Genomic DNA, 55,903 nt, shown 5'->3' with positions numbered 1-55,903 from the left:
GGTGCCGGGCCCGGAGTCAGGACTGCGCCGGAGCCCGGCCGAGCAGGGCGCTGACGTCCACCGTCTCGTCCGTGGGCGGCGTGGCCGTGGGCACCGGCTCGTCGAAGCCGGAGAAGTCCACGGCCGCGTCCGCCCCGTCGCCCCGCACGATGATCCGCACCGGGTGGTGCGCGCCTTCGGTGTCCACGTACGCCGTCAGCCGCTGTCCGTGGAGGGTCCTGGTGACCGGGACGGCCCGTACGCCGTCGACCGTCGTCACCTTCCCCTTGGTGAACGTACCGGCGGTCGCGTCGGCGTTGTCCGAGACCAGTTCGCGGAAGGTGTCCAGATCGCACGCCTCGACGACCGGCCGCAGCCTGGAGTCCTCGGCGGACCCCCTCATGTACCGCCCGGCGAGGACGGCGTCGAAGGCCGAGCCGCCGATCGGGACCTGGTCCTTCCAGAAGTCCGCGTCCGGCTTCAGCCAGACCGAGTCCCCCCGTTTGACGATCTCGACCGAACCCTTGTTCTCGCCCAGGTCGACGCCGCCCACGCAGTTGCCGTTCCGGTCCAGGCTGAGGTCGACCGTCATCGGGGAGCGGTTCTCCCCGAGGTCGCCCCGCGCACGCAGATGCAGGGACCGGGCGTCCAGCAGGGCCTCACGGGAGCGGTCGGCGATCTGCTCGGCGGGGAGCGATTCGATGTCGTCGTCCGCCTGTGCCGCGGTGCCGCCGGTGACGGCGACCACGACCACGGCTGTGCAGGCGGCAGCTCGTGTGGCGATGCGCTGTCCTGTCACCGCGCCTCCTCGGAAACATCCCTGGTCAGGGCCGTTGCGAGCGGTATTCACCCCTATTGGTGAGCGTACGCCCGCGCAGGGTCGCATGCGCGGCGGACCGGGTGTACCGAGGGTGAGGTTCGGCGCTGTTTTCGGCTACGGAACGTGGGGGAGAGCTGCCCTGGAGATCACCGGAACCCGACCGGGACGACCGGGACCAAGGGGAGACATGAAGAAGACGCTCAAGGGGAACGCCGTCCGCGCGCCGGCACGAGGCGCCGCAGTCACGGGGCTGACCATGGCACTCGCCGTGCCGGCCACCGCCGCGGCCGCCGTCGCACCCGCCGCCGTTCCGCCGGGGCTGTCCTGCGACACCGGTAAGCACGCGATCGACGACTACACCGGGTTCGCGCTCTGCAGGAACAACGGCTCGGCCACACAGACCTTCTGGGTTCACCTGGTCTGCGGCTGGTCCCCCGACGCGGACGGTGAGCACGTCACGCTGAGTCCGGGCGAGTCCGGGCAGTCGACCGCTCACTGCGCGGGCCTCGGCTCTGGGATCGGCGAGATCCACGTGCGGCCGTAGTACCCCGCTGTCGGCCCCCGTCTCCCGTCACGGCCCTCCCGTAGGGCGTCCCCGGGAGGGGAGACGGGTTCCGGTCCGAGCGTGCGGCGTGCTTGAGCGGGCCCTCCCGCCTCATTACTCTCCAGTAGACCAGCTTGGGCGGACCCTGGGCGGACCCCGGGGCCGGTGCTCCGGCGGACGCGAGGAGGCGGTGGCGATGTCCTCAGCAGACCCCACGGAGCGGAGCGGACCGATCAGGCCGGTGGAGCCGCCCGCACAGCCCGGACTCATGGACTGCGCCCGGGCGCTGACCGAGGGGCGGACGACCTCGTCCGCGCTGGTCGCCTCGGCGCTCGCACGCATCGAGGCGAGCCGGCCCACCCTCAACGCCTTCCGTCAGCTGCGTACGGAAGCCGCGCTCGCCGAGGCCGCCGAGGCCGACCGGCGGCTCGAGGCGGGGGAACGGCTTCCGCTGCTCGGGGTGCCGGTCGCCGTCAAGGACGACACCGACGTCGCCGGTCTGCCCACGTACTTCGGCTGCGACGGCGTACTGCCGCCCGCCACCGCCGACAGCGAGGCAGTCCGCAGGCTCCGGGCCGCCGGGGCCGTGGTCGTCGGCAAGACCAACTCCTGCGAACTGGGGCAGTGGGCCTTCACCGAGGGGCCCGCCTTCGGCGTCACCCGCAACCCCTGGAGCACCGCGCACACGCCCGGCGGTTCGTCCGGCGGCTCCGCCGCGGCCGTCGCCGCCGGGCTCGTCCCCGCCGCGCTGGGTTCGGACGGCGCGGGGTCCATCCGTATCCCCGCCGCCTGGACCCATCTCGTCGGCATCAAACCGCAGCGCGGCCGGATCTCCGTCCACCCTCACAGCGACGCCTTCCAGGGCCTCACGGTCAACGGCCCCCTCGCCCGTACCGTCGCGGACGCCGCCCTCCTCCTGGACGCCGCTGCGGGACCTCACCCCCGTGACCCGCACCGTCCGCCGGCCGTCGACGCGTCCGCCGCGGCCCGCCGCGACCCCGGCAGGCTGCGCGTCGGCCTGTCCCTGCGGCCTCCGCCCACCCTCACCCGCATCGCGCCCCACCCGGAGGTCCTGCGCGCCGTCACCGCGCTCGCCGAAGTCCTCGCCCGCCTGGGCCACCACGTCGAGGAGGCCCGCCCCCGCTACGGGCTGATCGGCCTCTCCTTCGTCCCCCGGGCCACCGCCGGCATCGCCGAGCTCGCCGCGCTGCACCCCGAACCCGGGCTCCTGGACCCGCGCACCCGTAGTGCCCTGCGCACCGGGACCCGGCTCGGCGGCCGGATCGTGCGGGCCGCCCGCGCGCGGGAGGTGCGTCAGCACGCCAGGATCGGCGCCTTCTTCGACACGGCCCGCGGCGGACACGGATACGACGTGCTGCTCACCCCGACCACGGCCGCCCCGCCACCGAGGGTCGGGGCCTTCGACCACCTCAGCGCCTGGCGCACCGACCTCGCGATGACCTCGGCCTGCCCCTACGCCTGGCCCTGGAACGTCCTCGGCTGGCCCGGCATCAGCGTTCCGGCGGGCTTCACGCGCGGCGGCCTCCCCATCGGGGCCCAGCTCCTCGGTCCCTCCCGCAGTGAGGCCCGGCTCATCTCGCTCGCCGCCCAGTTGGAGGCCGACCGCCGCTGGTACGAACACCGGCCTCCGGCCCCGGGGGCGCCGCCGCTCGACGGGGCGGCCGTCGGGCGCTGACCCCCCGTGCCCCCGCCGGGCCATGGCCGGGATCGGCACCCGTGACCGGGCCCGCCGGTCGTCTTCGCGTACGAGTCCGGGCTGGTCGAAGCGCGCAGGCCGCCCGGCCCTCCACGCCCCGCCGGATCAGGAGTGACCGGTTCCGCCGGAAAGGGCGCGGGCCACTGTGGAGAGGGACCGGTCAACGAGATATCTTGATGTCAAGCAATGTTGCAGACGTGGAGCGGAGCACCCGGTGACTGACTCGACCATCATCTATACGCACACCGACGAGGCCCCTGCCCTGGCGACGTACTCGTTCCTGCCGGTCATCGAGGCGTACGCCTCGACCGCGGGTGTCACGGTGGAGCGCCGAGACATCTCCCTGGCGGCGCGGATCATCGCCGGCTTCCCGGAGCGTCTCAAGGCCGATCAGCGTATCGATGACGCGCTCGCCGAGCTCGGCGAGCTGGCCAGGACTCCTGGCGCGAACATCATCAAGCTGCCCAACATCTCGGCCTCGATCCCGCAGCTGAAGGCCGCGATCGCAGAGCTCCAGGAGCAGGGCTACGCGCTTCCGGACTACCCGGACGACCCGCAGACCGACGAGGACAAGGACGTCCGCGCGCGGTACGACAAGGTCAAGGGCAGTGCGGTGAACCCCGTCCTGCGTGAGGGCAACTCCGACCGCCGCGCCCCCGCGTCGGTCAAGAACTACGCCAAGGCGCACCCGCACCGCATGGGCGCCTGGACCGCCGACTCCAAGACGAACGTCGCGACCATGGGCGTCGACGACTTCCGCTCGACGGAGAAGTCCGTCGTCGTCTCCGAGGCCGGCTCGCTGCGTATCGAGCTCGCGGGCGACGACGGCACGACGACCGTGCTGCGCGAGTCCGTCCCGGTCCTGGCGGGCGAGGTCGTGGACGCGGCCGTCATGCGCGTCGCCGCGCTGCGTGAGTTCTTCACCGCCCAGGTCGCGCGTGCCAAGGCCGAGGACGTGCTGTTCTCCGTGCACCTCAAGGCCACGATGATGAAGGTCTCCGACCCGATCATCTTCGGCCACGCGGTCCGCGCCTTCTTCCCGAACACGTTCGCCAAGTACGGCGACGTGCTCGCGACGGCCGGCCTGACCCCGAACGACGGTCTCGGCGGCATCCTCAAGGGCCTCGACTCCGTGCCGCACATCGGCGCCGAGATCAAGGCGGCCTTCGAGGCCGAGCTCGCCGAGGGTCCCGCCCTGGCGATGGTCGACTCCGACAAGGGCATCACCAACCTGCACGTGCCGAGCGACGTCATCGTCGACGCGTCCATGCCGGCCATGATCCGTACGGCCGGCCACATGTGGGGCCCGGACGGCAACGAGGCCGACACCCTGGCGGTCCTGCCCGACAGCAGCTACGCGGGCGTCTACCAGGTCGTCCTCGACGACTGCCGCGCCAACGGCGCCTTCGACCCGTCGACCATGGGCTCCGTACCCAACGTCGGTCTGATGGCGCAGAAGGCCGAGGAGTACGGCAGCCACGACAAGACCTTCGAGATCCCCGCCACCGGCACGGTGCGGGTCGTCGACGGCAAGGGCGACGTCGTCCTGGAGCAGGCCGTCGGCGCCGGTGACATCTTCCGGATGTGCCAGACCAAGGACCTGCCGATCCAGGACTGGGTCAAGCTCGCCGTCACCCGCGCCCGCGCGACCGGTAACCCGACCGTGTTCTGGCTCGACGAGGGCCGCGCGCACGACGCCAACCTCATCGCCAAGGTCAACACCTACCTGGCCGACCACGACACCGACGGCCTGGACATCTCCATCCGGACTCCGGAGGAGGCCACGGCCTTCTCCCTGGAGCGCATCCGCCGCGGCGAGGACACCATCTCGGTCACCGGCAACGTGCTGCGTGACTACCTCACCGACCTGTTCCCCATCCTCGAGCTGGGCACCAGCGCGAAGATGCTCTCCGTCGTCCCGCTCATGAACGGCGGCGGACTGTTCGAGACGGGTGCCGGCGGCTCCGCGCCCAAGCACGTCCAGCAGCTGGTCAAGGAGGACTACCTGCGCTGGGACAGCCTGGGTGAGTTCCTCGCGCTCGCGGTCAGCTTCGAGCACCTGGCCACCACCACGGACAACGCGCGCGCCAAGGTCCTCGCCGACACCCTGGACCGGGCCACGGGCACCTTCCTCAACGAGGACAAGTCCCCGAGCCGCAAGCTCGGCGGCATCGACAACCGCGGCAGCCACTTCTACCTGGCGCTCTACTGGGCCCAGGAGCTGGCGAAGCAGACCGACGACGCCGCGCTCGCCGAGGCGTTCGGGCCGCTCGCCAAGACGCTGTCCGAGCAGGAGCAGACCATCGTCGACGAACTGGTCGCCGTCCAGGGCAAGCCGGCCGACATCGGTGGCTACTACCAGCCCGACCCGGCGAAGGCGGAGGCCGTCATGCGTCCGTCGGCCACCTTCAACAAGGCCATCGCGACCCTGGGCTGATCCCGGCCGCGTACCACGTCGAACGGCCGCCCCGGCAGGTGCACGCCTGCCGGGGCGGCCGTTCCCGTTCCGTCGTTCCGGCGGGACGGTGCCGGAACGGTCTGCTCGTCCGTACCCAGCGTTCCGCGCCTCCCCGGGTGCCGTGCGGTTCCGGGAAGCGCCGGGGGGAGTCCGTGCGGAAGAGCGATCCGGCCGGCCGAGGGTCTCCGGTCCGCCGTGGAGGCAGGGGCGCCTACGGCACCCGTGCCGTCCACTCCGCGCTGCCGAACTTCGTGGCGGCCAGCTCCTCCGCGCGTGCCAGCTCCTCGCCGGTGACGCTGCCGGGAGCGAGGCCGTAGCGGTCGTGGAAGGACCGCACCATGCGGTCGATGACCGCCTCCCTGGGCAGGCCGGTCTGACGGCGCAGCGGATCGACGCGCTTCTTGGCGGATCTGGTGCCCTTGTCGGACATCTTCTCCTTGCCGATGCGCAGGACCTCCAGCATCTTTCCGGCGTCGATGTCGTAGGACATGGTGACGTGGTGGAGGATCGCGCCCGGTCCGCCGTCGGGGCCGACCATACGCTTCTGGGCCGCGCCGGCGATCTTCCCGACGTCCGTCGCGATGTCGTTGAGGGGCTGGTACCACGCCTTGATTCCCATGTCCCCGAGTGCCTCGAGAACCCATTCGTCGAGATAGGCGTAGGAGTCGGCGAAAGAAAGTCCGGAGACCAGGGAGGAGGGGACCGACAGGGAATACGTAATCGTGTTCCCGGCCTCCACGAACATGGCGCCTCCGCCTGAAATGCGGCGTACGACGGTGACACCGTGGCGCGCGGCGCCCTCGGCGTCCACCTCGTTGCGGAGGGACTGGAAACTGCCGATGACGACGGCCGGGGCGCCCCACTCCCAGACGCGGAGCGTCGGGGGCCGGCGCCCGGCGGCGACCTCGGTGGTGAGTACCTCGTCGAGGGCCATGTGCAGCGCGGGGGACTGCGGGCCCGCGTGGATGAACTGCCAGTCGTAGTCGGTCCAGTCGGTGGCCTGCGCGAGCGCGCGGCGCACCGCCACCGCGACGCCCTCGGCAGTGATCCCGTACATCACGGTGCCCTCGGGCAGCGCCGCTTCGACGCGGGCGGCCAGCCCTGCGGCGTCGGTGTCGGCGGGGGCGCCTTCCAGGGCTTCGTCCATCGCGGTGATCGCCTCGTCGGGTTCGAGGAAGAAATCGCCCGCGACCCGTACGCCGCGCAGTACGCCCCCTTGGTTCTCCAGGTCGACCACCACGAGTTTTCCGCCTGGAACCTTGTATTCGCCGTGCATTGTCTGGCCTCCGCTGAGTGTGAATCGCTTCCATGTCAGCGCGCGTGGGCCGGGTTCTCTTCCCTGCGCGTGGCGGGTGGTCCGGAACGGAGAGGGTTTTGAGGTGATCCGGGAATTGAGGGGACTTCCCGGGCCGGGCGCGGGGGCTCCGGGGCACGGGTTCGGAGCGGTCGACTCCGCTTTGGTATACGACCGGGAGAGCGGGTGGGGGTCGGTCGTGACGGGCCGGCCGGGGCCGGACGCCCTGTCCGGAGCGGCCTGGCGGGTGGCCGCCGTCCGGGCCCCTGTTTTCGTCGTCCGACCGTCAGGTAAAACCTGTCCGCTATGTGAGCAGAGGCCTTGCCTTGCGGACTGTATGCGAAATACGGTCTGCGATATTCCTTGATCACCCCTGGCGGGAGGTAGGCCCCCGTGCGCCGAAAAGCGGTTGCCCTGGTGGCGGTTGCGTTGGTGTCCCTCACCTCGGGCTGCGCGTCGTTGCAGTCCTCGGCGACCGAAGTCGGTGGTGTGCGCATGACCGACGACCGGTCCGTACGCGACGGCGGGACACTCACCGTCGCTCTCAACTCCGACCCGGACAAACTGGACCCCACCCTCGCGCAGACCCTCGTAGGCCGCACGGTCTTCGCGAGCATGTGCGAGAAGCTCTACGACATCGACGAGGACGGCACCGTGGTGCCGCAGCTCGCCGCGTCGCTCCCCACCACCTCGGCCGACGGCCGTACGGTCACCATCCAGGTGCGACCCGGGGTGAAGTTCAGCGACGGGACCCGGCTGGACGCCGACGCGGTCGTCACCTCGCTGCTGCGCCACCGCGATCTCCCCGGATCCGCGCGCGGCACCGAACTGGCTCCGGTCGGCAAGGCCGAGGCCACCGGACCCCTCACGGTCCGACTGACGCTCGACCACGCCTACGTCCCGCTGACCGGCGTGCTCGCCGACCGGGCCGGAATGGTGATGTCACCGGCCGCCCTGAAGAAGTACGGGAAGAACTTCACCAACCACCCCTCCTGCGTCGGCCCCTTCCGCTTCGTCGAGCGCGTCGGCGGCGACCGGATCGTGCTCGAGAAGGACCCGGACTACTACGACGCCGACCGGGTGCACCTGGACGGCGTGGTCTACAAGCCCATACCCGACGGCAACGTCCGGCTCGCCAACCTGCGCTCCGGCGACCTCCAGGTCGGAGACCAGATGGCCCCCGTCGACGTACGGAGCGCACTGACCGAGCCGAAGCTCCAGCTGTTCAACTCGCCCTCGCTCGGATACCAGGGCATCGGACTGAACGTCGGCAACGTGAAGGGCCTCGGGCAGAAGCCCGGAAAGATCGACACCCCGATCGCCCGGGACGTCCGCGTCCGTGAGGCCTTCGAGCTGGCCATCGACCGCGACCTGCTCAACAAGGTCGTCTTCCAGGGCATGTACGAGCCGGCCTGCGGCCCCATCTCCCCGCAGTCCGCCATCGCCCCGGGCATCGAACCGCAGGACTGCCCCCAGCGCGACGCCGACCGCGCGAAGGAACTCCTGAAGGAGGCCGGGGTGAAGACCCCGGTGAAGATCGAGCTCAAGACGTCCACCACCCCGGAGCAGGGGCGCGTGGGCCAGGTGCTCCAGGCGATGGTCAAGGAGGCGGGCTTCGAACTGTCGCTGCGGCCCACCGAGTACGCCACCATGCTCGCGGAGACCGACGCCGGCGACTACGACGTCTTCACCAGCGGCTGGTCCGGCCGGCTCGACCCGGACGGCAACGTCTCCAACTTCCTCAAGACCGCGGGCGCCATGAACGCCTACGGACTCGGCGACCCGGAGATCGACAAGCTGATCGCGGAGGGCCGCAGTGTCGCGGACCCCGCACGGCGCACGGCGGTCTACGACGAACTCACCCGGCGCGTCCAGGACGCCCACGCGCTGATCTACCTCTACCGGCAGAAGAACTACGTCGTCGCCGGCAAGGACGTCGCGGGCATCCACGTCTACGGCGACGGACTGGTCCGGGTCAAGAACGCGGGGTACACCCGATGACGAAATACCTGCTGACGCGCCTGCGTCAGTCCCTCATCACCCTCTTCCTCGTCAGCGTCGTCGTCTTCGCCGGCATCCGGGCCCTGCCCGGCGACCCGGCGCTCGCGCTGGCCGGTGAGGAACGCAGCCCCGAGGCACTCGCCGCCATCCGCGAGAGCTACGGCCTGAACGACAACGTCGTCATCCAGTACGGGCGGTTCATCGGGCACGCCCTGACCGGCGACCTCGGCACCTCCTCCCGTACGGGCCTCCCGGTCGCCGACGCGATCGCGCAGGCCCTGCCCGTCACGCTGGAACTGGCCGCGCTCTCCCTGCTCCTGGCGATCGTGGTCGGCATCGGCGCCGGAGTGGTCGCCGCGGTGCGGCGCGGGAAGCCGGAGGAGTGGCTCGCCAACGCCATCGCGCTGATCGGCCTCTCCATCCCGACCTTCTGGCTCGGCATCGTGCTCGTCCTCGGGTTCGCCATCGTCGTCCCGGTGTTCGCCGCCTCCGGTTACGTGCCGTTCGGCACCGATCCCGTCGACAACCTGCGCCGCATGGTGCTGCCCGCGATCGTGCTCGGCTCCGGCCTCGCCGCCGTCGTGATGCGGCAGACCCGGGCCGCGATGCTCGACTCGCTCTCCGCCGACTACGTGCGGACCGCCCGCGCCAAGGGACTGTCCCGGCGCTCCGTCGTCGGTGGGCACGCACTGCGCAACTCGCTGGTCACCGTGGTGACCGTGCTCGGTCTCCAGCTCGGGCACCTGATATCCGGCGCCGTCGTCACCGAGCAGATCTTCGTCCTCCCCGGCTTCGGCAAGCTCACCATCGACGCCGTCTTCACCCGCGACTACGCGACACTCCAGGCCGTGGTGCTCTGCACCTCCGCCGCGTACATCCTCATCAACCTGCTGGTCGACGTGGTCTATTCGGTCATCGACCCGCGCATCCGGCTCGGAGGTGCCCGGTGACCACCGCGACCACAGTGCTCCCCACCCCGCCCGGGGCGAGCAAGCGGAAGCCCGGCGGCGGCAAGCTGCGCGCCCTGCGCAGGAACCGGCTCGCGCTCACCGGCGCGGTCATCGCGGCCGTCTTCGTCCTGGCCGCCCTGTTCGCCCCGCTCATCGCCCCGTACGACCCGTCGCAGCCGGACTTCGGCAACGTACTCGCCGAGCCCGGCGCCGCGCACTGGCTCGGCACCGACGACCTCGGCAGGGACCAGCTCTCCCGCATCGTCCACGGCGCCCGCGCGTCCATGCAGGTCGGCCTCGTCGCCGTCGTGCTGGCCTTCCTCGTCGGCGTACCGCTGGGGCTGCTCGCCGGGTACTACGGCCGCTTCGCGGACACCGCGGTGTCCCGGCTCACCGACACCATGCTGGCGTTCCCGTTCCTGGTGCTCGCCGTCGGACTCGCCGCGATCCTCGGCCCGTCACTCACCAACGCGACCATCGCCATCGGCATCTCGCAGATCCCCGCCGTCATCCGGATCACCCGGGCCGAGACCCTGCGGCTCAAACACGTCGACTACGTCGCCGCGGCCGTCGCCAACGGGGGCGGCGACGGCACCGTCCTCTTCCGGCACATCCTCCCCAACGCCACCTCCGCCCTTATCGTCCAGGCGACCGTGGGCATCCCCGCCGCGATCATCGGTGAGGCTCTGCTGAGCTTCCTGGGCCTCGGCGTCCAGCCGCCGGACCCCTCGCTCGGCGTGATGCTCTCCGGCGCCCAGTCCTTCCTGGCGCCCGCACCCTGGCTGGCCGTCTTCCCCGGCCTCGCGATCGTCGCGGCGACGCTGGCCTTCAACCTGCTCGGCGACGGGCTGCGTGACGTCCTGGACCCCCGAGGAGCGACCCGATGACCGAGACCGTTCTCGAACCCGTGCGGAAGACGGCGGCCGAGCCCGCACTGAGCGTGCGCGACCTGTCGGTCTCCTTCCGCTCCGACACCCGCACCGTGCACGCCGTCGACGGGGTCTCCTACGACCTGGCGCCCGGCGAGGTCCTCGCCGTGGTGGGGGAGTCGGGCTGCGGGAAGTCCGTCACCTCCATGGCGGCGATGGGCCTGCTCCCGCCGACCGCCCATGTCGGCGGCTCGATCAGGCTCGGCGGGCGCGAACTGGTCGGCGCGTCGGAGAAGGAGCTCCAGAAGGTCCGCGGCAAGGACATCGCGATGATCTTCCAGGAGCCGATGACCTCGCTGAACCCGGTCCTCACCGTCGGCCGGCAGATAGGCGAAGTGCTGCGCAGGCACCAGGGGATGAGCCGTAAGCAGTCCACGGCACGCGCCGTGGAACTCCTCGAACTCGTCGGCATCCCGGCACCCGCACGCCGGATCGACGAGTACCCCCACCAGCTCTCCGGCGGCATGCGACAGCGCGTCATGATCGCCATCGCGGTGGCCTGCGACCCGGCCGTCCTCATCGCCGACGAGCCGACGACCGCGCTGGACGTCACCGTGCAGGCGGGCATCCTCGAAGTCCTCCAGTCCCTGCGCGAACGCCTCGGCACCGCCATCGTCCTGGTCACCCACGACCTCGGTGTCGTCGCCGACGCCGCCGACCGGGTGCTCGTGATGTACGCCGGCCGGGCCGTCGAACAGGCCCCGGTCCACGACCTGTTCGCCTCCAGCCGTCACCCGTACACCCGTGGTCTGCTCGGCGCCGTGCTGCGGCCCGGCGGCGAGGGCAAACGGCGGCTGCCCGAGATCCCCGGCCTGGTCCCCAGCCTGGACAGCCAGCCCGACGCCTGTACGTTCGCGCCCCGCTGCCCCCGCGCCGACGACACCTGTACGGGCAGCCGCCCCGGCTTCCGCGCCGTCGACCCGTCGGCCGGAGCGGACGCCTCGCACCGGGCCGCCTGCTGGCACCCGTACGCGGAGACCGATCCCGGGACCGGTCCCGGAACCAGCACCGAACCCCAGGAGGCCGGAAAGTGACCACCGCACGGACCGTCCCCGCCCCGCGCGAGGCAGACGGCGAAAACGACACCCCGCTCCCCCCGGTGCTGGAGATCAGCGGCATGGAACGGCACTTCGATGCCTCCGGCGGCGGCACCGTCCGGGCCGTCGACGGCGTCTCGATCACCATCGGCCGCGGTGAGGTCGTCGGCCTCGTCGGCGAGTCGGGCAGCGGCAAATCGACCGTCGGCCGGTGCGCCGTACGCCTGGACGAACCCACCGCCGGCACCGTCCACATCAACGGCACCGACGTCAGTCACCTCTCCCGCCGCGCGCTGCGCCCGCTGCGCAAGGACTTCCACCTGGTCTTCCAGGACCCCTCGTCCTCGCTCGACCCCCGGATGACCGTCGGCCAGATCATCGCCGAACCCATCCGGCTGCACCGCCGGGACCGCCGACCCCACAGAGCGGCCGTACGGGAACGGGTCGAGCAACTGCTCGGCCAGGTCGGACTGCGCCCCGAGCACGCCGACCGGCACCCCCACGAGCTGTCCGGAGGTCAGCGCCAGCGCATCTCGATCGCCCGCGCACTGTCCTGCGACCCCGATCTGGTCGTCGCCGACGAACCCACCTCGGCGCTCGACGTCTCGGTCCAGGCCTCCGTGCTCAACCTCCTGGCCGACCTCCAGCGCGACCGCGGCTTCGGCTGCCTGTTCATCACGCACGACCTGGCCGCCGTGGAGTTCCTCGCCGACCGGATCGCCGTGATGTACCTCGGGCAGATCGTCGAACAGGCCCCGACCGCCGAACTGTTCGCCGCCCCCAAGCACCCTTACACCCAGGCCCTGCTCTCCGCCGCCCCGGTCCCCGACCCGGTCGCCCAGCGCTCCCGCGAGCGCATCGTGCTGCACGGCGAACTCCCCAGCCCCCTCGACCCTCCGCCCGGGTGCCGCTTCCACACCCGCTGTCCCCTCGCCGTCGACCGGTGCCGCACCGAGATCCCCGCCCTGCGCGAGATCCCCGGCGGGCGGCAGGTCTCCTGCCATCTCGTGACCGACGACGGCACCGCCCCGGACGCGGCCGCCTGACCTGCCCTGTCCGGGCGCCGTCACCCGTACGTACGATCCGCGAAGCACCACGGAACCAAGAAACTCCGCACGACGCAGCAAGGAGCCGCATCCGTGTTCACCACCCGCCCCACCCTCCAGGGCACCTTCGGCATGGTGTCCTCCACCCACTGGCTCGCCTCGCAGTCCGCGATGGCCGTCCTGGAGGACGGCGGCAACGCCTACGACGCGGCCGTCGCCGCCGGATTCGTCCTGCACGTCGTCGAGCCGCACCTCAACGGTCCGGCGGGCGAGGTTCCGATGATCCTCGCGCCGAGGGACGGTGACGTACAGGTGCTGTGCGGCCAGGGCCCCGCCCCCGCGGGCGCCTCCGCCACGCACTACCGCTCACTCGGCCTGGACCTGGTCCCCGGCACCGGCCCGCTCGCCGCCGCCGTGCCGGGCGCCTTCGACGCCTGGATGCTGCTGCTGCGCGACCACGGGACCAAGACCCTTGCCGAGGTCCTGCGGTACGCGATCGGATACGCCGAGGACGGGCACGCCCCCGTCGAGCGCGTCGGCCAGACCGTGGAGACCGTCCGCGAGCTGTTCGAGACCGAGTGGCCGACCTCCGCCGAGGTCTACCTCCCCGGCGGAAAGGCGCCCGAGCCCGGCAGGCTCTTCCGTAACCCGGCCCTCGCCGCCACCTGGCGCCGCCTGACAGCCGAGGCCGAGGAGGAGGGCGGCCGGGACCGCGTCGCTCAGATCGACGCGGCCCGCGCCGTCTGGCGCACGGGCTTCATCGCCGAGGCGCTGGTCCGCCAGGCCGCCGTCCCCACCATGGACACCAGCGGCACCCGCCACACCGGCACCCTCACCGCCGCCGACCTGGCGGACTGGTCCGCGACGTACGAGGCCCCCGCCACGTACGACTGGAACGGCTGGACGCTGGCCAAGGCGGCCGGCTGGAGCCAGGGCCCCGCCTTCCTCCAGCAGCTCGCCCTCCTCCCGGCCGAACTCCCGGCGTACGGGTCCGCCGACTACGTCCACCTGCTCGTCGAGGGCTGCAAGCTCGCGATGGCCGACCGCGAGGCCTGGTACGGCGACGCCACCGGCGTACCGCTCGGCACCCTGCTCTCCGGGCCGTACAACGACGAGCGCCGCGCCCTGATCAAGGACACCGCCTCCCGGGAGCTGCGCCCCGGCAGCCCTGACGGCCGGGCCCCGGTCCTCAGCGCGCACGCCCACGCCGTCGCCTCCGGCGAGTCCGGCTTCGACGCCATGGGCATCCCGGTGGCCGGAGCGGGCGAGCCGACCGTGGCCAAGGACGGCGCGACCCGTGGCGACACCTGCCACCTCGACATCGTCGACCGCTGGGGGAACATGGTCGCCGCCACGCCCAGCGGCGGCTGGCTCCAGTCCAACCCGGTCGTGCCCGAACTGGGCTTCCCGCTCGGCACCCGGCTCCAGATGGCCTGGCTCGACGAAGGCCTGCCGAACACACTGACCCCCGGCCGCCGCCCGCGCACCACGCTCACGCCGTCCCTCGCCCTGCGCGACGGAGTCCCCGTCATGGCCTTCGGGACACCCGGCGGCGACCAGCAGGACCAGTGGCAGCTGCACTTCTTCCTCGCCGTGGCGCTGCGCGGCACGGTCCGTGGCGGCCTCGACCTCCAGGGCGCCATCGACGCCCCGAACTGGCACAACGACAGCTTCCCCGGTTCCTTCTTCCCGCGCGGGATGCGCCCGGGCAGCGTCACCGTCGAGGAGGGCATGGATCCGGAGGTCGTCGAGGAGCTCCGCCGCCGCGGTCACGACGTCACGGTCGGCGACCCGTGGTCCGAGGGCCGGATGTGCGCCGTCGCCAGGGACCCGGAGACCGGCGTCCTGTCCGCCGCCGCCAATCCCCGGGGGATGCAGGGCTACGCCGTCGGCCGCTGACCACCTGCCCGGGGTGCCCCCGGCGGACCGTGCTTAGCTGGAGTCATGATCGATGACTTCCTGTACGGAACCGCCGGGCGGACGGCCGAGGTGGAGGCGGTGGTCCGGGCGGCCGCCGCCGCCGAGATCCTGCCGCGCTACCGGCAGCTGGCCGCACACGAGATCGTCGAGAAGAGCGGCCCCCACGACCTGGTCACCGCCGCCGACCGGCTGGCCGAGGAGTACCTCACCGAGTCCCTGACCCGGCTGCTGCCCGGGTCGGTCGTCGTCGGCGAGGAAGCCGTCCACGCCGACCCCTCGGTCAACGACGCGCTCGGCGGCGACGCACCCGTGTGGATCGTCGACCCGGTCGACGGCACCCGCCAGTTCGTGCGCGGCGAACCCGGCTTCTGCACCCTGGTGGCCCTCGCCCTGCACGGAGAGTTGTACGCCTCGTGGACGTACGCCCCCGTCCTCGACGAGATGGCCGTCGCCGTGAGGGGCCGGGGCGCCACACTCAACGGCACCGCCCTGCACAGCGGTTCGCCCGCGCCCGGCGCGGTGCTCAAGGTGGCCATGTCCCACCCCGACTACACCTCCGACGCCCAGAAGCGCGCCCTGCTCGGCCTGCGCACCGACGGCATCGACGCCCGCGCGTGCGGTTCGGCGGGCCTGGAGTACCTCGCCGTCGCCTGCGGCGCGCAGGACGCGGTCGCCTTCAACTGGGAGTTCGCCTGGGACCACGCGGCGGGTCTGCTCCTGGTCACCGAGGCGGGCGGCTCCCAGTCGACGCTCTCAGGCGTCCCGTACCGCATCACCGGGGGGAACGACCTGCCGTTCACCGCGGCCAGGGACGAGGCCACGGCAGAGAGGATCCTGCAGGCGCTACGGACCGGCGGGGGACCGGATCCCGCCGCCGGCTGAGGAGCCGTCCAGCACCGCCCGCACCTCGCGGACGACACCGGCCGCCGTCTCCACCGCGGCCGTGTCCAGGCCGACCAGTGCCTCGGACACCCGGTCCGCGAAGTCAGCCGGGGTGTCCGGCAGAGCGGCGGCGGAAGCGAGCGCCCCCTTCTCGTTGAGGCACCAGGCACGGTGGTGGGCGTGCAGGGCCTGGGTGAGGACCCCGAAGGCCTTCGACAAGCAGAGGGCGACATGGAGGGTGTCCCCGGACGGGGCCGACTTGCGGGCGGCGGCCACGGAGAAGTCCGCCTCCCACGCCGCGTCGGTCAGCGCACGCCGCAACGGCTCGGGGTAGGCGCGCGTCGCCTCCTGGAGGGCCGTCAGCTCACCGCGCGGGTCCTCGATCACCTGGCCGAGGGCGACCTCCCCCACGTAGCAGGGGGACCAGAAACCCAGCGGGTGGCCGGGCTGGATCCCCACCTCGAAGCGGCCCGCCCGGCAGTCCGACCACACCGACTCCACCCGGTCCAGATCGCGCAGGATCCAGTCGACGGCGACGCCGTCCACCGTCAGCCACGCCCCGCCGTTCACCCAGGTGCCCCATCCGCCGGGTCCCGCCACGTCGGCGGGCGCCCCCTGGATCCCGGACGCCAACGCGGTGAGGGCGGCCAGGTCAGGGGCACCCCGGTAGTAGACGCCCAGATCCCAGTCGGAATCGGGGCGGTGGGTGCCGCGGGCCCGGCTTCCGCCCAGGGCGACGGCCTCGACACCGGACAGCCGAGCGAGCCGGGAGGCCATCGCGGCGACGGCGGGAGAGGGTACGCATGCGCTGTTCATCGGGCGGGAGACTACCCGGGGGCCCCTTGTGGGCGCGCCCGAATATCCTGGGTTCCCTGGCCATCGGCTGACGAAGGAGTCCGAAGGTGCCATCGATGCTGGATGCCGTCGTCGTGGGGGCGGGCCCGAACGGGCTGACAGCCGCGGTCGAGCTGGCCCGCCGCGGGTTCGCCGTGGAGGTCTTCGAGGCGGGGGAGACCGTCGGGGGCGGTGCCCGCACCGAGGAGCTGACCCTCCCCGGCTTCCTCCACGACCCGTGTTCCGCCGTACATCCACTGGGCATCGGGTCGCCGGCCTTCCAGGCGATGCCGCTCGCCCGCCACGGCCTCGAATGGCTCCACGCGCCGCTGTCGCTCGCCCACCCCTTCCCGGACGGCTCCGCCGCCGTGCTCACCCGGTCCGTCGGGGAGACCGCCATGTCACTGGGCCCGGAGGACGCGGGCGCCTACCGCAGACTGGTCGCCCCCTTCACGGGCCACTGGGACACCCTCGCCGAGGACTTCCTGCGCACCCCGTGGGACGGCCTGCCCAAGGATCCTTACCGCTACGCGCGCTTCGGGCTGGCAGCGATCCAGCCCGCCACGCTGCTCTCCAGACGTTTCCGGGGAGAGAAGGCGCGCGGTCTGATCGCGGGCCTCGCCGGTCACGCCATCGCACCCGCCGGCGGCGTCGCGACCGGCGGGATCGCCCTGCTCTTCGCACTCGCGGCGCACGAGAACGGCTGGCCGGTGCCACGCGGCGGCTCGCAGGCCATCTCCGACGCGCTGGCCGGCTTCCTGCTCGAAGAGGGCGGCACCATCCGCACGGGCATCGAGGTCAAGCGCCTCGACGAACTCCCGCCCGCCCGCGCGTACGTCTTCGACACCTCACCCACCGCGCTCGCCCGGATCGCGGGGCTCGGCGGCGCCTACGACCACTACCGCTACGGACCCTCCTGCTTCAAGATCGATTACGCGCTGTCGGGCCCCGTGCCCTGGACCGCCGAGGACGCCCGCCGCGCCGGCACGGTCCACCTCGGACCCTCCGCCGCCGAGATCGACACGGCCCTGCGCGCCGCAGTGGAGGGCCGCGACCCGAGTGTTCCCTTCCTGATCACCGCGCAGCCCAGCATCGTCGACCCGACCCGCGCCCCCGAAGGCCGCCACGTCTTCTGGGTGTACGGGCACGTCCCGTCCGGCTGGGAAGGCGACGCCACCGAGGTCATCGAGCGGCAACTGGAGCGGTTCGCCCCGGGGTTCCGCGATCTGGTCCTGGCTCGCGCGGTCGCCGGACCGCCCCGCCTCGCCGTACGCAACGCCAACTACGTCGGCGGCGACATCGCCACCGGGGCGTTCGCCGGGCTGCAGACGGTGCTCCGGCCCAAGCTCGCCCGCGTGCCGTACGCCACCGCGCACCCCGCGGTCTTCCTCTGCTCGTCGGCCACCCCGCCCGGCCCCGGTGTGCACGGCATGTCGGGGTACCACGCGGCGAAGGCGGTGTGGCGGCGCCTCAGGGCGGAGTGAGGGACGGAGAGGACGGCCCGAACGCGGTGGCCGCTGGTCACGATGCCGCGACGACGCTCCCTCAGCTCGCGGCGACGGATCTGGATGGGGGAGGACCTGCTCGGCCGATGACTCAGCCGGTAGGTGCCAGCACCGCCGTGCGTCCGCCCAGTACCCGGGAGAAGGCGTCCGTGACCTGGGCGAGGGCCTCCGCCGTACCGGGGGCGACGGTCAGCGTGCCGTCGTCGCCGGTGGTGATGTCCTTGTCGAGTGTGAACCAGCCGGGGACGATGTGCGTCGCGCCCATGGAGCTGAGCACCGGCCGCAGCGCGTAGTCGATCGCCAGCACATGGGCCGTGCTGCCTCCGGTGGCCAGCGGGAGCACGGTCTTGCCGGACAGCGCGAACTGAGGAAGCAGGTCCAGCAGCGTCTTCAGCAGACCCGAGTAGGCGGCCTTGTAGACGGGGGTGCCTATGACCACCCCGTCCGCCCCCTCGAACAGTGCCGTGGCCTCGACGACGGCCGGGTGCCGGAAGTCGGCGCCGAGCAGAGCCTCGGCGGGCAGGGTGCGTACGTCCAGCGGCCTCACCTCGTGGCCCTGGTCCCGGAGCCGGTCGTCCAGGTGGCGCAGGAGGCGTGCGGTACGGGAGGTGGCGGAGGGACTGCCGGAGACGGACAGGATGGTTGCCATGGGAGAGCCCTACTTTCTTGTCGTGGGTTGAAATTCCGGCGGTGCCGGGTGCGGAAGCGGCTACCACGCGCTCGATTCGACCGTCACGACCGGCTCCAGCTCGTCGCGCAGGGTCTCCAGGAAGGTGACGACCTCCGCGGCCACCGAACGGTGCTGCATGTCGTTCAGGACGTCATGGTGTGCGCCCCGCACCACCGAAAGTCGTGCTCGCGGAAGCGAATGCGCCGTACGCACGAGTGCCTCGCGGTCCGCGAGAGGATCGGCGGCGCCGGCCAGGAGCAGCGCGGGAACGCCCACGTGACTGCCGTACGCCGCCGACAGCAGGGGCTCCGGCACGGCGTCGTCGAGTGCGCCGCGCCGGATTCCGGTGTCCTCGGTGAGCGTGCCCCGATGGGCGGGGCAGGCGGTACGCACGTCGAGCTCGTCCTCCCAGCGGCCGACGGCGGTGGCTCCGCCGCCGGGGATGCCCGCGAGGACGACGGCGTCCGGCTGCGCGGCGGCCGGTACGTCGTCCCGGCCGAGGAGCGCCGCGACGGCGACGGCTCCGCTGTCGGCTCCCACCAGTACGAGGGGGCGTACGACACCGTCCTCGCCGGTGGCCGAGTCCTCGGCGGCAGCGGCGAGTCGTGCGCCGAACCGGGTCAGTGAACCGGTCAGGTCGTCCTCGTCGAGGACGGGGGCGTCGACGACCCGGACGCGGTAGGCGTCGGCGGCCAGGCGCCTGCCGAGCCGGGTGTAGGTCGCCCGGGTCTCGCCCCGGCCGGGCACCACGAGGAGGGTGGCGCGCGTGCGAAGGCCCTCGGGGGCGTGGTAGTCGGTGTACTCGGTCAACTCGGGCTCCTGCGTGTGCGTATGCGTGTGTGGGCGTGCCTGTGTGAGGGTGGTCGGGCCCGTGTCAGCTGTCCGCGGCCTCGCGCGCGGCGGTGTGGCGGTTCGCGGGGACGGGCAGTCCGAGGTTGCCGCGCAGGGTGTCGGCCTCGTACTCGGTCCGGAACAGGCCGCGCTTCTGCAGGAGCGGCACCACACCGTCCACGAAGCGTTCGAGGTCGGTGTTGTTCCGGAAGGCCAGGTTGATGCCGTCCAGGGTGCCCGCGTCGGACCACTGCTCGATGGTGTCGGCCACGGTCTCCGGGGAGCCGACGAACGGCGAGCGACGGAACGCGTTGACGGAGTCGGCGACCTGACGCAACGTCAGGTTCTCCGCCTTCGCCCGCTCGATGATCTTCCCGGCGCCCGTCCGGCCGCCCTTCTCCGCGAGATGGGCGACGTCCGGGAACGGCGCGTCCAGGTCGTGCGAGCTGAAGTCGTACGCGCCGAAGGAGCGGCCCAGGAGCGCGAGGTTGCTCGCGAAGTCGTTGTCCTCCTCGAAGATCTCCCGCTCCCGGCGCCGGGCCTCCTCGTCGGTCGCGCCGACGATCGGGCCGCCGTGGATGAAGACCTTGATGTGGTCGGGGTCACGTCCGTAGGCCGCGGTGCGCTTCTTGATGTCGGCGTAGTACTCCTGCGCCGACTCCAGCGTGCCGCCCGGTGCGTAGATGCCCTCGGCGACGCGCGCGGCGAGGTCGCGGCCCTCGGCGGACACCCCGGCCTGGAAGATGACCGGCTGTCCCTGCGGCGAGCGGGAGATGTTGAGCGGACCGGCGACCTTGAAGTGCTCCCCGTCGTGGTCCAGCGCGTGCAGCCTGGACGGGTCGAGGAAGACGTCGCGCTCCACGTCGGCGGGGAAGGCGTCGTCCTCGTAGGAGTCCCACAGACCGCGGGCGACCTGCACGAACTCCAGGGCGCGACCGTACCGGGTGGCGTAGTCGAGGTGTTCGTCGAGCCCGTAGTTCTTCGACGTACCGGTGTCGAAGCTGGTCACCACGTTCCAGCCGGCGCGGCCGCCGCTGATGTGGTCGAGGGAGGCGAACCGGCGGGCGAGGTTGAACGGCGAGTTGTACGTCGAGCTGGCGGTGCCGACCAGGCCGATGTTCCTGGTGTGGGTGGCGACGGCGGAGAGCAGGGTGAGCGGTTCCAGCCGGTTCAGATAGTGCGACGGGTAGGTGGCGTTGATGAACTGGCTGTCGACGACGAACAGCGCGTCGAAGAGAGCGTGTTCGGCCGCCTGGGCCTGCTGGATGTAGTAGGTGACGTCGATGCTGGCGTTCTTCGCGACGCCCGGGTCCTTCCAGAGGCCGTGCTGGCCGGGGCCGCCGACGCCGTACGGGTGCAGTGCGAGGTGGATCCTGCGGGACATGGGGTGTTCCTCTCAGTGGTGCGGGGGAGGGCGAAGGGGCCCTTGCTCTGCGGTCAGCCGCTCAGCTGTGCGCGCAGGGCCTCGCGCTCGGTCCGGTCGGCTGTCCGCGAGTGCAGCGTCGGCGCGGAGCCCACGAGCAGGCGCGTGTACACGTGCGTCGGGTGGTTGATGACGTCACGGGCCGCGCCCTCCTCGACGAGCTCACCCCGGTAGAGCACGGCGATGCGGTCGGCGGTCCCGGCGATGGAACCGAGATCATGGGAGATGAAGACGAGGGACGTCCCGGCGGCGCGGAGCTCCTTGAGGATCTCCAGGACCTGGACGCGGTTGGCGGAGTCCAGGGCGCTGACGGGCTCGTCGAGGATGACCAGGGAGGGCTCCGTGACCAGGGCCCGGGCCACGGCGACCCGCTGGCGCTGACCGCCGGAGAGCTCCCCGGGCAGCCGCCCGAGCAGGTCGGCGGAGAGGTGGACCCGGTCGAGGAACGCACGGCCCCGTTCGACCGCCTCCTTGCGCGGCACCCCCTGGATGAGCAGCGGTTCGGTCAGGGAGTCCTCGACGGTGAGGTCGGGGTCGAGGCTGCGCAGCGGGTCCTGGAAGACGTACTGGACGATGCCCCGTCGGCGCAGGGCGCGCCAATGGCGGTTGCCGTGGCGGGTCACGTCCTCACCGCCGAGCCGGATCGAGCCGGCCGAGGCCCGCACGAGGCCGAGCACGGCGCGGGCCAGCGTGGACTTCCCGGAGCCCGTCTCGCCGATGACGCCGACGGTCTCCCCGGGCGCGATGCTCAGCGAGACGCCTCGCAGGGCGCTCCGGCCCCGGCGTCCCCGGCCGTAACGGACCTCCAGGTTCTCGACGGACAGGACGGGGGCCGGAGCCTTCTCCTCCCGGCCTGTGGCCCTCTCCTCCGGCGACGCGGTGCTCATGACGCCTCCTTCGGGGCCTTCGAGGCCGTCGGTGCCTGGGGTGCCTGGGGCGCCTGGGGTGCCTCGGGGGCCTCGGGGGCCTCGGGGGCCTCGGGGGCCTCGGGTGCCTCGGAGGCCTCGGGGGTCTTCGGGGTGAGGAACTTGTCCAGGCCGTACTGCTCGTGCTCGGCCATGAGCAGCCGGGTGTACGCGTGCTGCGGGTCGTGCAGCACCGACCGCGTCGGGCCCTGCTCCACCACCTCGCCCTGCCGCATGACCAGGACCTCGTCGCACAGCTGGGCGACGACGGCCAGGTCGTGGGAGACGACGACGAGTGCCAGACCGGTGCGCTCGCGCAGTTCGGCCAGCAGGTCGAGGATCTCGGCCTGGACCGTGACGTCGAGGGCCGTCGTCGCCTCGTCGGCGATGAGGGCCCGCGGTTCGACGGCGATCGCCGCCGCGATCAGGACGCGCTGGAGCATGCCTCCCGACAGCTCGTAGGTGTACTGGCCGTAGACCAGCTCCGGGTCCCGCAGCCGTACCGCCGCGAGGAGTTCGAGGGCGCGCCGGCGCGCCTCGCGCCGCTTCACGCCCTTCTTGACCCGGATGACCTCGGCTATCTGGGAGCCCACCCGGATCGACGGGTTGAGATAGGACGCCGGGTCCTGGAAGACGGCGCCGATCGTGGTGCCGCGCAGGGCCGTCCACCGGCGGGGCGTCAGGGTCGCGATGTCGGTGCCGTCGATCTCGACCGTTCCGCCGGAGACCTCGAAGTGCGGGGGCAGGATGCCGAGCACGGCGCGGCAGGTGAGGGTCTTGCCGCTGCCGGACTCACCGACGATGCCGACCGCCTTGCCGGGGGTGAGGCCGAAGCCGACCCCGTGGACGATCTCCCGGCCGGTGACACGGTCGCTGATGCGTACGTCGCGGACGGCGATGACCGGCGGAGCGGCCGGGGCCGCCGACACGTGCGCGCGGGCGCGGTCGGGGGCGGCGTTCTGGGACAGGGTCCTCATCGGGAACCTCCCACGGAGACGGGGGCGGATGTACCGGTGCGGGCCCGCGCCTTGCGCTGGTTGACCAGCGCGCGGCCCGCTTCACCGGATACGTCGCGGATGGCGTCGGCGAGCAGATTGCACGCCCAGACGGTGACCATGATCAGCAGGGCGGGTGCCACGGGTGCCCAGGGCTGGTGGCTGAGGTAGCCCAGATCGGAGGCGAGCAGTCCGCCCCAGGTGGGAGCCGGCGGCTGGACGCCGATACCGAGGAAGGTCAGGCTCGACACGATGACGAAGCCCACGCCGATGGTCTGGGCGAGCGCCACCGCGATCGGCGGGAGCACCTTGACCCAGACATGGCGGCGTACGATCCAGCCCATCGAGGCGCCCGAGACGATCGCTGCCTCCACGTACGGCGAGCGGGCCACGGCCAGCGTGGCGGCGCGCGACACCCGGTAGAAGAGCGGTGAGACCAGCGCGCCCGTGACGAGCATGGCCTGCGTGATGCCGTTGCCGAGCAGCGCGATCACGGCGATGGCGAACAGCAGGAACGGCAGGGCGACCAGGGTGTCGGCCAGACGGAGGGTCAGCCATTCGAAGACCCGGCCCGAGTAGACCGACAGGATGCCGGGGACCGCACCGACGACGAGGGCCATCAGCGCGACCTCCAGGGATCCGAGCACGCTGACCCTCGAGCCGTCGAGCAGGCGGCTGAACACGTCACGGCCCAGGTAGTCCGTCCCCAGCCAATGGGCGCCCGACGCCGATGCGAGCGTGTTGTCGCTGGTCGCGAGGGGGTCCTGCGGGGCGAGCCAGGGACCGCAGACGGCGAGCAGGGCGATCAGGACCAGGATGCCCACGGCGATCCGGCCGGATGTGAGTGAGAGGACGCGGCGCACCATCGTCATACCCCCCGCTGGGATGCCGGCATCACACGCGCCAGCACCAGATTGATGATCAGGTTGAAGGAGACGACCAGCACGATCGACACCACGAGCACGCCCTGCACCGCTGGTACGTCACCGGCCTGGGCCGAGTCGTTGGCGAACCGGCCGAAGCCCTGGAGGCCGAAGATCCACTCCGTGATCACGGAGGCGCCGACCAGGGCCGGGAACTTCTGCCCGATCGTGGCGAGGGCGGGCCCGAGCCCGTTGCGCAGGACGTGTGCGAAGAAGATCCGCCGCGGGCTCAGGCCCCGGACCACCGCGCCCGTCACGTAGTTCTCGCCGTAGGCCGCGACGAGGCTGGACCGCAGCTGACGGGCGACGTCGGCGATGACGTCGAAGCTCAGCGCGAGCGCGGGGAGCGTGATGTGGGCGAGCCAGGGGCCGACGCCCTGCTCGGCCGGGACGTAACCGGCCGAGGGGAACAGATCGAGCCCCACCGCGAGGACCGCCACGAGCACGATGCCGACGACGAAGGCCGGCATCACCGAGATCACGGTGACGAATCCCGTGATCGCCCGGTCGACGACGGTGGTGCGCCGCAGCGCCGCCACCGTCCCGAGGGCGAAGCCGACGACCACGCCGATGACCAGCGCGAAGGTCGCCACCGAGAGGCTCACTCCCAGGCCGAGGCCGATCAGCGTGGAGATGTCGGCCCCGTTGACCCAGCTGGTGCCGAGCTCCCCGTGCAGGACGCCGGAGAACCAGTCCCCGTACTGGGCCAGGAAGGGCTTGTCGAGTCCCCACTCGGCCTCGATGCGCTGGATCGCCTCGGGAGTGGCCTCCTCGCCCAGCTGGATGCGTGCCGGGCTGAGTCCACTCATGGACCGCAGCGCGAACGTCACGAAGGTCGCCACCAGGAACACCGGCACGAAGATCGCGACCGACCGGCCGAGCGCGGCCGCCACCCGTCCCGCCCCGTGCCGCGCCCTGCTCGTGGCCACCCGGCGGCGCCGCTCAGGAGTGAGTCCCGGAGTGAGTTCCGGAGTGGTCGTCGTCATGGGGGCTGCCCCCTCTCTGGAGTGGATGGAGTGGATGGGTGGTCAGGAGCCGGCGGCGATCCTCACGCCGGTCCAGTCGATGTGGGCGGGGTTCTTCGGCAGGTCGGAGAGCGCCTTGCTCTTGGCGAAGAGGTTGGGCGAGGAGAAGGTGAAGATCAGGGCCTTGCTCTCGAGGCCCGCACGGGTCGCCGCCTGGAGCACCTGCGCGTAGCCGGGCGCGTCCAGAGGTGTCTGACGGACTGTGGAGACGGCCTCCTCGAAGCCGTCCGGCTCGTACGGAGTGCTCAGGTTCAGCGGGCCGTCGGGGCCGAAGTGGGCGGTGAGTGTCTGTACCGCGGAGTCGCGGCCCGTCGTCGAGTACAGGGAGAAGGCCAGGTCCTTGGCGAAGAACGGGGTGGCCCAGTTCTTGTCGATCTTGATGGTGACCTTGATGCCCACGGCCGCGAGCTGCGACTGGACGATCTCGGCCTGAGGGTCCTCCGCCGGGATGACCAGATTCAGCTTGATGTCGCCGGGCCGGTGGCCCGCCTCGGCCAGGAGCTGCTTCGACTTCGCCGGGTCGTACGGGTAGGCGTTCTCCGACTCGGGGTCGTACGCCACGTAGCCCTTGGGGAAGGGCTGGTCGGTGGCCTCGCCGTGACCGAACGTCAGCTTGTCCACGAACTCCTTGCGGTTGACCGCGTAACGGAGCGCGTCGACCACCCTGTCGTCGTCGAACGGCGCCTTGTTGACGTTCAGGCTGATGTTGGAGGCGTTGAAGCCGGGCTGGGAGAACACGTCCAGGCCCGCCTTCTCGGCGGCGGTGGCCTGACTCGGGTCGAGGTCGGCGAAGTTGTAGACACCGGTCTGGAGTCCCGAGACGACGGTGGAGGTGTCGGGGGCGGAGACCAGCTCGACGTCGTCGATGTGGATGTTCTTCGCATCCCAGTAGTCGGGGTTCTTCCGCAGGACCGCCTTGGTGCCCGGGATCAGCTGGTCGATGACGAACGGTCCGGCGCCGACGGGGCTCTGGTCCAGCTTCGCGGGGTTCGCGGCGGCCTTCGGGCTTGCTATCTGCAGGACGCGCTCTCCGAGCAACTGCGGTATCTGGTAGTCGACCTGAGTGAGGTTCAGTGTGGCGTCCAGCCCGGCGGCCTCGACCGACCCGATCGAGGTCAGATCGCCGAAGAGCGCGGAGTTCTTCTGCTTCTGAGCCCGCTCGATGGCGGCCTTCACGGCCGCGCCGTCGACCGGCTCGCCGTCGCTGAACTTCAGCCCGGGACGTACATGGAAGGTGATCCGGTCACCCTTCTTGTTGTACTCCCAGCTCTCGGCGATGTCGGGGACGGCCTTTCCCTCTTCGTCGGTGCGGGTCAACGAGGCGTACACGAGCGCGAGTTGACGGAACTGCGCGCCACTCCCCCCGACCACCGGATCCCAGTGGCTCGGGAAGTAGGAGGAGGCCCACTTCAGGGTGGCGCCGCCGGCCGACGACGAGGCGCTGCCGCCGCAAGCGCTCAGAGCCGGCACGAGCAGGGCGATGAAAGCGGTTCCGAGGGCAGCGACCCTCAGGCCGCCCGCCTGTCGGGCCGACCGGGCGTCCGGTCGGCGTCGGATCGTGAGTCGTGCGGACATCTCGTTCTCTCTGTCGGGTCCCGGCCCGGAGCAGGGCAGGAGGATGCGGGGGAGCGTGGGAAGGGGAGCGCGGCACCCGCACGGAACCGTCGTCGCGCATGCGGGCATGCGTCGTCGAGGTGCCGGCGCACGGCTGAGCAGGAGCGGTCCGGAGGGGCGTCGAACTCACGGCCCCGTACGGGGATACGACGAAAGGGTGCGACGGGAGGCGGGGAGCCTGCGCGGGGGACAGACGCGGATCAGCGGACCGGCGGGCAGCCGGTGCTGCCGACGGAGGTCAGACAGCGCCTGTGGAACGGAGGTGGTGGGCGGTCAGCGACAGAGTGCGCTGGAGGTGCGCCGCAGGTCCACGTAGCGGCACACCACACCGGGGTGCGTCGTAAGCATGGGCACATCCTGGCGGCAGCCGTCCGCGCCTGTCAATGGACACCCTTTGGTGTCTCATTCAGCGGGACGGTACTCAACCGCAGCTCAGGGCGCTGCGCCAGGGATCCGAGGTGTGCCCGGGTGTGCTGACGCCTCGTCAGGATGCAGCCACAGAAGGCCGTTACCGGTCTCGAGCGGGACCGCCCCCGGCGGGGGCCACGCACCCTCCGCCAGCAGGTGGCGCTCCGGTTCGGTCACGCTCCCGTGACGTTCCAGCGCCTGGGCGGGGGAGAGCGGCGCGGCCGCGCCGAGGAGCCCCGGACAGAGCTCCTCGACGGCCGCGGCGTAGGTGGCGTACGGCCGCCAGCCGGGGACCGCGCGATACCCCGACGGGGCGCGCAGCAGGAGCGTGGGCAGCGCGTAGCGGTACCCGCCCCCGGAGGCCTCCTTGGCGGTGCCGGGGTGCGGCGATCCGCTCTGTACGTCCAGGACTTCGGGGACCGGGTCCCGCGCCTCCGCGCGGTCGGCGCGCACCCGCTCCAGCACCCCGGGCGAGGTCGCGTCGGACCTCAGCCGGTCCGGGTCCAGGCCGGGGACGCCGTGTGCGGCGGCCACCGCGGCCTCCAGGGTGTCCGCCGGTTCCCCCAGCACGAAGACGGTCTCCCGCAGCCGGCGCAGGACCCGTTCGGCCACGCCGTCGCCCTGGAGCCCGGCGGCCACCGCCACGAGGGACGAGGGCCAGGAACTCGCCGCCACGCGGCTCAGCCGGGCCGCCCGGGGTGCGTGGGTGTGCGCGCTGATCCTCTCGACGTAGCCGGCGTAGTACGCGGTCTCGGCCGCCGGATCGGGCGCCGGGTCGTCCTCGTCGTCGAAGAGGACCGCGTACGCGCGCCGCCAGCGGACCCGGCCCGCCAGCGCGGTCCGCAGCCTGCGGAAGGCGGGCTCCGACCCCCAGGCCCACGGGCACATGGGGTCGGTGTACTCCACCACCTCCACCGGTGGCGCATCCGGCCCGCCGGTCACGCGGCGCCGATCGCGGAAGGCTGTTCGCGTGCCTCGGCGGGCAGCAGTGCGGCCAGGGTCAGCCCGCCGAGCACCGCCGCGGCCTCCGACTCGACCTGCCTCCACACCTCGGGCAGACCCACCGCGGGGCCGGGGTAGTCGAGGCCGGTCAGCGACTCGCCCCGCAGGGTGATCAGTTCGCCGTCGACGGCGCGTACGACATCGAGCAGGGCGATCTCACCGGCAGGTCTGCCGAGCCAGTAGCCGCCCTCGCAGCCGCGCTGGCTGCGCACAAGGCCCGCCTTGCGCAGTTCGCCCACCACGGACTTCAGGAACCTGAACGGAATCTCCTGGGAGGAGGCGATGGCTTCACAGGAGAGCGGACGGCCGGGATCACTCGCGAGCTCCAGAAGGGCGCGCGTGGCGTAGTCCGCCTTCGCGGAGATATGCATGCCCACATCATGCCCCGGCGGAGGGGCCGCAGGCGAGGCTCCCCGGTCGTCCGCAACTGCCGCGCGGCCTGCATTGCGGGAACATTGCCGCAGGTGAACGGCAAAGGACACCTCTTGACATCCTTTTCGCCGCCGTCCTAACGTCCCAGCCATGAGCGAGCCGTTGACGACCCCCGGAGAGGGGTTCCACCCTCATCTCCATGAAGCCCCGGGCCGCCCGGCGGCACCCCTGCGCACCCGTCTGCACCACATCCGCGCGGACGCGCTGGACGGTGACACGGCGCAGACCGGAGGCATGCGCAGATTCAGTGCCGTCAGCGGCAGGACCGTGGGTTCCGAGAAGCTGTGGATGGGCCAGACCCATGTGGCTCCCGCGACCGCGTCGTCCGACCACCATCACGGCGAGTCCGAGACCGCCATCCATGTGGTCAGCGGACACCCGGAGTTCGTCTTCGTGGACGACTCGGGGGAGGAGCCGGAAGAAGTGCGGCTGCGCACCTCACCGGGCGACTACATCTTCGTACCGCCGTTCGTGCCGCACCGCGAGGAGAACCCGGACCCCAGCGAGGAGGCCGTGGTCGTCATCGCCCGCAGCACCCAGGAGGCGATCGTGGTCAACCTGCCACGTCTGTACGCGCTGGGGCCCGACGCGACCGGCTGACCCCGGCCCCTGGCTCACGCGCGGCCGAGCAGGCGGCGCGGCAACGCCCGCTCGCTCGCCCGGCCGTCTTCGCCGGGCTCCAGCCGGTAGAGGTGTGCGCAGCTCAGCGAGCAGCCCAAGCAGGAACCGGCCGGCCAGGCGGCGGTCTCGATCCGGGGGAACCTGGAGGGTGTCCGGCCGAGCAGCCTGTCGGTCTCTGCCTGCCGGCGGTCGGACTCCACGCGGTGACCCACCGCCACCGCTTGATCATCTGATGTCGACACAACGGACGAGGACCAGGCGGTGACCGTGCCATGTCCGGGACCGCCACGCCGGCAAGATCACGGCCTGCGGCTGGAGTATCAGGAACGGACCCGGTCCGCGGGCGCGGTCCAGCCGGTGGAGCGGATCCACTCGGCCAGGTCCCAGGTGGTCGGCTCGATCGCCCGCACCGCTGCGAGGTCCGACGGGTATTCGGACGCCTCGGCGAACTGGCGGAACATCGCCTTGTCGAGGTCGTTGCCGAGGACGCTCAGTGGCAGGGCCTCGTAGCGTGACCGTAGCCCGGCGCGCGCGCCGAACGCGGCGGCGATCTGGGGGCCCGTCGGCTCGTCGCCGATGAGCTCGATGGCTCCGCCGGGCACGTCCGCGGTGTCGAGCAGGATCGCGGCGGCGACCTGACCGATGTCCTTGATCGAGATCATCTTCAGGGCGATGTCGTCCGGCAGCGGCAGCCTCAGCACGATCATTCCGTCCTCCAGGCTCGGCGCCATCACGGTCGCGAAGTTCTCCATGAAGGCGGTCGGGCGGATCATCGTGGCCCTCAGGCCGGAAAGCTTCAGGTATTCCTCGATCCGGTGCTTCGAGTCGTGGTGCGGCACGCCCGTTTCGCGATCCGCTCCGAAGACCGAGTTGAACACGACGTGTGGCACGCGCGCCGCGGCCGCCGCATCGACGAGGGCGGTGCCCACTCGGACCTCCTCCTCGATCTCCTCGAGGCTGTTCGCCTCCGGGGTCATGAAGTAGAACGCATCGACCGCCTCCAGCGCGGCGACCGTTGACGCCGGGTCGTCGATCCGGACAGTCGACAGCTCGACGCCTCGGGCGGCCAGCGCCCGCGCCCGGTCGGACTCGGGGGTGCGGACGAGGGCCCGCACCCGCGCTCCTCGGGCCAGGAGCGCGTCGACGACCGCCCCGCCCTGCTGCCCCGTCGCACCGAAGACCGCGATCGCACCGTTTTCCCGCGTGACCATGTCGTCACCTCTCGTTAGGACACGCCATGAACCTCGACTAGTTCATGCCGTGAACCAGACTAGTTCATGCCGTGAACTTACGCCAGGCATGGGGGTGTCGAGGAGGACTGCGCGGTAGGTCAGGACGAGGTGGACGCCGAGACGCCTGACGCGTCCACGATGGCGGTGGCGAGGCGTTCGAGTTCGCGCCGGCCGTCGGCGTCGAGGTTCCCCGCGACATCGGGTAGGTGCTTGACGGTCTCGGCGAACACCGCCTCGCCGAGCACCTTCCCCGCGGGCGTCACGCCGAGCATGACGACCCGCCGGTCCTGCTCTGAACTCGCCCGGCTGACCAGGCCGCGCCGCTCGGTGCGGTCGACGAGTTGGCTCAGCGCGTTCTTGGTCATGCCGAGCGAGGCGGCGAGGTACGCCATCTGCCGCGGCTCGTCCTTGACCGCGCACAGCAGCGTGGCCTGTGAGGGCGTCAGGTCGTACTCGACGCAGATCTGCGCGTACCTGCGCTGGATCAGGACCGAGAGCCAGAAGAGCTTGTCGCCGTAGTCCACGCCCGCCGCCCCCCCCGTCTGGTTCCTAACACCTAGTCTACCGACGTCGACCGGCTTGCCCGACCGTCCAGCCGACAGTGAAATCCGCCTTGCCTTTCTTGCCTGGAGCGCCGCGACCCGTCCGGGAAGTCCTCGGCGCCCGGCAAATCCTGGTCGGACTCGACGAGCACCAGGTCCGCCGCTGGACCTCCTGGCGACGTCGGCCGGTGTTCGCGATGCTCGCCCACGCTCTGCTCGCCGTGATCGCCACCCACGACGATGCCACACGACCGGCGCCGGCCGGGTTGTTCGCGTTGACCTGCAACGAAGTTCAACGGCTGCTCACCAGCCCGAGTCCTGACACCCGCCCGCATCTCGGCCTGCCCCGGGGCCTGGTCCACCTGGCGCCGACGCCACCAACACTGAGCCCGCACCAGCCACTACCGACGCCAAGAAGCAGCAGTCCACTCGCAATAACGATCTACGGCTGGAGTACTACTGATCGGTGGGGCCGGGCTATTCGTCCTTGGAGGTGCGCCCGCTCCGCTTGTTCCACGGGGTGTGGGTGGCGAGCAGGTCGCCCACCGTGCCGACCACGTGGAACGCGAGCCGGCCCACACCCGTCATGACTCGTGCGACCGCATCCGCAGCCTCTTCCATGGTCCGATCTCCTTGCGTCCGTCCACGTGGCCTGCTTCGACCGTGAAGACGCCTTCCGCCGCCCCTGGGTTGCCCGCAGGGGGAGCCGCGTCAGATGGCGTCCGGCCCCCGCTCGCCCGTGCGGACCCGTACGGCGGTCTCGACGGGCACTGCCCACACCTTGCCGTCGCCGATCTTTCCGGTGCGGGCCGCGCGGACCACCGCGTCGAGGACCGGTTCCGCGTCCGCGTCCTCGACGAGGACCTCTATACGGATCTTGGGCACCAGGTCCACCCGGTACTCGGCGCCCCGGTAGACCTCGGTGTGGCCGCGCTGGCGCCCGTATCCGCTGGCCTCCGTGACCGTCATCCCGTTCACACCGAGGTCCTGGAGGGCGGTCTTCACCTCGTCGAGACGGTGCGGCTTCACGACGGCGGTGATGAGCTTCATGGGGCGGTGCTCCTGTTCTGGGAGAGAAGTGCGGAGTGGCCGGGGGACTGCGCGGCGGCATGACCCAGGCCGCCGTGATCGTAGGCGCTCTCCGCGTGCACTGTCTGGTCCAGGCCCGTGAGTTCCTCCTCCTCGGAGGCCCGCACGCCCATCAGCCGGTGGATCGCCCTGCCGATCCCGTACGTCACCAGGAAGGTGTACGCGGCCACGGCGATCACGGCGACGGCCTGCCGGGCGAGCTGGCCCGCTCCGCCGCCGTAGAGGAGCCCCTCCGCGCCGCCGGTCATCGTGGCCGTCGCGAACAGCCCTATGAGCAGTGTGCCGACGACGCCGCCCACGAAGTGGACGCCGACCACGTCCAGGGAGTCGTCGTAGTCGAACCGGAACTTCCACGCGACGGCGTACGAGCAGACGACGCCGGCCACGAGCCCGACGACGAGGGCGCCGGGTACGCCGACGGTCCCGCACGCGGGTGTGATCGCCACCAGACCGGCGACCACGCCGGACGCGGCGCCGAAGGTGGTCGGGTGGCCGTCGCGCCTCTGCTCGACGAAGAGCCAGCCGAGCAGGCCGGTGCACCCGGCGACAAGGGTGTTGAGGACCGAGGCGGCGGCCAGACCGTTGGCTCCGAGCGCCGAACCGCCGTTGAAGCCGAGCCAGCCGAACCAGAGCAGACCTGCGCCGAGCATCACCATCGGCAGGTTGTGCGGCCGCATCGCGTCCTTCTTGAAGCCGAGGCGCGGCCCGATCACCAGAGCGAGGGCCAGGCCCGACGCGCCGCACGTGATCTCCACGACGAGACCGCCGGCGAAGTCCAGGGCGCCGAGCGAGTCCGCGATCCACCCGCCCGGGCCCCACACCCAGTGGGCGACGGGAACGTATACGAGCAGGGTCCACACCGGCACGAAGGCCAGCCACGCCGCGAATTTCATGCGGTCCGCGATCGCTCCGCTGATCAATGCCGCGGTGAGGATCGCGAAAGTCAGCTGGAACGTGGTGAAGAGCAGAGTGGGGACGCTGCCGGTGAGGTCGTCGGGGCCGATGCCGACCATGCCCACGTGGTCGAGGCCGCCGATGAGCCCGGCGAAGGTGTCGTCGCCGAATGCCAGCGAGTAGCCGGCGACCAGCCAGACGACCGTGACCAGGGCGATCGACACGAAGCTCATCATCAGCATGTTGAGGACGCTCTTCGTGCGGACCATGCCGCCGTAGAACAGGGCCAGGCCCGGTGTCATCAGCAGGACGAGAGCGGTGGCGGCGAGGAGCCAGGCGGTGTCGCCTGTGTCAAGGCCTGCCGAGGCCAGGGTCACGGGGGTCAAGAGGGGTTCCTCCTCGGGGGCGGCGCACATTCCGGCCCGGAGAGAGTCGCGGGCGTGCGTTTCGCCGAGGACGCCGTTGCGTTTCCGGTGTGTTTCGTTGCGTGAAGGTGACCGAAACCTCACCGTGAACGGACCGAAGCCCTCCGCCGGTCCGTCCGGGTAGGGCGGACGGACCGGCGAGGGGCGTCGGTGGATACGTCTGTGTCTACGGCTACGGCGTGACCTTGTCGCCGCCGAAGGTCACGACGAGGGAGCCGTCCTCGGCGAAGGACCAGTCCATCGCGCCGGAGTAGGCGGAGCACTTGGAGCCGTTCGTGCCGGTCCAGAACTGGTTGGAGCTGTCCGCGTCGCCCACGGTCTTGTCGTTGGAACCGTCGTCGCCGCGGCAGGAGACGTTGTTGCGGTACACCGACGTGCCCTTGTCGAAGGAGAAGTTGCGTTCGGCGTTGTCGATGCTGATGTTGTCGGACACGGTCATCGAGCCTGGGTTGCTGTTGTAGGTGAATCCGTGCTTGCCGTTGTCGTAGGCGATGTTGCGCCGGACGATGTGATCGACCTCGATGCCGTCGCCGCCGAGCTTGTAGCCGTTGCGGTCGCCGTCGGAGTTCACGGTCCCGTCGGAGAGGGTGCCGTTGTCGTAGGAGAGGGAGTCCTCGATGGTCACCGGGCCGATGGGGCCGGTCTCCGACTTGGTGTAGAGGTCCCAGCCGTCGTCGATGTTGTTGTGGGCCACGGTGTAGCGGAAGACGTTCCCTGGACCCGAGGTGAGCTTGGAGGCGAAACCGTCGGCGTCCTCACCGTCGGAGTCGGCGTTGTCGTGCGACTCCGAGCTCAGGATGAGGTTGTCGGCCGGCCATTCCTCGTCCGGGGTGTCGGAGGCGATGCGCGAGATCTGGAGGCCCGAGTCATGGTTGAAGCGCGTCACGACGTGCTCGATGACGTTGTTGCTGCCACCGACGAAGATCCCGTTGTCACCGGCGTGCTCGACGATTATGCCGTCGATGTGCCAGTACGCGCCGTTCACGGCGAGTCCGCGGTTGGCCGGGTCCTCGCTCATGGCCGCGAAGTTCAGGATCGGGGTCTCGTCCGGGTAGGCGGCGAGCGTCGTGCGGGCGCTCGAGGTGCCGTCGTTGCCCGGCGGGATGGTGACCGTCTCGGAGTGCTGGTACGTCCCGCCGCGCAGGTAGATGGTCCCGCCCGAGGCGACGCGGCTGATCGCCGAGGAGAGCGTCGTCGGGTCCGACTCGGTCCCGGCCGCGTCGTCACTGCCGTCGGGTGCCACGTACAGGGCTTCGGCGGCCGCGGCGACCGGGGCACCGACCGTGCCGGTGCCGAGGGGGGAACCGCCGGGGGCGGACGTGGCCTGCGCCATGGTGCCGGACAGTGCGATCGCTGAGCCGGCCAGCAGGCTGATACCCGCGATGACGGCCTTCTGCTTCTGCATCGATTGTCTCCAGGTCGGGTTGGTGCGGCAGCCGTGCCCGGTCGAGGTGTTGAACGGGCACGGCCGCCGACACCACACTGTGTGGGGGGCAAGCGCTTTCTTGGACGGTAGAGGCGTGTCGTGACCGCGTCAATGCGTGTGTACGTGATTCGCGTTCACTGACCTGAACGTGATGGGTGGGGTCCGCCACGAGAACCATGTCGGGATTCCGCGCGAGGTCGATGTCGGATTTCCGCCAGCCGTCCGGCCCTCCGTCCCCGATGCTTGGACCATGCACACCGACACCGAGCGCTGCGTGCGGGCCGTACGGTCGAAGGACGCCCGCTTCGACGGCTGGTTCTTCACCGCGGTCCTGACCACCCGGATCTACTGCAGGCCCAGCTGCCCGGTCGTGGCGCCGAAGGCCCGGAACATGTCCTTCTACCCCAGCGCCGCGGCATGCCAGCAGGCCGGATTCCGTGCGTGCAAGCGGTGCCGGCCCGACACCAGCCCCGGTTCCCCGGAGTGGAACGCCCGCGCCGACTCCGTCGCCCGTGCCATGCGCCTCATCCAGGACGGGGTCGTCGACAGGGAAGGCGTCCCGGGACTCGCCGCCCGGCTCGGATACTCCGCCCGGCAGGTCGAGCGCCAGCTCCTCGCCGAGCTCGGCGCCGGGCCCCTCGCGCTGGCCAGATCGCAGCGCGCCCAGACCGCCCGGGTGCTCATCGAGACGACCGGACTTCCCATGGCCGAGGTCGCGTTCGCGGCCGGGTTCTCGTCGATCCGCGCGTTCAACGACACCGTGCGGGAGGTCTTCGCGCTCGCCCCGGGGGAGCTGCGCACCCGCGCGGCACGAGGACGCCGCACGCCGGGGACCCCCGGCGTCATCACCCTGCGGCTGCCGTACCGCGCCCCGCTGAACCCGGGCAATCTCTTCGGGCACCTCGCCGCCACCGCCGTGCCCGGCGTCGAGGAATGGCGCGACGGCGCCTACCGCCGCACGCTCGCCCTCCCGCACGGGCACGGCATCGTGGCGCTGTCCCCGCGGTCCGGTCACATCGACTGCCGGCTGTCCCTCACCGACCCCCGCGACCTCACCCAGGCCATCAGCCGCTGCCGCAGACTCCTCGACCTGGACGCCGACCCGGTCGCCGTGGACGACCAGCTGCGCGCGGATCCGCTGCTCGCCCCGCTGGTCGACGCGGGTCCGGGACGCCGGGTGCCGCGTACGGTCGACGCGGCGGAGTTCGCCGTACGCGCCGTGCTGGGCCAGCAGGTCTCCACGGCCGCCGCCCGCACCCACGCGGCCCGGCTGGTCGGCGCCCACGGCATTCCCGTCGAGGACCCGGAAGGCGGACTGACCCATCTCTTCCCGACCTCCGGCGCACTGGCCGGCCTCGACCCCGAGGCGCTCGCTCTGCCGCGCAGCCGCCGCGCCACGCTCACCACGCTCGTGACCGCCCTCGCCGACGGGTCCCTGAGTCTGGGGGAGGGCACGGACTGGGAGAAGGCCCGCGCGGACCTGGCCGCGCTGCCGGGCTTCGGGCCCTGGACGGTCGAGGTCATCGCCATGCGGGCCCTGGGGGACCCGGACGCCTTCCTCCCCACCGACCTCGGTATCCGCAGGGCGGCCGGACACCTCGGCCTCCCGGCCACCCCCGCCGCCCTCACCGCACGTGCCACGTGGTGGCGCCCCTGGCGCGCCTACGCCGTGCAGTACCTGTGGACGGTCGACGACCACCCCATCAACCATCTGCCCGCCTGAAGGCACGAGGACGGAACATGACCACCACGCCCACGACGACCAGGCAGCACACGGTCATCGACAGCCCGTACGGGGCGCTCACTCTGGTAGCGGCCGACGGCGTGCTGTCCGGTCTCTACATGACCGGGCAGCGGCACCGTCCGCCCGAGGAGACCTTCGGCGTGCCGGACCCACGTCCCTTCGGTGAGACCGTCCGCCAGCTGGACGCCTACTTCGCGGGCGAGCTGACGGAATTCGACCTCCCGCTGCGTCTGCACGGCACCGCCTTCCAGCGCGAGGTCTGGGCCGAGCTCGTACGCATCCCGTACGGCGAGACCCGCTCCTACGGAGAACTGGCCGACCGCCTCGGCAAGCCCGGCGCCTCCCGCGCGGTGGGCCTGGCCAACGGAAAGAACCCGGTCGGGATCATCGTTCCCTGCCACCGCGTCATCGGAGCCTCGGGGAGCCTGACGGGGTACGGCGGCGGGCTGGACCGCAAGCAGCGGCTGCTCGCCTTCGAACGGGGCGCGGAGAGCGAGGCTCCGGTCCTGTTCTGAGCGCGGGCGAGGGTGCCCGGGGCCCGGGCCCCCGGCGCCCCCGGCGCCCCGGCCCCGACGCCCCGGCCTCGCCTGCTCAGCCGGTGAAGATCTCGACGACCGACCAGATCGCCAGAGCGAGCATGCACAGACCGCCGATGCGCTGCACCGTCTTCAGCGGCACCCGCTTGGCGATGAACCGCCCCGCCAGCAGCGCCAGCGCGGACACCGACATGAGGGCGGCGGCCGCCCCGATGGCAGTGGACCAGGCTCCGTTGCTCGCGGCGAGGTTCGCGGTGGTGATCTGGGTCAGGTCGCCCCACTCACTGATGAACACCGCCATGAAGGCGGTCGAGTAGACCGGCCAGAACCCGGTGACGGTCTTGATCTCCGCGTCCTCGTCGTCGTCACCGCCTCCGCTGCGCAGCAGCATGAACGCCCCGAAGGCGAAGAGGGCGGCCGAGACCAGCTTGACGGTCCAGTCGGGAAGCAGGCCGATCAGCCCGCCCGCCCCGACCGCGATGGCGACATGCACGATGAACGCGGACGACGTACCGAACCAGACGTAGAGCGGGCGCATACGCGTGCCCATGGCCAGCGAGGCGAACATCGTCTTGTCGGGGAGCTCCGCGAGGAAGATCAGCCCGAAGGCGGTGAGGATCGCCAGGGGGTCGAGATGCATTCCGGGTGGCTTTCTGTGAGAGCCGGGCCCCGGGTCTTCCGCGAAGTGCCACTCGGGCTTTTTCGGAGGACCACTCGGCCCGGCATGAGCGCAGCGCCCGCAGGGCGCGGGCGTGTCATACCTGACCGAAGGTCTCGCCCGCCCGTAAGGCTCTACGGGCCCGGCCACCGGGAACCCTGAGGCTCCAGTGTGTCGACGACCGGTTTGCGGGGCTACTCCCCTTCGCAGCCATCCACGATACCCCACCGGACCTGCGTGGGAGCGGCTCGGTACAGTCCTACGGTGATCAGCCACGCTGCGCCCGGGAGTGTCCACGTATGAGCCGCCGTCCGCGCAAGGCCGCCGGGTCCGGCCCGTCCCGGCCCACGGTGAGCGTCTGCCGGGGCTGCTGCTGCGGCACCCCCAAGATTCCGGGCGTGGACCACGCCGGGCAGCTCACGCAGCTGCGGCAGTCCCTCGACGGGGCCGCCACCGTGCGCGCGGTGGAGTGCCTGGACGCGTGTGAGCACGGCAACGTCATCGTCGTACAGCCCTCGGCCGAGGGTCGCAGGGCGGGCGGCCGCCCCGTATGGCTCGGGCTGGTCAACGACCCGCACGCCGTCGCCGACGTCGCCGCCTGGGCGGCGGAGGGCGGGCCCGGCCTCGTGGATCCGCCGGAGATCCTGGACCTGTACGCGTTCAGCCCCTCCCGCCGGATCCGCGCAGGGCTGGACGGCGAGGGATCGTGATGAGGGCCCGGACGCGAGGCAGGAGCGGCGTGATGAACCGACGGACCCGACTGGCACTCGTGCTGGCGCTGGGCGGACTGCTGAGCGGATGCGGTTCCGCTCCGGCGCACACGCGTTCTCCCTCGGCGGAGGAAAAGCCTTTCTGGCAGGCGGAGTTCGACGGAGCGGCGGCCACCCGCCCGTCGGAAGACTCCTGGAACACGGAAACCGGGAACCGGGACGCCGAGGGGTGGGGCAACAACGAGCTGCAGTACTACACGGACGACGCGGCCAACTCCGCTCTCGACGGCGCGGGGCACCTCGTGATCTCGGCGCGTCCGGCCCCCGCCGGGTCCGAACTGCCCTGCTACACGCAGGAGTTCTGCACCTGGACGTCGGCCCGCCTGACCACCGAGGGGAAGGTCGCGCTCACCCACGGACGCGTGGAGGTCCGCGCGAAGATGCCCACCGGCACCGGGCTGCTGCCGGCGATCTGGATGCTGGGCGACAACGGAGTCGAATGGCCCGGACAGGGTGAGATCGACATCTGCGAGGTGGTCGGCGGAGAACCGCGCACGGTGTACGGCACCGCGCACGGGCCGACGTACTTCAACGAGAACGGAATCGACGGCTCCACCACCCTTGCCGCCGACGCGTCGCAGGCGTTCCACACCTACGCCGTCGACAAGCAACCGCGCCGCATCACCTGGTCCGTCGACGGAAAGCCGTACTTCACGTTGACCCCGTCGAAGCTGCCCGCATCACGCGACTGGGTCTTCGAACAGGACATGCACCTGCTGCTCAACGTCGCCGTCGGAGGCGACTGGCCCGGGCCTCCCGATGCCTCGACGCCGTCGCCCGCGGCCATGACGGTCGACTACGTGCGCTTCTACGGCAAGGGCCGCGCGTAACCGGTCCGGGGGAGGACCTCTCAGGCCGTGCCCTCGGCCAGCCGCTCCAGCAGCGCGGGCAGGGCCGTCCCGATGGGTTCGCGGACGGTCTCCTCGGCCAGCGCGTCGTACGGGGTCGGCTCGGCGTTCACCACGATGAGCCGGGCCCCGTGCTCCACCGCGATGCCGGCCAGTGAGGCCGCGGGCTGCACCTGGAGGGTCGTGCCCACCGCGACGAACACCTGGCTGGCCTTGGTGATCGCCATCGCCTCGGCCAGCACCTGCGGATCCAGGCGCTCGCCGAACATCACCGTCGCCGACTTCAGGATCCCGCCGCAGACCGTGCACGGCGGGTCCGCCTCGCCGGCCTCCACCCGCGCCAGCGCGTCCGCCATGGCCGACCGGGCGTGGCACCGGGTGCAGACCACCTTGCGTGCGGTGCCGTGGAGTTCGACGACCTTGCGGGCGGACAGGCCGGCGAGCTGGTGCAGTCCGTCGACGTTCTGTGTGATCACCCGGACCGGGGTGCCGGAACTCTCCAGCGCGGCCACCGCTCGATGGGCGGCGTTCGGCTCGGCGCCCCACGTCGCGCTGGTACGGCGCATCTGCCAGGAGCGGCGCCGGATCTCCGGGTCGGACATGTAGAAGTCGTACGTGACGAGCTTCTCCGCCTCCGGGTCCTTGCGCCAAAGGCCTTGCGGCCCGCGGTAGTCGGGGATGCCGGAGTCCGTGGAGATGCCGGCGCCGCTGAGGATCGCGACGAGAGTCATGACCCGACCCTACGGAACGGCCCGCGCCGGCCGCGACGGTATTTCCGCATGCCGCCGTCGCGCGCCGTGCGCCGCCCACGGGCACCCGCAATGAAGGGACACAGCCATGCTCGTGTGTACGTTGAAGGAGGTCCGACAAGCGTGAACACCCAGGATTGAGGCTGCATGGCAACGGCACGGCCGGCTCGCCGGCACGGACTGGCCCTGCTCGCGGCCCTGATGCTGGCCGCGTTCACCTTCAACACCACGGAGAACCTTCCGATCGGGCTGCTCGAGGTCATCTCGGCCGACCTCCAGGTGTCCCTCTCGGCGGTGGGCTTTCTGGTCACCGCGTACGGACTGACCGTCGCCGTGGTCTCCCTGCCGATCGCGCACGCCACACGGTCCATGCCGCGCCGTCATGTGCTCACCGTGCTCCTGGCCGCGCTCGTCCTGTCCAGCCTGGTGTCGGCGCTGGGCGCCGGCTACTGGCTGCTCATGGCCACCAGGCTGGTGACCGCGCTCGCCCAGGCGCTGTTCTGGGCGGTGATGGGACCCGTGGCGGTCGGCCTGTTCGCAACGCCTGTCCGGGGGCGGGTGATCGGGGCGCTGTCGGTGGCCGGTTCGCTGGCCCTGGTGCTCGGTGTCCCCGTCGGCACGTGGCTGGGCCAGCAGAGCACGTGGCAGGTCCCTCTCGTCGTGCTGGCCGGGCTGGGGCTGGTCTCCCTCGTGACGATCGCCGCTCTGCTCCCGACCTCGCGTCCGGGGGAGGGGCACGCCGCATACGGCTCGGCACCCGACAGGCGCCGGTTCGGGATCGTGCTGGTGACCACCGTGCTGTCCGTCACGGGCGCGTTCACGGGCTATACGTACATGGTGAAGTTCCTGGGTGACGTGAGTGGCTTCTCCGACACCTCGGCGGGCGCCCTGTTGATGGTCTCCGGCATCGCGGGCCTGACCGGCGTGACGATCGCCGGACCTCTCCTGGACCGCTTCCCGCGCGGAACACTGGTCGTTCCCGTGGCCACCCAGGCGGCCGGGATGCTGGGCCTGTACGCGACCGGTACCATCCAGGCCGGAGCAGTCGCGTGCCTGGCGCTGCTGGGGGGCTCGCTCGGGCCGGTGTTCATGGCGACGCAGAACCAGATGCTCCGCGTCGCTCCCGGCCGTACCGAGATCGCGCTGGCGGCCAACTCCGGCGCCTACAACGCCGGGATCGCGGCAGGGGCGCTGCTCGGCGGCATGATCCTGTCCTCGTCGGACGTGCGGACCACGTTCCTCGTGGGCGGGCTGCTGACCCTCACGGCGTTCGTGGTGCTGCTCACCGAGAGGACGCTGCCGCCCGTGGAACAGGGCCTTCCGGACGGAACCGGCCGGAGGGCGGACAGCCATGGGCAGATCAGGGGTGGTCCGGATAAGGTCGGGACGGCGCGACTGCCTGTTCGAAAGCAAAGGGATGCAAGGTGACGGACGGAGCAGCGATGAAGACCCCCCACGTGCTCGTGGCGGCGGACAAGTTCAAGGGCTCCCTGACGGCCGTACAGGTCGCGGAGCGTGTGACGGCCGGACTGCGGCGTGTCGCCCCCGGGGTGCGGGTGGAGACCCTGCCCGTCGCGGACGGCGGCGACGGTACGGTCGCGGCGGCGGTGGCCGCCGGATTCGAGCGACATGAGGCCCGGGTGACCGGGCCGCTGGGGACCCCGGTCACGGCGGCGTACGCGGTGCGCGACACGACCGCCGTGGTGGAGATGGCCGAGGCCTCGGGCCTCCAGCACCTGCCCGCAGGGGAGTTCGCCCCGCTCACGGCGACCACGTACGGCTCCGGGGAACTGCTGGCGGCCGCCCTCGACGCGGGCGCCCGGACGATCGTGTTCGGCGTCGGCGGGAGTGCCACGACGGACGGCGGCGCGGGCATGCTCGCCGCACTCGGGGCGCGTCTCCTGGACGGCGACGGCAAGCCCGTCGGTCCCGGCGGCGGCGCACTCGCCGAGCTGGCCGAGGCCGACCTGTCGGGGCTCGACCCCCGGCTCGCGGACATCGACCTGATCCTGGCCAGCGACGTGGACAACCCGCTGACCGGCCCGAAGGGCGCCCCAGAGATCTACGGACGGCAGAAGGGGGCCACCGAGGACGACATCGCCGTCCTCGACGCGGCGCTCGTCCACTACGCGTCCGTGCTGGGACCCGAGACCGCCGCGCTGCCCGGAGCGGGCGCTGCCGGAGGCATCGGCTACGGCGCACTCGTCGCACTGGGCGCACGCTTCCGGCCCGGCATCGAGGTCATGCTCGACGTCCTGGGCTTCGCCCCCGCGCTGGCTCGGGCCACACTCGTCGTCACCGGCGAGGGCTCGCTCGACGAGCAGACCCTGCACGGCAAGGCCCCGGCGGGGGTCGCGGCAGCGGCCCGCGCCGCGGGAGTGGAGGCCGTCGCCGTGTGCGGGCGCCTGGCCCTGCCGCCGGAGGCACTGGGCGAGGCGGGTATCAGGCGGGCCTACGCCCTGACGGACCTGGAGCCCGATCCGGCCGTCTGCATGGCCCAGGCCGGACCCCTGCTGGAACGAGCGGCCGAGGCGATCGCCCGCGACTTCCTGTCCTGACGCACCGCCGTGAGGGGGTGCCCGCCCGGCACCCCCACACGGCCGCCCCGCCGTCAGTCTGAACGCGTCCAGCGCCAGCATCATCTCGATCAGTTCGCGCGGCCGTGACAGCGACCGAGAGGTCAGTCGCTCCAGCCTCCGCAGACGGTTGAGCACGGTGTTGCGGTGGCAGTACAACCGCCCCGCCGCCCGCCCCGCGGATCCGCCGCACTCCAGCCACGCGTCGAGCGTCCGCACCAGCAGTGCCCGGTCCGCCGGGTCCAGCGCCAGCAGCGGGCCGAGAACATCCGTGACCAGCCGGGCCGACAGCTCCGGCTGGCTCACCAGCAGCGCCGCGGGCAGCCGCTCCTCCAGCCGGACGATCTCCCGCACGCCCGGCGGACAGGTCAGCAGTGCCACCTCGGCCAGCCGGCGCGCGGCCCCCAGCCCCGCCAGCCCGTCGGCCACCGGGCCGATCCCCCCGGCGCCCGTGCACCACCGCACCAGCAGCGCGGCGAGCGCCGCCGGATCCCGGTCACCCAGGGCGACGACGAGGATCTCCCGGTCCGTTCGTTCCCGCCGGAAGAACCGCAGCCCGTCCGCCTCCAGCGCGACGCCCGCCGGCCCGCCCCCGCCGCCCCGCAGCACGGCCACCGCGTAACGGCCCTGCTCCGGCAGATCCAGACCGCTCGCCGCGCGCGCCGCGAGGCCCGGCTCCGACCGGTCCTCCAGCAGGGCGTCGAGCAGCGCCCGGCCCCGCTCGTCACTGCGCCGCCGCATCTCTTCGCTCCGTTCCGCAGCCGAGCCGCTCATGGCTGGTGAGGATGCCACCGGCCGCGCCGGGGACGACCGCGCATCACCTCCCTCTGTGCACACGCACAACCGGGCCCCTCGAAGACTGGTCACCCGCAGCGATTGCGCCCGGGGTCGTGGACGCGCGCCGCGCCCGCTGCTGGTCTGTGGCACCACAACGACCAGTCGGAAGGAGGAGGACGCATGGCAACGCTCGAGATCCGCGAACTGTCCGTGGGCTACGGCCCGGTACGGGCACTGCGCGACGTCTCCGTCGACGTGCCCGCCGGCGCGATCACCGCTGTACTCGGTGGCAACGGCGCCGGCAAGACCACGCTGCTGCGGGCCGTATCGCGGACCCTCGGCTTCCACCGCGGCACGGGCACGGGCACCATCCGCTTCGACGGCCGTCCCCTGGACGGACTCCGCCCCGCGCAGGTGGTGGCGGCGGGAGTGATCCAGGTACCGGAAGGGCGGCAGGTGTTCGCCCGGATGACGGTGGCGGACAACCTGCGGGCGGGCGCACTCGGGGCACGCGGCGGGCGCAAGGCGGCGGCCGCCGCCCTCCACCGCGTACACGACCTGTTCCCGGTGCTCGCCGAGCGCGCGCACCAGCGGGCCGGCCTGCTGTCCGGCGGTGAGCAGCAGATGCTGGCGATGGGACGGGCCCTGATGGCCGCGCCCCGTCTGCTGCTGCTGGACGAGCCGTCGCTCGGCCTCGCCCCGCTGATGGCGGCGAAGATCGCCGAGACGATCCAGGAGATCAACGCGAGCGGCACCGCCGTCATGCTCGTCGAGCAGAACGCGGCCATCGCGCTGCGGCTCGCCTCCACCGCGTACGTCCTGGACGTCGGCGAGGTCGCACTCGACGGTCCGGCCGACGAGCTCGCCGCCTCCGACGAGGTACGCCGCCGCTACCTCGGCGTCGTCGACGAGACGGCCGCCGAGGACGCGGCCCAGGCGGAAGGCGCCACCCGCGCCCTGAGCAGGTGGTCCGCGTGACGACAGCCCCGGCCCCCCTCGCCGTACGCGACGTGACCGTACGCTTCGCCGGACTCACCGCCCTCGACTCGGTCTCCTTCACCGTCGAGCCGGGCAGCGTGCACGCCGTCATCGGACCCAACGGCGCGGGCAAGTCCACCACCTTCAACGTGCTTTCCGGCGTCTACCGCGCCACCTCGGGCAGCGTGCGCCTGGGGGACACCGAACTCACCGGTCTCGCCCCGCACAGGATCGCCGACCTCGGCGTCGCCCGCACCTTCCAGAACCTGGCCCTGCCGCCGCACGCCACCGTCGCCGAAAGCCTCATGCTCGGCCGGCACCGGCTCACCCGCGCCGGCTTCGTGGCCTCCGGACTGAGGCTGCCCTCCGCGACCCGGGAGGCCCGCCGGCACCTCGAACGCGTGCGTGAGATCGCCGGGTTCATCGGCCTGGAGAAGGAACTCGACTTCCCCGCAGGCGCCCTCCCGTACGGGAAGCAGAAGCTCGTCGAGCTCGGCCGCGCCCTGTGCATGGAGCCCGAGGTCCTGCTCCTGGACGAGCCCATCGCGGGCATGACGGCGCACGAGCGCCGCCGCACCGCGGCCGTCGTCGCCGGCGTCCGCGACAGCCTCGGCATCTCGATCGTCATGGTCGAACACGACATGGGGGTGGTGATGCGGCTCGCGGACGCCGTGACCGTACTCGACTTCGGACGCAGGATCGCGGGTGGCACGCCCGCCGAGGTCCAGAACGACCCGGCCGTCGTGCAGGCCTACCTGGGGGCACAGGAATGACCACCTTCATCGAACTCCTCCTCGGCGGCCTGTCGATCGGCTCGGTCTACGCACTGATCGCCCTGGGCTTCGTCGTCATCTTCAAGGCGACCGAGGTCGTCAACTTCGCCCACGCCTCGCTGCTCCTGGCGGGCGGATACGTCACCGCCGTACTCCACGACGACATCGGCTTCTGGCCGGCGCTCGGCGTCGGCATCGCGGGCGCGGCGGTCGTCGGTTCGGCGGTCGAGTTCTTCGTCATGCGCCGCTACCGGGGGAGCGACCAGAGCGTCCTGGCCATCGTCACCATCGGCGTCGACATCCTCCTCACCACCGAACTCGTCCGGCGCATGGGGACGGACGTGATGTCGCCGGGCGACCCGTGGGGTGACGACGTCGTCACCCTCGGGGGCGTCACCCTCGCCGAGACCCGCATCGCGGCGTTCCTGGTCGCGGGGCTGCTCATCACGGTGTTCCTGCTCGCCTTCCGCTTCACCTCGTGGGGCGTCTCCATGCGGGCGGCGGCCGAGAACCCGCAGACCGCCGCGCTGATGGGCATCCGGCTCGGCCGGGTGTCCCTCTCCGCCTGGGCGGTCGCCGGAGCCCTCGCCGCGGTCGCCGCGCTCTTCCTCACGGTGTTCCCGACCCCGGGCCTGGAACGGGCCACCTCACTCGCCGCGCTCAAGGCGTTCCCCGCCGCGATCCTCGGCGGTCTCGACTCGACGACCGGGGCACTCGTCGGTGGGCTCGTTGTCGGAGTCACCGAGTCACTCGCCACGGGCTACCAGAGCGACCTCTCCTTCCTCGGACGGGGCATCGGTGATCTCGCGCCGTACCTGGTGATGGTGGTCGTCCTGCTCGTCCGCCCGGCGGGACTCTTCGGTACGAAGGAGCTGTCCCGTGTCTGAAGCCACCAAGGACACCGCCGCGGGAAGCACGTTCGCGGGCCGACTGCGCCGCCCCGCCCCCTATCTCTGGCTGGCCGGCTCCGTCCTGCTCCTGCTCCTCCCGTTCTACCTGGACCGTTTCTGGCTCCAGGCCGGACTCTTCGCGATGGCCGCGGCGATCGGGGCGATCGGGCTCAACCTGCTCACCGGCTCCACCGGCCAGCTCTCCATGGGGCACGCCTTCTTCCTCGCCGTGGGCGCGTACAGCTACTGCATCCTGGCGGGGGAGAGCAGCACCGAGAACGGGCACGCCCTCACCGGCCTCGGCCTCCCCACCTGGCTCGCGGCGATCCTGGCCGTACTCCTGGCGGGGGCCGCGGGCGGTCTCTTCAGCCCCATCGCGGGACGGCTGAGCGGCGCCTACCTCGGTATCGCCACACTCGCGCTGATCTTCATCGGCCAGCACGTGCTGTTCAACGCGGGCTCGCTCACCGGCGGCTTCAACGGCCGTCCGGTGCCGCCCCTCTCGCTGTTCGGGTTCACCTTCGACGACGCCGAGGTGCTCGTCGCCGCAGTGCCCTTCCAGTCCTCCGAGAAGCTCTGGTACCTCGGACTGGCGGCGCTCCTGGCCGGCGGGCTCTTCGCCCGCGGTGTGCTGCGCGGCAGGCCCGGCCGGGCGCTCAACGCCATCCGGGACCACCGGATCGCCGCCGGCGTCATGGGGGTGCCGGTGGCCGGGTACCGCGCCGGTGTCTTCGTCCTGTCCTCGATGTACGCGGGCCTCGCGGGCGTCCTGCTCGCGCTGGTCTTCCAGCGGACCGTGCCCGAGTACTTCGGCATGATCCTGTCCCTCGAGTACCTCGCCATGATCGTCATAGGCGGGCTGGGCAGTGTCGCGGGCGCCGTCATCGGCGCCGCGTTCGTGTCGCTGCTCCCGCAGGTGCTCACCCACTACAGCGACTCCCTCCCCCTCGTGTCCGCCCCCGGTACGGGCGGAATCGCACCGGGCGAGGCGTCCCGCTATCTGTACGGCGCCGCGGTCGTCGCGGTCGTCCTGTTCCTGCCCGGCGGCATTGCGCGTCTGAAGAATCCAGGGGAGAAGAAGAAATGAAGCTACGTGTTGTCGGAGCCGTTGCCGCGGCTCTCACGCTCACTCTCGTGGGATGCAGCGAGAAGGCGAAGTCGTCGGACGACGGCGCCGCGGACAAGAAGGGGGTGAAGACCGGGGAGGGAGTCACCGACTCGAAGATCACCCTCGGTGCACTCACCGACATGACCGGCGTGTACGCCTCGCTGGGCAAGAGCGTCACCCAGGCCCAGCAGCTCTGGGTGCAGGAGACGAACAAGGCCGGAGGCATCTGCGACCGGCAGATCGAACTGACCGTCCGTGACCACGGATACGACCCGCAGAAGGCGATCGGCGCCTACACCGAGCTCGAACCGGAGGTGCTGGGCTTCACCCAGTTCATCGGCTCCCCGTTCGTGTCCGCCGTCGAGTCGCGCATCGACGGCCAGGACAAGGCCATCGTCCTGCCCCAGGCCTGGTCGGCGAACCTGGTCGGCTCCGCGTACGTCCGCGTCATCGGAGCCACGTACGACGTCGAGACGATCAACCTGATCGACTTCCTGCTCGCCGAGAAGCGCATCGCCGAGGGCGACAAGATCGGCCACGTCTACTTCGAGGGCGACTACGGCGAGAACGCCCTGGCGGGCTCGAAGCACGCGGCGGAGGAAGCGGGCCTCACCGTCGTCGAGCAGAAGATCAAGCCGACCGACAACGACATGACCGCCCAGGTGTCCGCGCTCAAGCAGGCCGGCGTGAAGGCGGTCATCGTGAGCGCGGGTCCGCGTCAGGCGGCCTCCCTGGTCGGCGTCGCCGCGGCCACCGGCTTCGACGTCCCGGTCGTCGGCAACAACTCCGCGTACGCCCCGCAGCTCCTGGCGACCCAGGCGGGTGCCGCCCTGCAGAAGGACTACTACATCGGCGCCTCCACCCTGCCCATCGGTGACCCGGCGGCAGGACCGTCCGAGCTCGCCGAGGCCTACGCGGCCCAGTACCCGAAGGACGGGCTCGACAACGGCGTCATCGCCGGATACAACGCCGCGTCCGTCTTCGGCGAGGCACTGGAGAAGGCCTGCGACTCGAAGGACCTCACCCGTGAGGGCGTCGACAAGGCTCTGCTCACCATCAAGGACTTCGGTGGTGATTTCGGGATCTCGCACGACTTCACCGACCCGGCGGCGCCTTCCACCCGGCAGACCGTCGTCATGAAGCCGGACGCCAAGGCCCCCGGTGGCCTCAAGGTGGTCCGCCCGGCCGAGGTGGCCCCGGCCGCCGAGTCCTTCACGCTCAAGCCCTGACCCTCCCCGCACAGCGACGGGCCCGGCGGAGGCCGGGCCCGTCCGTGCGCGGTCAGTGGGTGTAGGCCTCCAGTTCGGACAGCTGGCCCGCGGGCCAGCCGCTGTTCGCCGTGAACGTCAGCCGCAGATACCGGACGGTTGTCCCGGTGAGCGCCACCGTCGCGGTGTTACCGCCCGAAGGGCTGAAGGTGTATCCCGCCGACGGCTTGAGGGAGCTGTAGGCGGAGTTGTCGGTGCTGCCCGTCACACCGATCGTCTGCGTGCGCGTCGCCCAGGCGGCGGCCGGAGGAAGCTTCAGCACCAGCCGCTCGACCGTCTTCGCCGCACCGAGGTCCACGGTGACGGACTGCGGGAAGGCGTTGTTGCGGCTCTCCCAGTAGCTGTCGGCGTTGCCGTCCACCGCGTTGCCGGCGCCGTGGACATCGGCGTGGCCGGACTCGGTGACCGGGCGGCCCTGCGCCAGGTTGCCCGTCTCTTCGGGCGGGTCCGTCGGATCCGGGGGGTCGGTCGGGTCCGTCGGGCCACCGCCACCGGGAACCCCTCCGTTGGTCCACACCGGGTCGGGCCAGACACCCGTACAGGCGGGCGGGTTCGCGTACCTGCCCGAGTTACCGGTGCCCTGGGAGATCTGGAAGCCGCTGCCCACGCAGTTGTGGATCGGGTTGGACCGGGCGATGTGTGTGGCGACGACCTTGTTGAACGAGGCCGTGCCCGGAGCCTGGATCTGCAGCGCGTACGTGCCCGCCCCGTCGATCCTGATGTCGTCGAAGGGCAGTCCGTTGCTCGCGCCCTCGATCAGATGGATCGCGGCGTAGGAGCTGTCCAGGATCTCGCTGTCGGTGATGTTGATGGTGGCGTCGTCGATCGGTTCGTTGAGTCCGCTGAACCAGATCGGGCGACGCCGAAGCGCCAGTTGAAGTCGTGGCTAGGAGTTCCGACGTAAAGAAGACCACGGTGCTGCGCAAGATTTCGTCTTCATTACTCAAATAAACGACTCGGCGGTGGGAATGTCGAGCACCTGTGGGGGGTACGCCTTTTCAAGAGGTGAACGTTGTCATGCCCATTGACAGTCGTTCTGCCGTGCTGGCTTCATGTGACCAACGGAATGGGAGCGCTCCCATCCTCGCTGCCCGCCTCACCCCCCGAAAGGCGACAACGGATGAAGCCACGGATGAGAGAACGGTTGGCCAGGGCGACGGCCGCCGCGGTCACCGCGACCGCCCTGCTGATGGCGCTCTCCGGCCCGGTCACGGCTCAGGCCGCAGGCGCAGGTGCGACGGGAGGTACCGCTGAGGAGGCGGCGGCCGGCACCGCGTCAGCCGCCGGCACGGACTGGCTGCACACCGAGGGAAACCGGATCGTCGACGAACAGGGCAATCAGGTCTGGCTGACCGGTGCCAACTGGTTCGGCTTCAACGCCACCGAGCGCGTCTTCCACGGCCTGTGGTCCGCCAACCTGGACACGATCACCAGGCAGATGGCGGAGCGCGGCATCAACATCGTCCGCGTACCGATCTCCACCCAGCTCCTGCTGGAGTGGAAGAACGGCCAGGCTGCCGTCTCCGGTGCGGTCAACACCTGGGCCAACCCCGAGCTCGAGGGCAGGACGACGCTGGGGGTCTTCGACGCCTTCCTGGGCGTGGCCGAGAAGTACGGCATCAAGGTGATGCTCGACGTCCACAGCGCGGAGGCCGACAACTCCGGCCATGTGCATCCCGTGTGGTGGAAGGGCGCGATCACCCCCGAGCACTTCTACTCCGCCTGGGAGTGGGTGGCCGCCCGGTACAGGACGAACGACACCCTGGTGGCGATGGACGTCAAGAACGAACCCCACGGCAAGCAGTCCGACAGCCCCCGGGCCAAGTGGGACGGTTCCACCGACCAGGACAACTTCAAGTACGTCTGCGAGACCGCCGGCAAGCGCATCCTCGCGATCAACCCGGCCGTCCTCGTGATGTGCGAGGGCATCGAGATCTACCCCAAGGACGGGGCGAACTGGGCCTCCACCTCGGCGACCGACTACCACGGCATGTGGTGGGGCGGAAACCTGCGCGGGGCGAAGGACCACCCGGTCGACCTCGGCGCGCAGCAGGACCAACTGGTCTACTCCCCGCACGACTACGGGCCGCTGGTGTACCAGCAGCCCTGGTTCCAGGGGGAGTGGAACCGCGCCACGCTGGAGCGCGACGTCTGGGACCCCAACTGGCTCTACCTGCACAAGGACGGCACCGCACCGCTGTTCATCGGTGAATGGGGCGGTCACCTCGACGACGGTCCGAACGAGAAGTGGATGACCGCCCTGCGCGATCTGATCGTGGAGAACGGCATCCACCAGACCTTCTGGTGCATCAACCCCAACTCCGGTGACACGGGAGGGCTGCTGGGCTACGACTGGGCGACGTGGGACGAGGCCAAGTACGCCCTGCTCAAGCCCGCTCTGTGGCAGTCGGGCGGGAAGTTCGTCAGCCTCGACCACGAGGTCAGGCTCGGCGGTCAGGCCAGCACCACGGGCATCAGCCTGGGCGACCTCTACGGCGGTTGAGTCCCGAGCCGCCACCCCCAGAACGCCCTGGGGCGTCGATGAACCCCACCGCCTCGGCGCCCCAGGGCTCTCCAGCCCCTTTCGGCAAGGACATGGTGCCGGCCCACCTCAGCCCTCCGGCCGGAGCGCCTTGATCAGCAGCAGCGCGATGTCGTCGGTGCCGGGCGTGGCCTCCTTCGCGTACCGCACGAGTGTGTCGGCGACGGAGTCCATGCTCCGGTCCTGGGCAAGGGCGAAGTGCGCGGCCAGATCGGCGGTGGCGTCGTCGAAGTCCACGCCCGGCGCCTCCACGAGTCCGTCGGTGTACAGAGCGAGCGCCGCGCCGGGCGGCAGCGGGACCTCGGCCGTCGGGTAGCGGGACGCGGGATCGATGCCGAGGAGGAGGCCGGGCGGCAGGCCGAGAACCTCGGTCTGCCCGTCGGGATGTCGTAGCAACGGTGCGGGGTGGCCCGCGGTGGCGAGGCACGCGCTGTGCCGGGCGAGGTCGAGATGGATGTAGAGGCAGCTGGTGAACAGGCCGGGATCGAGGTCGGTGAGCAGACGGTTGGTGCGGGACAGCACCTCGTCGGGCGGCGCGCCGGCGGAGGCGTGCACGGCGGTGCGGACCTGTCCCATGAGCGCGGCGGCGTTCACGTTGTGACCCTGTACGTCGCCGATGGTCGCGGCGGCCGTGGTGTCGTCCAGCCGGATCAGGTCGTAGAAGTCCCCGCCGATTCCCATGCCCCGGGTGGCCGGGAGATAGCGGGCCGCGACGTCGAGACTGGTGAACCGCGGCAGGGTGTGGGGCAGGAGGTGGGCCTGCAGGCTGTGCGCGAGCTGGTCCTTGACGTCGTAGAGGCGGGCGCGGTCCAGTGCCTGGGCGAGCAACCCCGCGATCGAGGTGAGCAGGGCGCGTTCCTCGGGCTCGAAGGGGTGCGGCCGGTCGTAGGCGAGGACCAGCGAGCCGATCGGGCGCCCTGAGACGATCAGCGGGAGGAAGGCGCAGGCGGCCACGGCCTGGCGGAGGCCCGCCGACGGATACGCGCGCTGCAGCTCGGTGAAGGTGGGATAGAAATCGGGGATGCCCGTCATCAGCACGTGCGCGGCGGGTGTGGGCGAAGTCAGTGGCGCACCGTCGAAACGGTCCATGAGCGTGGGGTGGCTGCCGCGGCAGCCCTCGACCCGTAGCCGTCCCTCCGTCGACGTCATGATGATCAGGCTCTGGATCCGGAAGGCGGGCATCACCTGGTCGCCGGCCAGCTCGATCACGTCCTGCGTGCCCACCGCCTCGGTGAGCGTCGCCGCCAGATGCATCAGGTGGTACAGGGCGGTGGCCCGACTGTGCACGGCCGAGGGCGGCGGCAGCTTCGGGGCCGTGACCTCCGTGAGGCCGGGCTCCGAGCTGGGCAGGATCCGTACGCTGATGCCGGTGGCGTTCGGGAACAGCTGGAACGACAGCCACAGGTCCGGCGGTCGCAGCACGGTGAAGCTCGTCTGCTGCCGGCTGATGACGGCGGCCCGGTAGTGGTCCTCGACGGCGGGGTCGTGCAGCCAGGGGAGCGACACCCAGGGCAGCGTGCCGCACACGTCGTCCGTCCGGGTCCCCAGCAGCGCCGCAGCCGCGTCGTTGAGGTACGTGATGGTCCCGTCGAGCGCCAGCGCGACGCTCCCGCCGGGCAGCCGCTGGACGAATTCCACGGCCGCCGCGGCCTTGTCCGGGTCCGGCACGGCAGGCTCGGGCGGGGGCATCACTCTCGGCGATGCCCCCGGAACGACGGGGTAGCCGTCGGCCTCTGTCTGTTGCAGAAGCGTGCCGATGCCGTGGCATCCCCTGACGACGGCAAGGCGCTCCTCGGGCGTCAGCTGAGGGGGATGCGACCCGGGCCACAGCAGTACGAGTCCGCCACGCGCGGTGGTCCCGGTGCGGACGGGGGCGGCGGCCAGCGTGAACTGGTACGGCAGGACGAGCGCGGCGCGCGGATAGCGGTGTGCCAGCTCCTCCTGGCTGCCGAGCCAGATCAGACAGCCCAGACGTACGGCGTCCGCCACCGGCATCGGCGCCGACAGCGGAACCCGGGTCCACGGGGTGGCCAGCTCGTCCGGCACCCCGGTGAGCAGGGCCAGGTGCAGCGTGGTGCCGTTCTCCGGCAGCAGATACAGCATCGCGACGGACGCGCCGGTCTCCCGCACGATGTGGGCCACGGCGCTGTCCAGCAGCTCCGTGCCCGAACCCGCGGAGACCGAGGCGGCTTGGTCCTGCACACAGTCCAGCTTCCCCCGGGGCAGGGGGCGACGCATTCGCTGAGGGCCCGGGGCACGTACGAGGGCCCGGATGCCGGGGAGCATCCGGGCCCTCGTCACAGGGTGTTCCGCGGGGTTACGGGAGCTGCGCCGCCCGTGCCTCGCGCCGGTTGTCACGGAAGGTGTTCACCCGCCGTGCCGTGGCGAAGAGCGGGATCACCGCCCCCAGGACGACCTGCAGCGCGCAGCCGGTCTGGAGGAGCAGCTGGCCACCGGGGGCGTCGAACGCCCAGGCGGCGAGGAGCCCCATCGCGGCCACGATCCAGCTGAGCATCGCCACCGCGAGGACGCCTCGCGGCTTCGGGTACTCGACCCGGCTGACCATCAGCCACGCCACTCCGACGATCGCGAGCAGCGTCGGCACGAAGGGCAGCTCGAGCAGCACGATCGAGACGACCGTGAGCGCTCCGAAGGGGCTCGGCATGCCCTGGAACATGCCGTCCTTCAAGGTCACGCACGAGAACCGCGCAAGCCTGAGCACCACCGCCAGCAGCACCACGACCGCGGCGAGCGCGGACACTCGCTGGTGTGCGTCGTCCGCGACCATTCCGTACACCAGTACGAAGTACGCCGGTGCGAGGCCGAAGCTGATCAGGTCGGAGAGGTTGTCCAGCTCCGCGCCCATCGGGGAGGAGCGCAGCTTGCGCGCCACGAGCCCGTCGAACAGGTCGAACACGGCGGCCAGGAGCATCAGGATCACCGCGGTGGCCGCGGAGTGCCGTGCCATGCCCGACTCGTCGCTGCCCGTGAGGTGCGGGATGAGGATCCCCGTGGTGGTGAAGTACACCGCCATGAAACCGCACGTGGCGTTACCGAGGGTGAGGGTGTCCGCTATCGACAGCCGCATCGAGAGCGGCATGTCCTCGGCGTCGTCCTGCTCCTCCGCCTCGGGCACCCAGCTCGCCTGGGTATCGGGATCAATCACGGTCAATTCGAGTCACCCCCGCGGTGGTGGCCTGGCCGACCTCGACCGCGACGTCGACACCTTCCGGAAGGTAGATGTCCACGCGCGAGCCGAAGCGGATCAGACCGATGCGTTCGCCCTGCTCCACCTTCGTACCCTGCGGGATGTAGGGGACGATGCGACGGGCGACCGCTCCCGCGATCTGCACCATCTCGATGTCGCCGAGCTCGGTGTCGAAGTGCCAGACAACGCGCTCGTTGTTCTCGCTCTCCTTGTTGAACGCCGGGACGAACCCACCCGGGATGTGCTCGACCGAGGTCACGGTGCCGGACAGGGGAGCCCGGTTGACGTGAACATTCAGTGGGCTCATGAAGATCGCGACGCGGGTGCGCCCGTCCTTCCACGGCATGATGCTCTGCACCACGCCGTCGGCCGGCGAGATGACGCGGCCCTGGGTGATCTCGCGCTCGGGGTCGCGGAAGAACCACAGCATGCCCGCCGCGAGCGCGGTGGTGGGCACGGCCACGGCGGCCCAGCGTCCGGACCGGCGGGCCCGGGCGAGGCTGAGTGCCGCGGTGGCGACGGTCGGGAGGAGCCACGGCGATGCTCCGCGCGCAAGGCGGACCCCGCCGCGTGGTGCAGAGATTTGGCTGTCGGGCATGGATGACCTTCGTAGCGGATGATGCCGCGCTGGCAACGGGGGGGACGGCGGCTTTCCGTCGATGCTATCGGGTGCGAGCGGCAACTGGGCAAGCCAGCAGCCGAGTCGGACGGCTGAAACGCTCCGGACACGGCTGACCTGGTGTGATGTTCTTCGCCACCAAATCACCTCGAAAGGGATGTTCAGCCCTGGAACCGGTACTCCTCGAGTAGCCGGCGACCGATGATCATTTTCTGGATCTCGGCGGTACCTTCACCGATCAGCAGCATCGGGGCCTCGCGGTAGAGGCGCTCGATCTCGTACTCCTTGGAGAAGCCGTAACCGCCATGGATACGGAAGGCGTCCTCGACGACTTCCTTGCAGTACTCGGAGGCGAGGTACTTCGCCATCCCTGCCTCCAGGTCATTGCGCTCCCCGGAGTCCTTTTTGCGTGCCGCATTGACCATCATCGCATGCGCGGCTTCGACCTTGGTGGCCATTTCGGCCAGTTTGAACTGGATCGCCTGGTGCTGGGCGATCGGCTTTCCGAAGGTCTCGCGCTGCTGGGCGTACGACACGCCCAGTTCGAACGCACGTTGTGCGACGCCACAGCCACGCGCGGCGACATTGACCCGGCCGACCTCGACGCCGTCCATCATTTGGTAAAAACCCCGGCCGGTGGTGCCGCCGAGCACACGATTGGCTGGAATGCGCAGGCCGTCCATGATGAGCTCGGTCGTGTCGACGCCCTTGTAGCCCATCTTGTCGATCTTCCCCGGGATCGTGAGACCGGGGCGGACCTCCCCGAAGCCCGCCTCCTTCTCCACCAGGAAAGTGGTCATCGACCTGTGCGGAGCGGCAGCGGTCTCCGAAGGGGAGTGTCCTTCGTCACTCCTGCAGAGGACGGCCACCAGCGTGGACGTGCCGCCGTTCGTCAGCCACATCTTCTGACCGTCGAGGACGTACTCGTCGCCGTCCTTCACGCCCTTGGACGAGATCGCGGCGACGTCGGAGCCCAGCGCCGGCTCGGACATCGAGAACGCGCCCCGGACCTCGCCCAGCGCCATCCGCGGCAGGAACGTGTCCTTCTGCTCCTGGGTGCCGTGCTGCTTGAGCATGTAGGCCACGATGAAGTGCGTGTTGATGATGCCCGACACGCTCATCCAGCCGCGGGCGATCTCCTCGACGCACAGGGCGTAGGTGAGGAGCGACTCGCCCAGGCCGCCGTACTCCTCGGGAATCATCAGCCCGAACAGGCCGAGTTCCTTGAGTCCTTCGACGATGTCCGTCGGATATTCGTCGCGGTGCTCCAGTTGGGTCGCGACAGGGATGATCTCCTTGTCGACGAAATTCCGGACCGTGGAGAGAATTTCCTGCTGGACATCCGTCAGACCGGCGGTCTGCGCGAGTCGGCTCATGGCTGCTTCTCCACGTTCTTGCTCGACGGCTGATCGATCTCGGGGCGGCCGGGCTGCTCCCCGCCGCGCTCCTTGGTGTACGTCTCGGTGGGGACCATCACCTTGCGGCG

51 protein-coding genes and 2 pseudogenes (1 of these 53 cut by a window edge) are annotated in these 55,903 nt (G+C 71.2%); 24 read left to right on the top strand and 29 right to left on the bottom strand.

The genetic code is table 11. The features are described 5' to 3' along the window. Positions 1 to 16 precede the first annotated feature (16 nt). Complete coding sequence (locus tag ACFYQ5_RS10550) at positions 17 to 778, bottom strand: hypothetical protein (protein ID WP_389196066.1); 762 nt, start codon at positions 776 to 778, stop codon at positions 17 to 19. A gap of 208 nt (positions 779 to 986) precedes the next feature. Between ACFYQ5_RS10550 and ACFYQ5_RS10545 the strand changes: the two genes are divergently transcribed. The 3 genes from ACFYQ5_RS10545 to ACFYQ5_RS10535 all read left to right on the top strand — a co-directional run bounded on the left by ACFYQ5_RS10545 (position 987) and on the right by ACFYQ5_RS10535 (position 5,497). Then, entirely contained in the window at positions 987 to 1,343 is a 357-nt protein-coding gene (locus tag ACFYQ5_RS10545; protein ID WP_389196063.1) for a hypothetical protein, read from the top strand. A 196-nt stretch (positions 1,344 to 1,539) separates the two neighbouring features. After that, positions 1,540 to 3,039 carry an amidase gene (locus ACFYQ5_RS10540; RefSeq protein WP_389196060.1) on the top strand — a complete coding sequence of 500 codons (1,500 nt, stop codon included), beginning with the start codon at positions 1,540 to 1,542 and terminating at the stop codon, positions 3,037 to 3,039. Between the two features lie 235 nt (positions 3,040 to 3,274). Beyond that, complete coding sequence (locus tag ACFYQ5_RS10535; protein ID WP_389196056.1) at positions 3,275 to 5,497, top strand: NADP-dependent isocitrate dehydrogenase; 2,223 nt, start codon at positions 3,275 to 3,277, stop codon at positions 5,495 to 5,497. 232 nt (positions 5,498 to 5,729) lie between these two features. Here the strand turns inward: ACFYQ5_RS10535 and ACFYQ5_RS10530 are convergent, their stop codons facing one another. Further along, on the bottom strand, positions 5,730 to 6,794 hold the full coding sequence (locus ACFYQ5_RS10530) for a biotin/lipoate A/B protein ligase family protein (protein WP_389196053.1): 1,065 nt from the start codon (positions 6,792 to 6,794) through the stop codon (positions 5,730 to 5,732). Positions 6,795 to 7,307: 513 nt separating this feature from the next. Between ACFYQ5_RS10530 and ACFYQ5_RS10525 the strand changes: the two genes are divergently transcribed. The 7 genes from ACFYQ5_RS10525 to ACFYQ5_RS10495 all read left to right on the top strand — a co-directional run bounded on the left by ACFYQ5_RS10525 (position 7,308) and on the right by ACFYQ5_RS10495 (position 15,577). After that, positions 7,308 to 8,813, top strand: a complete 1,506-nt coding sequence (locus ACFYQ5_RS10525) for an ABC transporter substrate-binding protein (protein ID WP_389196049.1) — start codon at positions 7,308 to 7,310, stop codon at positions 8,811 to 8,813. Beyond that, positions 8,810 to 9,763 (top strand): ABC transporter permease, encoded by a 954-nt coding sequence (locus tag ACFYQ5_RS10520; protein WP_389196047.1) that lies wholly within the window; start codon positions 8,810 to 8,812, stop codon positions 9,761 to 9,763. Before ACFYQ5_RS10525 ends, ACFYQ5_RS10520 begins: the two co-directional genes overlap by 4 nt. Positions 9,764 to 9,777: 14 nt before the next feature. After that, positions 9,778 to 10,650, top strand: a complete 873-nt coding sequence (locus ACFYQ5_RS10515; protein WP_389196418.1) for an ABC transporter permease — start codon at positions 9,778 to 9,780, stop codon at positions 10,648 to 10,650. Then, entirely contained in the window at positions 10,647 to 11,726 is a 1,080-nt protein-coding gene (locus ACFYQ5_RS10510) for an ABC transporter ATP-binding protein (RefSeq protein ID WP_389196045.1), read from the top strand. The genes ACFYQ5_RS10515 and ACFYQ5_RS10510 overlap by 4 nt, the downstream gene beginning before the upstream one ends. 83 nt (positions 11,727 to 11,809) lie before the next feature. After that, positions 11,810 to 12,775: an ABC transporter ATP-binding protein gene (locus tag ACFYQ5_RS10505; protein WP_389196416.1), complete on the top strand. Its 966-nt coding sequence runs from the start codon at positions 11,810 to 11,812 to the stop codon at positions 12,773 to 12,775. A 93-nt stretch (positions 12,776 to 12,868) separates the two neighbouring features. After that, positions 12,869 to 14,674 carry a gamma-glutamyltransferase family protein gene (locus ACFYQ5_RS10500; RefSeq protein ID WP_389196042.1) on the top strand — a complete coding sequence of 602 codons (1,806 nt, stop codon included), beginning with the start codon at positions 12,869 to 12,871 and terminating at the stop codon, positions 14,672 to 14,674. Between the two features lie 45 nt (positions 14,675 to 14,719). After that, positions 14,720 to 15,577 carry an inositol monophosphatase family protein gene (locus ACFYQ5_RS10495; protein ID WP_389196039.1) on the top strand — a complete coding sequence of 286 codons (858 nt, stop codon included), beginning with the start codon at positions 14,720 to 14,722 and terminating at the stop codon, positions 15,575 to 15,577. On the opposite strand, the gene ACFYQ5_RS10490 is transcribed toward ACFYQ5_RS10495, so the two are convergent. Continuing rightward, the gene (locus tag ACFYQ5_RS10490) at positions 15,539 to 16,393 is read right to left on the bottom strand and encodes a nucleotidyltransferase domain-containing protein (protein WP_389196036.1); all 855 of its coding nucleotides are present in this window, start codon (positions 16,391 to 16,393) and stop codon (positions 15,539 to 15,541) included. The two genes, ACFYQ5_RS10495 and ACFYQ5_RS10490, sit on opposite strands and share 39 nt — an antisense overlap. Before the next feature lie 86 nt (positions 16,394 to 16,479). On the opposite strand from ACFYQ5_RS10490, the gene ACFYQ5_RS10485 reads away from it, so the two are divergent. Then, positions 16,480 to 17,895: a phytoene desaturase family protein gene (locus tag ACFYQ5_RS10485; protein WP_389196033.1), complete on the top strand. Its 1,416-nt coding sequence runs from the start codon at positions 16,480 to 16,482 to the stop codon at positions 17,893 to 17,895. Positions 17,896 to 18,007: 112 nt separating this feature from the next. Here the strand turns inward: ACFYQ5_RS10485 and ssuE are convergent, their stop codons facing one another. The 10 genes from ssuE to ACFYQ5_RS10435 form a co-directional block, all read right to left on the bottom strand. Continuing rightward, complete coding sequence (ssuE, locus tag ACFYQ5_RS10480; protein ID WP_389196030.1) at positions 18,008 to 18,565, bottom strand: NADPH-dependent FMN reductase; 558 nt, start codon at positions 18,563 to 18,565, stop codon at positions 18,008 to 18,010. A 60-nt stretch (positions 18,566 to 18,625) separates the two neighbouring features. Then, on the bottom strand, positions 18,626 to 19,396 hold the full coding sequence (locus ACFYQ5_RS10475; RefSeq protein WP_389196027.1) for an alpha/beta hydrolase: 771 nt from the start codon (positions 19,394 to 19,396) through the stop codon (positions 18,626 to 18,628). A gap of 64 nt (positions 19,397 to 19,460) precedes the next feature. Continuing rightward, positions 19,461 to 20,801, bottom strand: a complete 1,341-nt coding sequence (locus ACFYQ5_RS10470; protein WP_389196024.1) for an NtaA/DmoA family FMN-dependent monooxygenase — start codon at positions 20,799 to 20,801, stop codon at positions 19,461 to 19,463. Positions 20,802 to 20,854: 53 nt separating this feature from the next. Beyond that, the gene (locus ACFYQ5_RS10465) at positions 20,855 to 21,727 is read right to left on the bottom strand and encodes an ABC transporter ATP-binding protein (RefSeq protein ID WP_389196021.1); all 873 of its coding nucleotides are present in this window, start codon (positions 21,725 to 21,727) and stop codon (positions 20,855 to 20,857) included. Beyond that, positions 21,724 to 22,722 carry an ABC transporter ATP-binding protein gene (locus ACFYQ5_RS10460; protein WP_389196018.1) on the bottom strand — a complete coding sequence of 333 codons (999 nt, stop codon included), beginning with the start codon at positions 22,720 to 22,722 and terminating at the stop codon, positions 21,724 to 21,726. The genes ACFYQ5_RS10465 and ACFYQ5_RS10460 overlap by 4 nt, the downstream gene beginning before the upstream one ends. Further along, positions 22,719 to 23,606 (bottom strand): ABC transporter permease, encoded by an 888-nt coding sequence (locus ACFYQ5_RS10455; RefSeq protein WP_389196015.1) that lies wholly within the window; start codon positions 23,604 to 23,606, stop codon positions 22,719 to 22,721. The genes ACFYQ5_RS10460 and ACFYQ5_RS10455 overlap by 4 nt, the downstream gene beginning before the upstream one ends. A gap of 2 nt (positions 23,607 to 23,608) precedes the next feature. Further along, positions 23,609 to 24,649, bottom strand: a complete 1,041-nt coding sequence (locus ACFYQ5_RS10450; RefSeq protein WP_389196012.1) for an ABC transporter permease — start codon at positions 24,647 to 24,649, stop codon at positions 23,609 to 23,611. Between the two features lie 42 nt (positions 24,650 to 24,691). Next, positions 24,692 to 26,263 (bottom strand): ABC transporter substrate-binding protein, encoded by a 1,572-nt coding sequence (locus ACFYQ5_RS10445; protein ID WP_389196009.1) that lies wholly within the window; start codon positions 26,261 to 26,263, stop codon positions 24,692 to 24,694. A 471-nt stretch (positions 26,264 to 26,734) separates the two neighbouring features. Further along, positions 26,735 to 27,652 (bottom strand): DsbA family protein, encoded by a 918-nt coding sequence (locus ACFYQ5_RS10440; protein WP_389196006.1) that lies wholly within the window; start codon positions 27,650 to 27,652, stop codon positions 26,735 to 26,737. Further along, positions 27,649 to 28,083: an RrF2 family transcriptional regulator gene (locus tag ACFYQ5_RS10435; RefSeq protein WP_389196004.1), complete on the bottom strand. Its 435-nt coding sequence runs from the start codon at positions 28,081 to 28,083 to the stop codon at positions 27,649 to 27,651. The genes ACFYQ5_RS10440 and ACFYQ5_RS10435 overlap by 4 nt, the downstream gene beginning before the upstream one ends. Before the next feature lie 151 nt (positions 28,084 to 28,234). Here ACFYQ5_RS10435 and ACFYQ5_RS10430 point away from each other — a divergent pair, with 151 nt between their 5' ends. Beyond that, entirely contained in the window at positions 28,235 to 28,744 is a 510-nt protein-coding gene (locus ACFYQ5_RS10430; protein ID WP_389196001.1) for a cupin domain-containing protein, read from the top strand. A 14-nt stretch (positions 28,745 to 28,758) separates the two neighbouring features. Here the strand turns inward: ACFYQ5_RS10430 and ACFYQ5_RS10425 are convergent, their stop codons facing one another. The 7 genes from ACFYQ5_RS10425 to ACFYQ5_RS10395 form a co-directional block, all read right to left on the bottom strand. Next, positions 28,759 to 28,983, bottom strand: coding sequence for a hypothetical protein (locus ACFYQ5_RS10425; protein ID WP_389195998.1), 225 nt, complete (start codon positions 28,981 to 28,983; stop codon positions 28,759 to 28,761). A gap of 102 nt (positions 28,984 to 29,085) precedes the next feature. Continuing rightward, positions 29,086 to 29,976 (bottom strand): NmrA/HSCARG family protein, encoded by an 891-nt coding sequence (locus tag ACFYQ5_RS10420; protein WP_389195995.1) that lies wholly within the window; start codon positions 29,974 to 29,976, stop codon positions 29,086 to 29,088. A gap of 119 nt (positions 29,977 to 30,095) precedes the next feature. Further along, positions 30,096 to 30,521 carry a MarR family winged helix-turn-helix transcriptional regulator gene (locus ACFYQ5_RS10415; RefSeq protein WP_389195992.1) on the bottom strand — a complete coding sequence of 142 codons (426 nt, stop codon included), beginning with the start codon at positions 30,519 to 30,521 and terminating at the stop codon, positions 30,096 to 30,098. A 495-nt stretch (positions 30,522 to 31,016) separates the two neighbouring features. Further along, positions 31,017 to 31,160: a hypothetical protein gene (locus ACFYQ5_RS10410; protein WP_389195988.1), complete on the bottom strand. Its 144-nt coding sequence runs from the start codon at positions 31,158 to 31,160 to the stop codon at positions 31,017 to 31,019. A 90-nt stretch (positions 31,161 to 31,250) separates the two neighbouring features. Beyond that, on the bottom strand, positions 31,251 to 31,589 hold the full coding sequence (locus ACFYQ5_RS10405; protein ID WP_389195985.1) for a P-II family nitrogen regulator: 339 nt from the start codon (positions 31,587 to 31,589) through the stop codon (positions 31,251 to 31,253). Continuing rightward, complete coding sequence (locus ACFYQ5_RS10400) at positions 31,586 to 32,908, bottom strand: ammonium transporter (protein WP_389195982.1); 1,323 nt, start codon at positions 32,906 to 32,908, stop codon at positions 31,586 to 31,588. Before ACFYQ5_RS10400 ends, ACFYQ5_RS10405 begins: the two co-directional genes overlap by 4 nt. 211 nt (positions 32,909 to 33,119) lie before the next feature. Next, the gene (locus tag ACFYQ5_RS10395) at positions 33,120 to 34,352 is read right to left on the bottom strand and encodes a right-handed parallel beta-helix repeat-containing protein (protein ID WP_389195978.1); all 1,233 of its coding nucleotides are present in this window, start codon (positions 34,350 to 34,352) and stop codon (positions 33,120 to 33,122) included. Between the two features lie 271 nt (positions 34,353 to 34,623). On the opposite strand from ACFYQ5_RS10395, the gene ACFYQ5_RS10390 reads away from it, so the two are divergent. Continuing rightward, complete coding sequence (locus ACFYQ5_RS10390) at positions 34,624 to 36,096, top strand: AlkA N-terminal domain-containing protein (protein WP_389195975.1); 1,473 nt, start codon at positions 34,624 to 34,626, stop codon at positions 36,094 to 36,096. A gap of 17 nt (positions 36,097 to 36,113) precedes the next feature. Beyond that, complete coding sequence (locus ACFYQ5_RS10385) at positions 36,114 to 36,632, top strand: methylated-DNA--[protein]-cysteine S-methyltransferase (protein WP_389195972.1); 519 nt, start codon at positions 36,114 to 36,116, stop codon at positions 36,630 to 36,632. Between the two features lie 76 nt (positions 36,633 to 36,708). Here the strand turns inward: ACFYQ5_RS10385 and ACFYQ5_RS10380 are convergent, their stop codons facing one another. Continuing rightward, complete coding sequence (locus ACFYQ5_RS10380; RefSeq protein ID WP_389195969.1) at positions 36,709 to 37,293, bottom strand: TMEM165/GDT1 family protein; 585 nt, start codon at positions 37,291 to 37,293, stop codon at positions 36,709 to 36,711. A gap of 317 nt (positions 37,294 to 37,610) precedes the next feature. Here ACFYQ5_RS10380 and ACFYQ5_RS10375 point away from each other — a divergent pair, with 317 nt between their 5' ends. Beyond that, on the top strand, positions 37,611 to 38,021 hold the full coding sequence (locus tag ACFYQ5_RS10375) for a (2Fe-2S) ferredoxin domain-containing protein (protein ID WP_389195967.1): 411 nt from the start codon (positions 37,611 to 37,613) through the stop codon (positions 38,019 to 38,021). Positions 38,022 to 38,053: 32 nt separating this feature from the next. Beyond that, entirely contained in the window at positions 38,054 to 38,911 is an 858-nt protein-coding gene (locus ACFYQ5_RS10370; RefSeq protein ID WP_389195965.1) for a family 16 glycosylhydrolase, read from the top strand. 20 nt (positions 38,912 to 38,931) lie between these two features. Here the strand turns inward: ACFYQ5_RS10370 and ACFYQ5_RS10365 are convergent, their stop codons facing one another. Next, positions 38,932 to 39,660: an NAD-dependent deacetylase gene (locus ACFYQ5_RS10365; RefSeq protein WP_389195962.1), complete on the bottom strand. Its 729-nt coding sequence runs from the start codon at positions 39,658 to 39,660 to the stop codon at positions 38,932 to 38,934. A gap of 165 nt (positions 39,661 to 39,825) precedes the next feature. Between ACFYQ5_RS10365 and ACFYQ5_RS10360 the strand changes: the two genes are divergently transcribed. After that, positions 39,826 to 41,106, top strand: coding sequence for an MFS transporter (locus ACFYQ5_RS10360; protein ID WP_389195960.1), 1,281 nt, complete (start codon positions 39,826 to 39,828; stop codon positions 41,104 to 41,106). A 14-nt stretch (positions 41,107 to 41,120) separates the two neighbouring features. Then, positions 41,121 to 42,236 carry a glycerate kinase gene (locus ACFYQ5_RS10355; RefSeq protein WP_389195957.1) on the top strand — a complete coding sequence of 372 codons (1,116 nt, stop codon included), beginning with the start codon at positions 41,121 to 41,123 and terminating at the stop codon, positions 42,234 to 42,236. 126 nt (positions 42,237 to 42,362) lie between these two features. Here the strand turns inward: ACFYQ5_RS10355 and ACFYQ5_RS10350 are convergent. Then, positions 42,363 to 42,995, bottom strand: a pseudogene (locus ACFYQ5_RS10350) (PucR family transcriptional regulator); the annotation flags it as partial. Between the two features lie 216 nt (positions 42,996 to 43,211). On the opposite strand from ACFYQ5_RS10350, the gene ACFYQ5_RS10345 reads away from it, so the two are divergent. From ACFYQ5_RS10345 to ACFYQ5_RS10325, 5 genes are read left to right on the top strand one after another with little or no spacing between them, the layout of a single operon-like run. Then, positions 43,212 to 44,009: an ABC transporter ATP-binding protein gene (locus ACFYQ5_RS10345; protein WP_389195955.1), complete on the top strand. Its 798-nt coding sequence runs from the start codon at positions 43,212 to 43,214 to the stop codon at positions 44,007 to 44,009. Next, positions 43,997 to 44,782, top strand: coding sequence for an ABC transporter ATP-binding protein (locus tag ACFYQ5_RS10340; RefSeq protein WP_389195952.1), 786 nt, complete (start codon positions 43,997 to 43,999; stop codon positions 44,780 to 44,782). The genes ACFYQ5_RS10345 and ACFYQ5_RS10340 overlap by 13 nt, the downstream gene beginning before the upstream one ends. Then, on the top strand, positions 44,779 to 45,669 hold the full coding sequence (locus ACFYQ5_RS10335; RefSeq protein ID WP_389195949.1) for a branched-chain amino acid ABC transporter permease: 891 nt from the start codon (positions 44,779 to 44,781) through the stop codon (positions 45,667 to 45,669). Before ACFYQ5_RS10340 ends, ACFYQ5_RS10335 begins: the two co-directional genes overlap by 4 nt. Continuing rightward, positions 45,662 to 46,759 carry a branched-chain amino acid ABC transporter permease gene (locus tag ACFYQ5_RS10330; protein WP_389195947.1) on the top strand — a complete coding sequence of 366 codons (1,098 nt, stop codon included), beginning with the start codon at positions 45,662 to 45,664 and terminating at the stop codon, positions 46,757 to 46,759. Before ACFYQ5_RS10335 ends, ACFYQ5_RS10330 begins: the two co-directional genes overlap by 8 nt. After that, on the top strand, positions 46,756 to 48,009 hold the full coding sequence (locus ACFYQ5_RS10325; protein WP_389195944.1) for an ABC transporter substrate-binding protein: 1,254 nt from the start codon (positions 46,756 to 46,758) through the stop codon (positions 48,007 to 48,009). Before ACFYQ5_RS10330 ends, ACFYQ5_RS10325 begins: the two co-directional genes overlap by 4 nt. A gap of 52 nt (positions 48,010 to 48,061) precedes the next feature. Here ACFYQ5_RS10325 and ACFYQ5_RS10320 read toward each other — a convergent pair. Beyond that, positions 48,062 to 48,936, bottom strand: a pseudogene (locus tag ACFYQ5_RS10320) (discoidin domain-containing protein); the annotation flags it as partial. Positions 48,937 to 49,180: 244 nt separating this feature from the next. Between ACFYQ5_RS10320 and ACFYQ5_RS10315 the strand changes: the two are divergent. Continuing rightward, entirely contained in the window at positions 49,181 to 50,551 is a 1,371-nt protein-coding gene (locus ACFYQ5_RS10315) for a glycoside hydrolase family 5 protein (protein WP_389195941.1), read from the top strand. A 108-nt stretch (positions 50,552 to 50,659) separates the two neighbouring features. Here ACFYQ5_RS10315 and ACFYQ5_RS10310 read toward each other — a convergent pair whose 3' ends face one another. The 5 genes from ACFYQ5_RS10310 to ACFYQ5_RS10290 form a co-directional block, all read right to left on the bottom strand. Further along, positions 50,660 to 52,792 (bottom strand): SpoIIE family protein phosphatase, encoded by a 2,133-nt coding sequence (locus ACFYQ5_RS10310; RefSeq protein WP_389195938.1) that lies wholly within the window; start codon positions 52,790 to 52,792, stop codon positions 50,660 to 50,662. A gap of 115 nt (positions 52,793 to 52,907) precedes the next feature. Further along, positions 52,908 to 53,726, bottom strand: coding sequence for a CDP-diacylglycerol--serine O-phosphatidyltransferase (pssA, locus tag ACFYQ5_RS10305; RefSeq protein ID WP_389196414.1), 819 nt, complete (start codon positions 53,724 to 53,726; stop codon positions 52,908 to 52,910). Between the two features lie 22 nt (positions 53,727 to 53,748). Further along, positions 53,749 to 54,396: a phosphatidylserine decarboxylase gene (locus ACFYQ5_RS10300; protein WP_389195934.1), complete on the bottom strand. Its 648-nt coding sequence runs from the start codon at positions 54,394 to 54,396 to the stop codon at positions 53,749 to 53,751. A 182-nt stretch (positions 54,397 to 54,578) separates the two neighbouring features. Further along, on the bottom strand, positions 54,579 to 55,793 hold the full coding sequence (locus ACFYQ5_RS10295) for an acyl-CoA dehydrogenase family protein (RefSeq protein ID WP_389195931.1): 1,215 nt from the start codon (positions 55,791 to 55,793) through the stop codon (positions 54,579 to 54,581). After that, positions 55,790 to 55,903, bottom strand: the 3' end of a protein-coding gene (locus ACFYQ5_RS10290; protein ID WP_389195928.1) for a MaoC family dehydratase. The gene runs 420 nt beyond the window's last position; 114 of the gene's 534 nt are visible here — the last part of the coding sequence; its start codon lies off the right edge, out of view — the gene reads right to left on this strand; the stop codon is at positions 55,790 to 55,792. Before ACFYQ5_RS10290 ends, ACFYQ5_RS10295 begins: the two co-directional genes overlap by 4 nt.

It is taken from the genome of Streptomyces sp. NPDC005794 (assembly GCF_042871445.1).
GTDB lineage: Bacteria > Actinomycetota > Actinomycetes > Streptomycetales > Streptomycetaceae > Streptomyces.
This window is presented reverse-complemented; position numbering and strand designations above follow the sequence as displayed.

Bases quoted from the DNA above. Each gene is read 5' to 3' on its own strand.
- ACFYQ5_RS10545 (WP_389196063.1), top strand. From the start codon at position 987: ATGAAGAAGACGCTCAAGGGGAACGCCGTCCGCGCGCCGGCACGAGGC.
- ACFYQ5_RS10540 (WP_389196060.1), top strand. From the start codon at position 1,540: ATGTCCTCAGCAGACCCCACGGAGCGGAGCGGACCGATCAGGCCGGTG.
- ACFYQ5_RS10530 (WP_389196053.1), bottom strand. From the start codon at position 6,794: ATGCACGGCGAATACAAGGTTCCAGGCGGAAAACTCGTGGTGGTCGAC.
- ACFYQ5_RS10525 (WP_389196049.1), top strand. From the start codon at position 7,308: ATGACCGACGACCGGTCCGTACGCGACGGCGGGACACTCACCGTCGCT.
- ACFYQ5_RS10520 (WP_389196047.1), top strand. From the start codon at position 8,810: ATGACGAAATACCTGCTGACGCGCCTGCGTCAGTCCCTCATCACCCTC.
- ACFYQ5_RS10510 (WP_389196045.1), top strand. From the start codon at position 10,647: ATGACCGAGACCGTTCTCGAACCCGTGCGGAAGACGGCGGCCGAGCCC.
- ACFYQ5_RS10505 (WP_389196416.1), top strand. From the start codon at position 11,810: ATGGAACGGCACTTCGATGCCTCCGGCGGCGGCACCGTCCGGGCCGTC.
- ACFYQ5_RS10495 (WP_389196039.1), top strand. From the start codon at position 14,720: ATGATCGATGACTTCCTGTACGGAACCGCCGGGCGGACGGCCGAGGTG.
- ACFYQ5_RS10490 (WP_389196036.1), bottom strand. From the start codon at position 16,393: ATGAACAGCGCATGCGTACCCTCTCCCGCCGTCGCCGCGATGGCCTCC.
- ssuE (WP_389196030.1), bottom strand. From the start codon at position 18,565: ATGGCAACCATCCTGTCCGTCTCCGGCAGTCCCTCCGCCACCTCCCGT.
- ACFYQ5_RS10470 (WP_389196024.1), bottom strand. From the start codon at position 20,801: ATGTCCCGCAGGATCCACCTCGCACTGCACCCGTACGGCGTCGGCGGC.
- ACFYQ5_RS10465 (WP_389196021.1), bottom strand. From the start codon at position 21,727: ATGAGCACCGCGTCGCCGGAGGAGAGGGCCACAGGCCGGGAGGAGAAG.
- ACFYQ5_RS10460 (WP_389196018.1), bottom strand. From the start codon at position 22,722: ATGAGGACCCTGTCCCAGAACGCCGCCCCCGACCGCGCCCGCGCGCAC.
- ACFYQ5_RS10455 (WP_389196015.1), bottom strand. From the start codon at position 23,606: ATGGTGCGCCGCGTCCTCTCACTCACATCCGGCCGGATCGCCGTGGGC.
- ACFYQ5_RS10450 (WP_389196012.1), bottom strand. From the start codon at position 24,649: ATGACGACGACCACTCCGGAACTCACTCCGGGACTCACTCCTGAGCGG.
- ACFYQ5_RS10445 (WP_389196009.1), bottom strand. From the start codon at position 26,263: ATGTCCGCACGACTCACGATCCGACGCCGACCGGACGCCCGGTCGGCC.
- ACFYQ5_RS10435 (WP_389196004.1), bottom strand. From the start codon at position 28,083: ATGCATATCTCCGCGAAGGCGGACTACGCCACGCGCGCCCTTCTGGAG.
- ACFYQ5_RS10430 (WP_389196001.1), top strand. From the start codon at position 28,235: ATGAGCGAGCCGTTGACGACCCCCGGAGAGGGGTTCCACCCTCATCTC.
- ACFYQ5_RS10420 (WP_389195995.1), bottom strand. From the start codon at position 29,976: ATGGTCACGCGGGAAAACGGTGCGATCGCGGTCTTCGGTGCGACGGGG.
- ACFYQ5_RS10410 (WP_389195988.1), bottom strand. From the start codon at position 31,160: ATGGAAGAGGCTGCGGATGCGGTCGCACGAGTCATGACGGGTGTGGGC.
- ACFYQ5_RS10405 (WP_389195985.1), bottom strand. From the start codon at position 31,589: ATGAAGCTCATCACCGCCGTCGTGAAGCCGCACCGTCTCGACGAGGTG.
- ACFYQ5_RS10395 (WP_389195978.1), bottom strand. From the start codon at position 34,352: ATGCAGAAGCAGAAGGCCGTCATCGCGGGTATCAGCCTGCTGGCCGGC.
- ACFYQ5_RS10390 (WP_389195975.1), top strand. From the start codon at position 34,624: ATGCACACCGACACCGAGCGCTGCGTGCGGGCCGTACGGTCGAAGGAC.
- ACFYQ5_RS10385 (WP_389195972.1), top strand. From the start codon at position 36,114: ATGACCACCACGCCCACGACGACCAGGCAGCACACGGTCATCGACAGC.
- ACFYQ5_RS10380 (WP_389195969.1), bottom strand. From the start codon at position 37,293: ATGCATCTCGACCCCCTGGCGATCCTCACCGCCTTCGGGCTGATCTTC.
- ACFYQ5_RS10375 (WP_389195967.1), top strand. From the start codon at position 37,611: ATGAGCCGCCGTCCGCGCAAGGCCGCCGGGTCCGGCCCGTCCCGGCCC.
- ACFYQ5_RS10370 (WP_389195965.1), top strand. From the start codon at position 38,054: ATGAACCGACGGACCCGACTGGCACTCGTGCTGGCGCTGGGCGGACTG.
- ACFYQ5_RS10365 (WP_389195962.1), bottom strand. From the start codon at position 39,660: ATGACTCTCGTCGCGATCCTCAGCGGCGCCGGCATCTCCACGGACTCC.
- ACFYQ5_RS10360 (WP_389195960.1), top strand. From the start codon at position 39,826: ATGGCAACGGCACGGCCGGCTCGCCGGCACGGACTGGCCCTGCTCGCG.
- ACFYQ5_RS10355 (WP_389195957.1), top strand. From the start codon at position 41,121: ATGAAGACCCCCCACGTGCTCGTGGCGGCGGACAAGTTCAAGGGCTCC.
- ACFYQ5_RS10345 (WP_389195955.1), top strand. From the start codon at position 43,212: ATGGCAACGCTCGAGATCCGCGAACTGTCCGTGGGCTACGGCCCGGTA.
- ACFYQ5_RS10335 (WP_389195949.1), top strand. From the start codon at position 44,779: ATGACCACCTTCATCGAACTCCTCCTCGGCGGCCTGTCGATCGGCTCG.
- ACFYQ5_RS10325 (WP_389195944.1), top strand. From the start codon at position 46,756: ATGAAGCTACGTGTTGTCGGAGCCGTTGCCGCGGCTCTCACGCTCACT.
- ACFYQ5_RS10315 (WP_389195941.1), top strand. From the start codon at position 49,181: ATGAGAGAACGGTTGGCCAGGGCGACGGCCGCCGCGGTCACCGCGACC.
- ACFYQ5_RS10300 (WP_389195934.1), bottom strand. From the start codon at position 54,396: ATGCCCGACAGCCAAATCTCTGCACCACGCGGCGGGGTCCGCCTTGCG.
- ACFYQ5_RS10295 (WP_389195931.1), bottom strand. From the start codon at position 55,793: ATGAGCCGACTCGCGCAGACCGCCGGTCTGACGGATGTCCAGCAGGAA.